The following is a 57,671-nucleotide window of genomic DNA, read 5'->3' on the forward strand; positions in this document are numbered from 1 at the left end:
TCGGGTAAGTTCCGACCTGCACGAATGGCGTAACGACTTCCCCACTGTCTCCAGGATATGCTCAGCGAAATTGAATTCTCCGTGAAGATGCGGAGTACCCGCGGTTAGACGGAAAGACCCCGTGCACCTTTACTGCAGCTTTAGAGTGGTATTAGGAAAGAACTGTGTAGAATAGGTGGGAGGCTTTGAAACTTGGGCGCCAGTCCAAGTGGAGCCAACCTGTGAAATACCACCCTGTTGTTTTCTGATATCTAACCTAGATCCGTTATCCGGATCAGGGACCCTCTATGGCGGGTAGTTTGACTGGGGCGGTCGCCTCCTAAAGAGTAACGGAGGCGCGCGATGGTATGCTCAGGACGGTTGGAAACCGTCTGCGAGAGTGCAATGGCATAAGCATGCCTGACTGCGAGACTGACGAGTCGAGCAGAGACGAAAGTCGGTCATAGTGATCCGGTGGTCCCTCGTGGAAGGGCCATCGCTCAACGGATAAAAGGTACGCCGGGGATAACAGGCTGATACTGCCCAAGAGCTCATATCGACGGCAGTGTTTGGCACCTCGATGTCGGCTCATCACATCCTGGGGCTGGAGCAGGTCCCAAGGGTTTGGCTGTTCGCCAATTAAAGTGGTACGTGAGCTGGGTTCAGAACGTCGCGAGACAGTTTGGTCCCTATCTGCCGTGGGCGTCGATACTTGAAAGGAGTTGCCCCTAGTACGAGAGGACCGGGGTGAACATACCTCTGGTGTACCAGTCATTCCGCCAGGAGTGCCGCTGGGTAGCTATGTATGGACGGGATAACCGCTGAAAGCATCTAAGCGGGAAGCCTCCCTTGAGATAAGGTATCTTCGAGTCGTAGTAGACCACTACGTTGATAGGCTGGGTGTGGAAGCGCGGTAACGCGTGTAGCTAACCAGTCCTAATAACTCTGATCATGCTTGATGAATCCCACCATCAACGACAGGCCTGAAAAGGAATGTTTGTTGGTGTCGGAAGACATCACAGCCAGATCATTGACGCCTAATATAAACGTATCGCATCGATTAACCCGCACACTCACTGGCTTTATTGCTTGGTGACCATAGCATTTGTGACCCACCCGATCCCATCTCGAACTCGGCCGTGAAACCAAATAGCGCCGATGGTACTAACGCTTAAGCGTTGGAAGAGTAGGTCGTTGCCAGGCATTATAGCTGGTGAGTATGCGCGGTAAAAAACCCATTCATTAGTCAAAGGGCTGACCCCACAAGGGCAGCCCTTTTGGCGTTTCTAACGCTATGAAACGGTGACGCGGGATGGAGCAGTCCGGTAGCTCGTCAGGCTCATAACCTGAAGGTCGTTGGTTCAAATCCAACTCCCGCAACCACCACCAAAACTCTGGCACTTATTAAAGACCCATATCGTTCAGCCTCACTGGTTCCAGGGGGGCTTTTGTTGTTTCTGGCGGCGGCGGGTTGAGCTCTGCAGGCGACGTCGTTTGGTGTCGAGCCGCGAGCCTCTTTGCGGCGATCAGTTTGTCTGCCAAAAGGTAGCGCTATGGCGTCACACACAACCTTTGCCGAAATTCCTCAACCGCCGACAAAGCCGCTTATTGGCAATGCGATGACCGTCGATGCAAAGCGCATGATCCAGTCATTGATGGAATTGGCCGAAGAACATGGCCCAATTTTCAAACTCGATATGATGGGCACGCCTTTGATTATGGTGTCGAGCGCGGAGCTGGTCGGCGAGGTATGCGACGAGAAGCGCTTCGACAAGACTGTGCGCGGGCCATTGAAGCGACTGCGTTTGATCGCTGGTGACGGGTTGTTTACTGGCGACACAGACAATCCCAATTGGGCGAAGGCACACAACATCCTGCTGCCATCTTTCAGCCAGAAGGCGATGGGTGGTTATCTGCCGATGATGACCGATATCGCCAATCAGTTGATGCTGAAGTGGGAGAGGGCAAATTCTGACGATGTGATCGATGTACCCAAGGACATGATCCGCCTGACTCTCGATACGATCGGCGTGTGCGGCTTCGGATATCGGTTCAATTCTTTCTACCGCGAAGATTTCCATCCCTTCATCGAGGGGCTCAATCGCACGCTAGGCACAACGCTGAACATGCGCGGTATCCCGGGTGAGAAGCTGTTCAAGGGCGACCAGATCAAGCAGCTTCACCGTGACGCGGCCTATATGAACAATCTGGTCGACGAGATTATTCGCGAGCGCCGCAGTCAGGGCGGCGATGGTCCGGAGGATCTGCTCGATTTTATGCTGAAGGGGCGTGACGCGGTCACCGGTGAACGGCTTTCGGATGAAAATATCCGCTATCAGATCAATACATTCCTGATTGCGGGGCATGAAACGACGTCTGGCCTGCTGTCCTTCACTATCTATTATCTGCTCAAGAACCGCGATGTCTTGAAGCGTGCCTATGCCGAGGTCGACGAAGTGCTGGGCCGTAATATCGACCGCGCACCCACATTGTCAGAGATTGGCAGACTACCCTATATTCGCGCCATTCTGTCCGAAGCGCTGCGGTTGTGGCCCACGGCGCCAGCGCTCGGGCTGGCTCCGTATGAAGACGAGGTTATCGGTGGGAAATACTCCATTCCCAAAGGTACATTTACGACTGTTCTGATCCCCTCACTCCACCGTGATACTGCGGTTTGGGGCGATAATCCGGAACAGTTTAACCCCGACCATTTTACACCCGAGGCAGAGGCAGCCCGCGATCCTGCGGCGTACAAGCCTTTCGGCAATGGCCAGCGTGCCTGTATCGGGCGGCAGTTTGCGATCCAGGAGTCTATTCTTGTTTTGGGTATGATCCTGCAGCGGTTCGATCTGTTTGATCACACTGATTATCAGCTCGACATCAAAGAAACGCTGTCCATCAAACCGGACGAATTCTTCATCAAGGCGCGGTTGCGCGAGGATGTCGAGCGGGGCGGTACCGCATCGGTCAAGGACACTGTCGCTGATTCCGGGACAGCGGCGCCGGTGCCTAGTCACGGTACGCCTCTGTTGGTGCTCTATGGATCGAACCTGGGATCGAGTGAGAGCTTTGCGCGCGAACTGGCGCAAAAGGCAGAATTTAGCGGCTTCGACGTTACGCTGGCGGAGCTGGACGATTTTGCAGGTAAGCTGCCAAGCCAAGGCGCTGTCGCCATAGCCTGCTCATCCTATAACGGGATGCCGCCGGACAATGCCGCTAAGTTCGTTGATTGGCTTGAGGAAACGACGCCAGAGCAAACTATGCTCGGTGGCGTGTCCTACCTGATGTTAGGATGTGGAAACAGCGATTGGGCCGCGACGTTCCAAGACGTGCCGCGCAAGATTGATGCGGCGCTGGAAGCGCTCGGCGCGGAACGGATTGTCGAGACGGAAGAACTCGATGCGCGCGGCGATGTCGATACACAGTTCCATGATTGGCTCGACGAACTGATGCCGCAACTGGGTGATGAATTCGGCCTTGATCTGCTCGGTGGTAGCGATGCGGCGGCAGAGCCGCTGTATTCTGTTGAAGTGACCGAAAGCATTACCGCCAACACTGTTGCCGGACGTTTGGGTGCGCGGGAGGTCGAGGTGCTCAGCAACACCGAGCTCAAAGATACCAGCCAAGGCGAGGGACGCTCCACACGGCATATCGAAGTCAAACTGCCAAAGGGGATGGCCTATCAACCCGGCGATCATCTCTGCGTAGTGCCGCTCAACGACGATGCAGTCGTCGAGCGGTTGTTGAAACGCTTCCGGCTTGATCGCGATACTTATGTGAGAATTGAGTCGCGCAGCGAAATGCGTGGGCCGTTCCCGAGCGGCAGCACTTTCTCGGTCTATAATCTGGCGCAAACTGCGGGTGAGCTACAGTCGGTTGCCACCCGCCGCGACATCGCGATGTTGGCGCGCTATTCCGAATGCCCGAATTCTCGCTCTGCGCTAGAGGCGTTGGCGCAACCAGCGGCAGACGATGGGACCGACGCCTACACCAGCGAAGTGCTCGAGAAGCGCAAATCCGTCCTCGACATTCTCGAAGATTATCCAGCCTGCGATTTACCGCTGGCGGTGTTCCTTGAGCTTATTCCGTTTTTGAGCCCGCGCTATTATTCGATCTCCTCCGCGCCGGCACATAAGCCCGGCACCTGTTCGATCACTGTTGGCGTTACCCGCGGACCGGCTTTGTCTGGCAAGGGCGAATTCAAGGGAACCTGCTCAACCTATCTTGCGGGCCTAGCACCGGGTGACCGTTTTCAAGCAGTTGTCAAAAAGCCGACATCGGATTTCCGCCTTCCCGATGATCCTTCCCAGCCCATTATTATGGTCGGCCCCGGCACCGGTATCGCGCCGTTTCGTGGCTTCTTGCAACAACGGGACCATCTGCAGAAAGAGGGCGCGAAACTGGGTGACGCGTTGCTATTCTTCGGCTGCCGGCATCCCGATTATGACTATCTCTATCGCGATGAGTTGGCGGATTTTGGAAAACGTAATGTGGCAGAAATTCACGCTGCGTTTTCACGCCATGATGGCTCGCGCAGCTATGTGCAGGATCTGATCAAGCGTGAAGCGGATCGTGTATGGGCGCTGATAAATGAGAGCGCGCGTATCTACATTTGTGGTGACGGTGCGCGAATGGAGCCCGATGTGCGCGATGCGTTGAAAGCGATCTATGCCGAAAAGGCCGGGGCATCGGAAGATGACGCGTCCCGTTGGATCGAGAGCATGATCGAGAAAGAGCGCTACGTGCTGGACGTGTGGGTGGGCTAGCTTGCCGCTTCCACTTTCTCACTGAGTTCCAGCCACTCGGCCTCTTTCTCTTCGATTTGCTTGCTTAGCAGCCCACGCCGGTGGGAGAGTTCGCTCATCGATAAATTGGCAACCGCTTCGCTGGCATCATCCGGTTCGAACATTGCTTGATCGATGATTTTGCATTGAGCTTCCAGCTTGGCGATGTCTTTCTCGCAAGCGGTGAGCTTGTTCTTCGCCTCGCGGGCCAGTGCGCGTTCTTTGGCGGCGGCTTTGCGGTCTTTCTTTGAGTCCTTGGACTTTCCAGAGCTTTTCGTTTCATCGCGCGGTTGATTTTTGCCGAGCACGAAGTCGATATAGTCCTCCATGCTGCCGTCATAATCGACTGCGCGGCCACCATCGACCAGCACAAGCCGATCAGCAGTCAGTTCGACCATATGGCGGTCATGACTGATCAGGATCACTGCGCCATCATAAGCATGCAGCGCCTGTACCAGCGCCTCACGCGCATCGACATCAAGGTGGTTGGTCGGCTCATCTAAAATCAGCAGATGCGGCGCATGCCGAGTGATGAGCGCCAGCGCCAGACGCGCGCGTTCGCCGCCAGACAGCTTGGTGACAAGCTGGGTCGCGCGATCACCGGAAAAGCCAAAACGCCCCAATTGCGCGCGGATTGCTCCGGGCTTTGCGTCTTTCATGACGCGGGTCATATGTTCCAGCGGGGTGGAATCGCTGGCCAGTTCCTCGACCTGATATTGGGTGAAGTACCCCACCTGCATTTTGCCCGAGACATTGATCTCGCCTTCCATCGGGGCGAGTTGCGCAGCCAGCAAACGTGCGAGCGTGGTTTTGCCGTTACCGTTGCGCCCGAGCAGAGCAATCCGTTCATCAGGATCAATCCGCAAGTTCAGGCGCTGGAGGATCGGCGTGTCCTCTTGATAACCGACCGCCGCCAGATCGAGAGTGATCAATGGCGGTTTGAGTTCATTTGGTTGCGGGAAATCAAAACTGAGCGACGGGTCTTCCATCAATGCGGCAATCGGCTGCATCTTCGCCAGCATCTTGGCGCGTGATTGTGCTTGCTTCGCCGTAGAGGCCCGAGCGCTGTTGCGGTTGACGTAGTCTTGCAAGCGCGCGCGCTGGGCATCTTGCGATGCCTTCGCCGCCTCTAGCTGTGCGGCACGTTCCGCGCGTTGGCGTTCAAAACTGTCATAGCCGCCGGGATACAGAGTTAGTTTACCGCCCTGCAGGTGGAGGATATTGTCGACCACATTGTTCAGAAGATCGCGTTCGTGACTGATCACCAGAACTGTCGCCGGATAGGCTTTGAGAAAGTTCTCCAGCCACAGCGTTGCTTCCAGATCAAGGTGGTTGGACGGCTCATCCAGCAGCAACACATCGGGCTGGGTGAATAGCAATGCGGCCAGCGCCACACGCATTTTCCACCCGCCGGAAAAGCTATCAATGTTCTGCGCTTGCATCGCTTCGTCAAAACCGAGGCCGATCAGGATGCGCGCGGCCCGCGATTCAGCGGTGTAGGCATCAATCGCCAGCAGCCGCTCATGCACATCGCCAAGCCTGTCCGGATCCTCGCATGTTTCGGATTCTGCGAGCAACTCCATCCGCTCAGTATCGGCTGCAAGGACACTTTCCAGAGGCGTCGCATCACCGCTTGGTGCTTCCTGCGCGATGTATCCCAAGCGAGTCCGGCGCGGCATATCAATGCTGCCTTCGTCGGGGTCGATATCGCCGATGATGGCTTTCATCAGCGTTGATTTGCCCGCACCATTACGGCCGATCAGACCCACCCGTCCGCCAGGCGGGATCGCCGCAGTCGCGCGGTCAATAATGGTCCGGCCACCAAGCCGCACAGTGATTCCGTTGATCCCGAGCATGGCGCGCCGCCTAACAGCCTCGCGCGCAAATCCCAACCGATGAGTTGAACGCATTTGCGAATTGCTGACACCGCCCTAAAAGGTGCGGCACATGGGTAACGGACGGGGCGGGGCGTAGGTGCGTTTCACGATCACATGACTGGACAGAGTTCCTTGCTTTTCACCTTGCTGACTTGTGTTGCAGTGATGGCGCTGGTCGCTTGGATCAGCTGGCTAAAAACGCGCGGCACAACCGAGACCAAAGATGGCTATTTCCTTGCGGGACGCGGGCTGGGTGCAGCGTTTATCGCTGGCTCGCTGTTGCTCACGAACCTGTCGGCCGAACAGCTAATTGGCCTGAATGGTTCGGCCTATGGACACAATCTGTCGAGCATGGCGTGGGAAGTGACAGCCGCGGTGGCGACCATCGCGATGGCGTTCCTGTTCCTGCCGCGATACCTTGCGGGCGCGTTCACCACATTGCCCGAGTTTCTCAACGACCGCTTCGATCCGGTGGTGCGCCGGATGTCGGTGGTGCTGTTTATGCTCGGTTACGGGCTGATTACCATTCCGTCGGTTCTCTATTCTGGTTCAATAGCGGTGATGGCGTTCTTCAACGTGCCTGATTTGACGGGGTTGGAGTACTTTCCGTCGCTAGCGCTGACGGTGGTCACAATTGGACTGATCGGCGCTGCTTATGCGGTTCTGGGCGGGCTGAAAGCCGTTGCCGTGTCTGACACTCTGAACGGAATTGGCCTGTTGTTTGTAGGCTTTCTCGTGCCGATCCTCGGCGTGATGATGCTTGGAAGCGGAGATTTCGCCGACGGTTTCAACCGTCTTGTGTCGGATCATCCAGAGAAACTGAACGCCATAGGTAGCGCGGACGACCCAACGCCTTTCGGAACGATCTTCACGGGCATGATCTTCGCCAATCTGTTTTACTGGTGCACCAACCAATATGTGATCCAGCGGACGCTGGGTGCGCGTTCGTTGGCGGAAGGGCAGAAGGGCGTTCTTGCATCGGGCTTCTTCAAGATCCTCGTGCCTTTCATGATGATGATTCCCGGCGTGATCGCGTTTCATCTGTATGGGCCGGGGCTGGGAACAATTGACGAGGCCTATCCGCGGCTGATCAATGATGTGCTGCCCGCCTATTTGACCGGCTTCTTCCTCGCGGTGTTGCTTGGCGCGGTATTCAGTTCCTTCAACTCGCTGCTTAACAGTGCTGCAACACTATTTACGCTCGATATTTACGCGCCAGCGCGCGGCGGCTCGATTTCAGATGGCCAATTGGTCAAGGTCGCCAAAATCACCAGCGTCATCATCGCGATCTTCTCCTTCGGCGTCGCGCCGATGCTGTATTTTGCAGAGGAGGGCTTGTGGCAAGTCGTCCGAGTGTTCACTGGCTTCTATAACATCCCGACCGTGGTCATCGTGATCATCGGCCTGTTCACAAGGCGGGTACCGGCGCTCGGCGCGAAGATCGTGATTGTGTTTCACGTCACAGCCTATGCGCTGTATCGTTTTGTGTTCAGCGAAGAGATCACGCTCCACTTCATCCATGTCTATGCGGTGCTATTTGTGATCGAGATCGGCATTATGCTGGTGACCGGCTATCTCAAGCCGCGCGAGCAAGCCTATGTCCCGCCAGTCCAGCAGAAGGTCGATATGGCACCGTGGCGCTTTGCCCGACCGATGGCGTTCACGCTGTTTTCCTGCGTCGTCGGATTGTATCTTCTGTTTTCGCCGCTTGGCCTTGCCAGCGGAACCGGTGCGAGTGCCATCCTCCCGGTTCTGTTTGGCTTGTTAGCGCTTGTAAATGTCGTGGCGTGGGTAGTGTCGGCGCGGGAAACGCGCGCTACTGGATAAGCCCCGCTATTGGATCAGTGACGCGAGGACTTTGCGCTTGCCTTCAAATGGCTTGCGGCCATGCATGACAGTGAAATTGTCAACCAGCACCACATCGCCGGCCTGCCATTGATGGTCATAGCTGAGCGCGTCGGACAGTTCGATTGCCGTGTCCATATCTATACCAGTGATCGGCGTACCATCACCGAAAGTCACAGATTTGGACGGATCGTTGCGACTGTCCGACCACCCGCGAAACGCCGCAATCAGCTGGTTGAAAAACGACTTCCGCCCGCCGCCCAGCGTGCGCACTGCGGGAAGCACAGGCGTAGTCGCGCGTAAGCTGTCATCCGCATCCCACGTCCAGCTATAGCCGAGTGCGCGCAGGCGTTCTTCCGCCAATGAGCGTTCCTCTACACCCAGCGTGCTGCGCCAACTGCGGCCCTGACCCGACCCAGCATCATCTGCACCCGGCATAACGTTGGTATATTTTACACCAAGCATCTCGAACGCGTTGACTAGACCGGGTTCGGCTTTGGCCAGCTCGGTCAGCAATATGTCAGACCGGCACAGGGGTGTTGCCCCGCCGGCATCAGGTGCAATCTCGCAATAAAAGAACAGCTTGCTCGGATAGATCGGCGTTTGTGCCATCTCGTGATGCAAGTGGATGCTTGTGGTCGGTGGTGCCTCGTTGGCGGTAAAGACCCGCTCTGTCAGATTGACGCGAACTGCGTTGGACAGCGACTCCTTGTACGGAAAATTCGGCTCGTCATAGGCCTCAATTGCAGCATCAAACTCGCTGACCGTCGGCACGTCGAACCCGCGAAAGAGAACCGCGCCGCTTGCCGCCAATTGCGTTTCCACGACCGGCTTGTGCGAAGCAAGATAGGCCGCAAGATCGCCATCACCTGCGACGATGTAGGGGAATCCATCCACCGGACTATCAGCCATTTCCGACTCCACCACTTTTGAAATCGAGCTGTACCGGCAGCCCGGTTGCTATCGATTGCTGGGCCGCTGCGCCCATCTGGACCGCGCGTAGGCCATCGATGGCGCTAACTTTGGGCTGAGTTTCGCCCGCTAACGCCGCATGAAAATCGCGCAATTGAAAATAGGTCGCGCCATGGTGATCGCCCGCAGCCAAAGCATCTGAAGGGGTCGCAACATCTTCGGTCACCACGCCGCTTTTGTCGCGGGGTGACCAAGTCACTGTTGCGGCAGGTATCGCGACATCCAGCCGGCCAATTGGGCCTAGCGCGTAAATCTCTTCCTGCTGCTCGGCACCTTCGGCAAACATACAAAGGTCTAGGACTGCGCGTGTGCCTTTGGCGAAATCAATCACGACATAGGCATTGTCGAGAATGTCGGGCACTTTGCCATCATAGCTTTCGTCCAGATGGTTCACATCCTGTCCGCCGCTGGCAAAAATACGTACGGGTTCATCCTGCAAAGTATGCCGCATCAGATCGAAGAAATGGCAGCATTTCTCCACCAAAGTTCCGCCGGTATTCCGATTAAAGCGGTTCCAGTCGCCGACCTTCGCCAGAAACGGAAAGCGGTGTTCGCGAATGTAAAGCATCTTTGCGGCCCCGGTTTCACCAGCCTGCACACGATCGATAAAGCGCGTGATCGGCGGCATATAGCGATATTCCATGCCGACCCAGAAGACATGCGGATAGTCGCCGGCCATCTGCTCCAGTTCCGCCGCGTCATCCGTGTCGGTGCAGAAGGGCTTTTCCAGCAGGATCGCGACATCATGCGCCATTGCGCGCCTTGCGACTTCGAAATGGGTGAAATTGGGTGAGGCAACGATAACCGCATCGGGCTTCATATCAGCAAACATCGCATCGGCGTTTTCAAACAGCTGGAATTCTTGCCCCAGCGTCTTGCCAAGTGCTTCCGCTTCTTCTCGCGAACCGAGATCAGGATCAACAATCGCAATCAGTTCAGCATCATCGACCAGCGCAATATTCTGCATATGCTCGCGGCCCATCATTCCGCAGCCGATGATCGCGTATGTTCGTTTTGTATCCACGCTGTCCCTATGTTGCTGGCAGGCCCCAAATACAAGCAGGGGATTACAAGGCCGGGTTTGGGCATGAGTGCTTGTCGCGTATCCGGCCATGCCTATAGTCGCGCGATGGACGAGGGACAGACATCAACTGCACCACCGGTTTCAGACGAGTGGCGCATCGCGATTGATCGCGGCGGCACCTTCACCGATGTCGTGGCCACTACACCTGATGGTCGGATCGTCACCGATAAACTGCTGTCTGAAAATCCCGAACACTATGACGACGCAGCAAGCGAGGCAGTCACCCGCCTGATGGCGCAGCATGGTGCGGGAGCCATTCGCGAAGTCCGCATCGGAACTACAGTCGCGACTAACGCTTTGCTTGAACGCAAAGGCGAACGCGTTGCACTGGCAATTACGGCAGGGTTCGGCGATGCCCTGAGGATAGGCACACAGGCGCGGCCGGAGATTTTCGCGCGGCATATCGTTCTGCCATCACAATTGGCGCTTGATGTTGTCGAGATCGACGAGCGCGTCGGCGTGGATGGTGAAGTGCTGACAGCTTTGGATGAAGATGCGGCTCGCACAGCGCTGGCCGATATCCGCGTGCAAGGCATCTCGGCATTGGCAATCGTGTTGATGCATGGCTGGAAATATCAGGCGCACGAAGCGCGGCTGGCGGAAATTGCGCGGAAATTGGGCTTCGCTCAGATTAGCGTCAGTCACGAGGTCTCCCCATTGATCAAGCTGGTTCCGCGCGGCGATACGACGGTGGTCGACGCGTATCTGTCGCCAGTTCTGGGGCGCTACGTCGACCAGGTGGCGGAACGGTTGCCCGGAACTAAGCAGCTGCGGTTTATGCAGTCCAATGGCGGTTTGGCTGAGGCGCGCGCGTTTCGTGGCAAGGATGCAATTCTGTCCGGACCTGCTGGCGGGGTTGTCGGCATGGTCGCGGCGTCGGAGCCGCTCGGTCACACTCGTTTGATTGGTTTCGATATGGGTGGCACCTCGACCGATGTCGCGCATTATGCGGGCGAGTATGAGTTGACGGGCGACAGCGTCGTGGCTGGTGTCCGCGTTGCTGCGCCGATGATGCAGATAAATACCGTCGCTGCAGGCGGCGGTTCAATTTGCCGCTTTGATGGCACGCGGTTCCGGGTTGGACCTGAGAGTGCCGGGGCCAACCCGGGACCAGCTTGCTACCGCAAAGGTGGCCCGTTGACGGTGACCGATTGCAATCTGTTCCTCGAGCGGATTGATCCGGCATTATTCCCGTCAGTCTTTGGGGCCAATGGCGACGAGCCGCTCGATCCGGCCGCGTCTTGCATGCGGTTGGAAGAAGTCGCCGAATCTTTGCCCCGATCTATGCCGCTGAAGGATATTGCTGAAGGCTTCCTAGCGATTGCGGTCGATAATATGGCCAATGCAATCCGCAAGATCAGCGTGGCGCGGGGCTATGATGTGACCCGCTATGCGCTGGCGTGTTTTGGAGGCGCAGGCGGGCAGCATGCCTGTAAAGTTGCTGACGAATTGGGCATTGAAACGGTGCTGGTGCACCCGCTGGCCGGAATGCTGTCTGCCTACGGGATTGGTCTCGCGCCGGTCAAAGCGATACGTGAGACGAGTATTGTCAGACCGCTGGGTGAAGCGATTGATGCGGAGTTGAGCCAGCTTGAAGGTGCAGTGCTTGATGTGATGCGGGCGCAAGGTTTGAGCAATGCTCAAGTTACGCTCACTCGCCGCGCAAAGCTTCGCTTCGCTGGCAGCGACAGCACGCTGACGCTCGATCTCGCCGATACTGAGGCAATGGCTACTGCCTTCCAAAGCGAACATCGCCGCCGTTTTGGATATTCCGAAGCCGAGGGACAGATCATAGTTGAGGGGTTGAGTGTCGAGGCCAGCGGAGCAGCGGGCGGATTGGCCGACGCTGCCTATCAGCCCGAAGCAGCGCATTTAGCATCTGAAGGCGCTTGGCCCGCGTCCGACCGTAACCAGTTGGTTCAGGGCGAACCCGTCCAAGGACCGGCATTGGTTATTGATCCTGGCTCAACCATTGTTGTCGAACCCGGCTGGCAGGCTTCACTCCAGAACGATTTCAGCCTCGTGCTGACGCGCCACACCGCGCTCGAACGCCAGCGCGCTGACGGGACCGATGTTGACCCTGTGCGACTGGAGATATTCAACAATCTGTTCATGGCGATTGCCGAGGAAATGGGCGTTGTCCTGCAATCCACCGCGACCTCGGTGAACATTAAGGAACGGCTCGATTTCTCTTGCGCATTGTTTGATGCGGAAGGATCGTTGATCGCCAACGCGCCGCATATTCCGGTACATTTGGGATCAATGGCCGACTCGATCCGGCGGATTTTGGAGGCGCGCGGAGCTGGCGTAGATGGAGCGCCACAGGATGGACGCGGTATTTTGCGTGGAGATGCGTACGTCCTCAACGATCCCTATCGCGGCGGCACACATCTGCCTGATGTGACGATAATCGTTCCGGTGTTCTATTCCGATGCTAGCACCGCACCCGATGCCTTCGTAGCGGCGCGCGGCCACCATTCGGACATTGGCGGGATCGCACCCGGCTCGATGCCGCCCGAGAGCAAGACTATCGGCGAAGAAGGCGTGCTGCTCGACAATTTGCTTTTGGTTGATGAGGGCAGGTTCTGCGAGGCGGAGATCCGCGCGGCACTGGCATCGGGCGATTGGCCTGCGCGTAATCCCGACCGCAACATTTCCGATCTACGCGCGCAGATCGCTGCCTGCACCCGCGGTGCAGAATTGCTTGCTGGCGCGGCAAAGGATCAAGGTGCGGATGTGCTTGCAGCCTATATGCGCCACGTTCTCGCCAATGCGGAAGAGTCCGTGCGACGCTTGCTCGACCGGCTGGAAAATGGTGCGTTCACCTATCCGATGGACAATGGAGCGCAGATACAGGTCGCGATCCGTATCAATCGTGAAGACCGATCCGCCGTTTTTGATTTCACCGGCACCAGCGCGCAGCAGGACAACAATTTCAACGCGCCGCGCTCGATCACGCGTGCTGCTGCGTTGTATGTGGTGCGCACGCTGATCGACGATGTTATCCCGATGAATGACGGGTGCCTGCGCCCGATTGAACTGGTGGTGCCAGAGGGATCGATGCTCAATCCGACCTTTCCGGCGGCGGTTGTCGCGGGGAATGTCGAGACGAGTCAAGTCGTCACCGATGCCCTGTTTGCGGCTACGGGTAAGCTCGCGCCGTCCCAAGGCACGATGAACAATTTCACATTCGGCAATGCACAGCACCAATATTACGAGACGATTGCAGGTGGGTCTGGCGCGGGACCGGACCATCACGGGACCAGCGCCGTGCAAACGCATATGACGAATAGCCGCCTGACCGATCCCGAAATACTGGAAACGCGATTGCCGGTGCGGCTGGACCGCTTTGCTATCCGTCAAGGATCGAGCGGGAAGGGCGCGCATCATGGCGGAGACGGCGTTGAGCGGCGTGTGACATTCCTTGAGCCGATGCGCGCCAATATGCTCGCCAATCGCCGCGAAATTGCGCCGCGGGGTATCATGGGCGGCAGTGATGCGCTTGCTGGCTTGAACTGGGTCGAGCGTGCAGACGGTTCACGCGAAGACCTGTCTGCGACCGCTTCGGTTGAAATGCAGCCTGGCGATGCATTTGTAATTCACACGCCCGGAGGGGGCGGTTTCGGAAACGAAAACGGGGAAATTGAATGACCAATTATTGGCCGCTGGCCGGCATATTGATCGTGGTGGTGGGGTTTGCGCTCCGCTTCAATCCACTGCTTGTGGTGGTAGTCGCCGCGATTGCGACAGGACTGCTTGGCGGACTGGATTTCGTTGCGGTGATTGAGTCGCTGGGCAAGGCGTTCAATGACAATCGCTATATTAGCGTCACGTGGATCATCCTGCCCGTGATCGGCTTGCTGGAGCGATACGGACTGCAACAACGCGCGCGCGGATTGATCGAGAGTATGCACGGTGCAACGATGGGCAAGCTGCTCGTCGTTTATCTCGGCTTCCGTCAGATCACCGCTGCTATCGGGATGAAAGATATTGGCGGGCATCCGCAGGCTGTTCGTCCGCTAGTTTCCCCCATGGCCGAGGCTGCTGCCGAGAAATCGCATGGCGACTTGCCCGATGAGGAACGCGAGAAAGTGAAAGCCATGTCGGCCGCGACCGACAATGTCGGGCTGTTCTTTGGCGAGGATATTTTCTTCGCAATCGCCTCCATCCTGCTGATTCAGGGCGTGTTTGAAAGTGCGGGATATCCGCTGACACCGTTGCAATTGTCGGTCTGGGCGATCCCGACAGCAATCTGCGCGTTCTTCATACATGGCGGCCGCATCCTCGCCTTTGACCGGAGGCTGGGGCAATTGTCCGCCGCCCCGAAAGAGGAGGCAGGCCAATGATTACGTACGAATGGCTCTATATCCTCGCTGGCCTATTCTTCCTTGCATGGTCGCTGCTGAGCGTCCTCGACACATCGAATTCAAAGCGTTGGGGCAATGCTGCATTCTGGGGGCTGCTGGCCGCAAGCTTCTTGTTTGGCAGCCACCTAAGCGACTTCGGCAATGGCGTGTTGGTCCTCGCCATGGTTGGAATTGCCGGAATAGGTGGGTTGGGGCGAAGCAACCCCGAAACGACATCGCTGGAAGAGCGCTTCAACTTCTCGCAATTGTTCGGCAACAAACTGTTTGTGCCCGCGCTGATCGTCCCGATTACGGCAGTCGCAGGAACGCTGCTGTATAATTACACACCGTTTGGTGAAACCGGCCTGTTCGAGGAACGGCGCGAGACGTTGATCCTGTTCGGCATCGGCGTGTTGTTTGCGCTTGTCGCGGCGATGATATGGCTCAAGCCACCCGCTCTCGCAGCGGCAGAGGAAGGCCGCAGGTTGCTCGACTCGATTGGTTGGGCGGCAATTTTGCCACAGATGCTTGCTGCACTTGGGGCGGTCTTTGCATTGGCTGGTGTCGGCGATATTATCGGCGGTATTGCGGGCTCGATTATCCCGGAAGGCAGCGTTCTGCTGACGGTCATCATCTTCGCGCTCGGTATGGCGCTGTTCACAATGATTATGGGCAACGCTTTTGCGGCGTTCCCGGTTATGGCAGCGGCAATCGGCATTCCGCTGCTGGTCGAGGATTATGGCGGCAATCCTGCAGTAATCGGTGCGGTCGGGATGCTTGCCGGTTTCTGCGGGACATTGATGACGCCGATGGCGGCGAACTTTAACATCGTGCCCGCTGCACTGCTTGAATTGAAAGACCAGAACGGCGTGATCCGCCAACAAATCGGAACGGCGATTCCACTATGGGTCTGCAACGTCGTGATCATCTATGTCGGGGCGTTTCTGCTATGGAACTGACGGAAGATATCGCGCGTAATTTCGCACGGATTGCACTGGGCCATGTGGCGCAGGAATACCCTCATAAGCTCGACCATGTAATGAGCGGTGATGAGGATGTGCTTCCTCCACGTGTCCTGCACCCGGCGTTCTTCGGCAGCTTTGATTGGCATAGCTGCGTGCATGGCTGGTGGACGTTGCTAACTCTGCGGAGGCTCTATCCCGATATGCCCGAAGCGGCACAGATTGCGGAGCTGGCCGAGGGCACGTTGAATGAAGAGAAGCTGGCCGCTGAACTTGCCTATCTGGACCGACCGGGTTCGGCTGGGTTCGAGCGTCCCTATGGCTGGGGGTGGCTGCTATACCTGCACTTGGAAGCGGTCCGACACGGCGATCAGCAATGGGGCGTACGGTTGGAACCACTGGCCCGCGCTTTTGCCGAGCGCTTCGAACGTTACCTCCGCATTTTGACGTATCCGATCCGCGTAGGGACCCATTTCAATTCATCCTTTGCGCTTACGCTCGCGGTCGAATGGGCGGACAAGTTTGATCCACCGCTGGCGAATACGATCCGTGAAACAGCGCAGCGTTGGTTTGCCGAAGATAGAGGCTGTCAGGCGTGGGAGCCGGGTGGGGATGAATTTCTGTCCTCGGCGTTGAGCGAGGCGCTGCTGATGAAGCGGTCGCTGGAACCTAACGCTTTCTCAACATGGTTCGCAAACTTTCTGCCGGAGATGTCAGACGGCCAGCCCGCAACCCTATTCACGCCAGCAACCGTCAGCGACCGCAGTGACGGCAAAGTCGCGCATCTTGATGGCCTCAACTTCAGTCGTGCATGGGCGTGGCGCGAAATCGGGCAGGCTGTGCCAAAACATCGCGACTTAACCGAACAAACCGCGCAGGCACATCTAAATGCCGCAATGGCGCATGTTAGCGGCGACTATATGGGCGAGCATTGGCTGGCGAGTTTTGCGCTATTGGCTCTGCTCGTCGCCAAGTGACGAGCTAACTCACTCCCACCAATACGGCAGGCGTTTTGAGTCGCCGGTCTCGACTTCGTTCATCGTTTTCGCGTCATAGAGCCTGCCGCCGAGCATCACTTGCTCGATATCGTCGCTGTTCTGGATATCGGCAGTTGGATCCGCGGACAGCACGATCAGATCGGCCAGCTTGCCTTCTTCGATGCTGCCAATGTCTTTCTCCATGCCGAGCGATTCTGCGGGGACGATAGTGCCAGCGCGCAAGGCCTCGGTCGGACTCATGCCGCCGCGGACAAAGCTCCACATTTCCCAATGTGCGGCGATACCGGCTTGTTGGCCGTGAGCACCGATAGAGACTTTCACGCCAGCATCGGCGAGCTTCTTCGCTTCGCGCGCATTGTCATCATCAACGAAAGCCCATTCAGGGGCCTTGGTGCGGCGCGCATTGTCGGCGAGCAAGCGCTTGGGCGGCGTGTGAACCAAAAGTGGATTCTTCCACACGTCTTGGGCCTGACGCCAATATGGATCGCCGCCCAAGCCGCCATAGGTAACGGTTATGGTTGGCGTGTAATTGGTCTGGCTCTGCCTAAAGAACTGCACAACATCATCGTAGAAGACATCAAGCGGAACGTTGTGCTCAAGCGTCGAGTTGCCATCCGCGATGAGGTTCATGTCCATACCGAATAGCGAACCGCCTTCAGCGACAACCAGCATATTCTCTGCCGCACCGGCCATTGCGACTTGCTGGCGTTGCTCGCGGCGGGGCTGGTTGTAATTCTTGACCGAGATACCGCCCTGCGCCTTGATCCGTCTGACGTGAGCCAGCGCATCGTCATAGTCGTTGATTTCCGCATACACGCTTGGTGCTTTTGCGCCGTAGATAATCTCTCCGGTCGAAAAGATTCGCGGAGCGAGCAAAGTGCCGGCCCGTTGCCGTTCAGCTGCGGCAAAAATCTGGCTGGCTGATGATGATGGATCGTGGATTGTCGTTGTGCCCATCGCCAGATTTTGAACCAGCGTCCAGTTCTGCTGTGGCACCAGATCGCCGGTGCCTTGCGCGCCGTGCGCGTGCGCATCAACCAGGCCGGGCATGATGATCTTGCCAGTCATGTCGATCTGTTTCGCGCCCGCAGGAATGGCAACATCGCCTGATGCACCAACCGAAGTTATCCGGTTGCCCTCGATTATGACGGTACCGTTTTCGATCCGGCCCGCGCCATCGCCGGTCATCGTCAACACGGTTGCGCCGGTCAGAACAACAGTCCCGTTCGGTTTTGCTGCGCGTTGCGTTGTCGCCAGCGACACGCCTTTGCTCGGAGGCGTGAATTTGTCATCGGCTGAGTTCGGGAACAGCTCGTTGATCGATGCGGAATAGAGCGTAGGTCCTATGCTCCAATTGAGCTGCGATCCGCCATTCGACCAACCTATATAGTCAGCACCACCCTTGCTGGCGCGCGTCACAGGAAGCGAATTCGCGCCCGAGCCGACCGAAACCATTTGTCCGCCGGGCATTAGCGGCATCGCGAAAGCTTCATAATTCTGGCGGAAGGCGAGGAATTTGCCATCGGGCGAAACGGTGAAGTCGTTGACCAACTGGCCCTTCGCATGAACGCGTTCGGATTCGCCGGAAAGGTCGGTCGAGACAAGCTGCAACCCGCCTCCTCCACCGCTCATCATAAATAGGCGATCAGGGGCTGCGCCGAATTGGGGAGCGCTCTTTCCGCGGGCGACCATCATTGGAGTTCCGCCGCCATTGGCCGCGATCCGGTAGACACCCGTATTTTCCGAATAATCGGGCGAAGTCAGATAGCCGCCGCCGCGTTTTTCATAGACCATAGTGCTGCCATCAGGTGAGAAGCGCGGATTGCCGTAGTGGCCGGGCTCGCTGGTGACAGCGGTCTCCGTGCCAGCGGCGGTGTCGATGCTGACAATTGCTCCAAGGCCTTGGTCGGTCCAACGGACGAATGCGACTTTGCTGCCATCGCGGGACCAGCTTGGGAATGCTTCGATAGCGCCGCTGCCATCGCCCGTCAGACGGCGAGGCGCGCCACCGCTAGTCGATTTGATATGCAGCTTGCCCAGCGTTTCAAACACAACCTGGCTGCCATCGGGCGAAACGCTTGCGAATTTGGGAATGCTGGTGGTGAATGTGTCGGGCGCAACCTCGATTTCCGGATGCGGCGCATCGGCGACACCGCGTGTGTCGGAAATAGTGAAGGGGATCACTGCCGCACCGGAACCGTCTGCATTAACCCGGCGAATTTTGCCGCCAGCCCAGAAAACAATGGACTGCGAGTCCGGCGTCCAATCGATATTCGGATAAACGCCAGTGACCGCCCAGGTTTCCTGCACGTCCTTATCCAGATCATTGTAGATCTTAGTTTCGACGCCTGAGGCAATGTCCTTTACGAACAACCGCGACTTGTCTTCCTCACGGCGAACGAAAGCAATCTTAGTACCATCTGGCGACGGGGCAGGGCGCACAGCGCCGCCATAGCCGTCAACCGCTGTGGTGATTTCACCGGTTTCAAGATCATATTTCTCGATCGCGAAGATGCCTGCGTTGGAATCCTGCGCGTAAATGAAAGTCCCGCCCGGTGTGGTGTTGCGTGTGTAATAGATCGATTTGCCATCGGGCGCGTAGGTCGGTTCGCCCAATTCCTTCTGGTGGCTTTCATTGGGGCGCTCGACCAGTTTGACGCCGCCGCCGCCCGTCACATGATATAGCCATACTTCACCGGTGCCGAGCGAACGGCCGGTTGTGAAGTGCTTCTTCCCCGCGATGAAACGCCCGTCAGGGCTCCATGTCGGCTGATGCATCAGGCGGAAGCTTTCTTTGGTGATCTGCCGCATGTTCTTACCATCTGCGTCCATCACCCAGATATTGTCGCCGCCGCCGCGATCCGATGTGAAGGCAATTTGTGACCCATCGGGGGACCAGCGAGGCTGCACTTCCCATGCAAGGCCTTCCGCGATGCGGGTTGGTTCGCCGCCGCTGATTGGCATGGTGTAAATATCGCCGAGCAAGGCAAAGGCGATGCGCTGACCATCAGGGCTGACATCGACATCGATCCAGCTGCCTTCATCGACATTGATATCGACTTGTTTGATCTTGGCGCCGGCAGGGGCGTTGACGTCCCACTTCTCGTCAGCGTCTTTGTCTTTCGCCTGGAGCGAGGTTGCGAAAAGCAAGCTGGCAAATACCGAGGTCAAGCCTGTGATGGATGCATGTTTCATGAATTCAGTCCCCTAAACTAATGTCGGGGTTCTAGGACGCAGGATGGGCGGCGTCCATGGCCCAGGCCTACGCCCGTCTGGTCTATTCAGCGGCTTGCAGATCATCCCAGCTAAGATCGAAGCGCATCAGATATTTGCGTAGCCGGTCGGCATCGTTGGAGCTCTTCTTCGTTACGCGCGATGCGGCAAAGAGCGTGCGGCCCGCTTCGGACAGGGAGCGGCTACGGTGGCAGACGCGGATGACCTCAGTCAGTTGCACACGATCAAAAGGGTCGAGCGTTGCTACAGCGTCTACGCCGAGAAACTGTTCGAGCGTATCTGTGCCATTATCTGCGCCGTTGCCTGACCACAGCATTTCCAGCCGTGCGATTTCTGACCGTACGTCGCCCGCATCGATCCGGCCCGCTATGCTGAGCGTCGCCATGCGTGTGATACTCGCGGCGAGATCGCGAAAGTTGCCTGACCAGCGAGCGGCAGGGCTGGTTGCGAAGGAGAGGTAGGTCTTGCGCGCCTCGGCGTTGAACGTCGCGCGTTGGCCCTCACGTTCGGCATAGCGTTCCAGTTCATATTCCAGATTGGGTGCGATATCTTCTTTGCGGTCTGCAAGTCCGGGCAGAGCGAACGTCCACAGGTTGAGCCGCGCGAACAAATCCTCGCGGAATGTCCCTTGCGCGACCGCGTCCATCAAAATGCGGTTCGTCCCCGCCATCAATTGGAAGTCGCTCTGCACTTCCTTGTCCGACCCGACAGGGAAGAACTTGCCGTCTTCGATAGCGCGCAGGATCATCGCCTGCTCGTCGAGTCCCAGCTCGCCAATCTCATCGAGAAACAGCACGCCTTTGTCCGCGCTACGGAGCAATCCGGCCCGATCCTGCACCGCGCCGGTAAATGCTCCCTTCTTATGACCGAACAGCGCGGACATTGCGCCGTCGCCTTTGAGTGTGGCGCAGTTGACCGCAACATAGTCACCCTCGACCTGATGACGCATCTTTTTCAGTTCAAAGATACGCCGTGCCAGTTGGCTTTTGCCCGCACCTGTTGGGCCCATCAGCAGCAAAGGAGCGCGGCTTCGAACTGCGACGCGCTCTATCTCGTCTATCATTGTGTTGAAGGCGGCGTTGCGCGTCTCGATCCCGCTTTTGAGGAACGATGTGCTTTCCTGCGTATCAGCAGCGAAGCGCGTCGCGATGCTGTCATAGCGAGACAAATCCAGATCAATCGCGGCCCATGTGCCAATCGGTTGCGGCTGCCCTCGCTGCGGCTGGGTTTGCAGCAGCTTGCCCGGCAGGTAGCGCGCTTCGGTCAGCAGGAAGAGGCAAATCTGGGCGACGTGGGTGCCCGTTGTGATATGGATTAGGTAATCTTCTTGGCCCGGTTCAAACTCGAAATCGCGCGAGAAGTCGAGCAGCTTTCCGTAAACCTCCTCAAAATCCCAAGCGTCGTCAAAGTTCAGTACATGCTGGATCACTTCGGTCTCCGGCGAAACATCAGCGATATCCTTCGCGACAAAGTCCGCAAGCCGCTGGTGATAGGTGCCGTGCAGCATGATGAAGCGGTCGACCTTGAGATCGTCTTGCATGCAAATGCTGACCGAGGGACGCCACTTGTTCCAGCGCGATGGTCCGAATTTTGCGGCGTCTAGCGTGGAGCCGAGAAAGCTAATTACCGTCGTCATATGTATCCCATAGTATAAAATAGGATACCAAGCGATATATAAATTTCACACGGTGAGATTGGCGATTTTCGGGCGTTAACAAAAATAACACCTAGAAACAGTAAGTTAGAAGATTTTTGCACCTTGATCGGAAAATTGGCACGCCCTCTGCATTACCTGTCCTGTCAGATTGTCGAACATCTGACATCAGCGCGGACCGGGGTGGCTAGAATGGGCTAGCCACCCCAAAGGAACTCCAAGATGGAGGCGCGCATAGAGAGATTATTACGATGGAACAGACTTACGAATTTGAACAGCATGAAGGCGGTTCGCCGATCAAGATGTGGACGCGCGGCGTTCCTGTCGATGACGGTGCAAAGCGTCAGCTCGCAAAGGCGGCCCAGATGCCGTTTATCTTCAAGCATGTTGCGGCCATGCCCGATGTCCATGTCGGTATCGGCGCGACCGTTGGTTCGGTAATCCCGACCAAAGGCGCGGTGATTCCGGCGGCTGTGGGTGTCGATATTGGTTGCGGCATGATGGCCGCGCGGACCTCTTTGATGGCGAGCGATCTGCCAGACAATCTTGAGGGTATTCGTTCCGCCATCGAAGCGGCTGTTCCGCATGGCCGGTCTGCAGGCCGAGGTCGGCGTGACAAAGGTAGCTGGGGTAACCCGCCGCCTGCAACAGTCGATGCCTGGGCAACGCTTGCCCAGCGGTTCGGCTATATCTTGGCAAAATATCCAAAGCTGAAGAACGCCAATACGGTGGTCCATCTCGGTACGCTGGGGACGGGTAACCACTTTATAGAGCTGTGCCTCGATACCGAACAACGCGTCTGGGTGATGCTTCACTCCGGCTCGCGCGGTATCGGGAACGCAATCGGGCGGTTCTTTATCGAGCTGGCGAAGGAAGATATGCGTAAATGGCATATCAACCTGCCTGACAAAGACCTTGCCTATTTCCCGGAAGGGACCGACCATTTTGACGAATATGTCGAGGCGGTCGAATGGGCGCAGGATTTTGCCAAGCTCAACCGGCAGACGATGATGACTAACGTCATCGCCGCGCTGCGGGCGGAGATTGCCAAGCCTTTCGATGCTGAATGTGAAGCGGTAAACTGCCATCACAATTATGTGACGCGGGAAAACCACTTTGGTGAAAACGTGCTGGTGACCCGCAAGGGCGCAGTGCGGGCAGCGAAGGGCACCCTCGGCATTATCCCCGGCTCGATGGGCGCCAAAAGCTTCATCGTGCGCGGCCTTGGTAACGCCGAGAGTTTCGATAGCTGTAGCCACGGTGCGGGACGCGTTATGTCGCGGACCGAGGCGAAGAAGCAGGTCTCGCTCGAAGAACATGTGGCTGACACTGCTGGTGTTGAATGCCGCAAGGATATCGGTGTGATCGATGAAACGCCTAAGGCCTACAAGCCAATCGAAAAGGTGATGGCCGCACAGAGCGATCTGGTGGAAATCGTCCACACGCTCAAACAGGTGGTGTGCGTGAAGGGGTAACCCTTCACGCCGCTATCTTCTAGGAAGATAGAATGATCACTATCGATGGCTCAGAAGGCGAAGGCGGCGGGCAGGTTCTGCGGAACTCTTGCGCGCTTTCGCTGATTACCGGTGAGGCTTTCACTATCGACAACATTCGCGGCAAGCGGGCGAAGCCGGGTTTGATGCGCCAGCATCTTACCTCGATCCAGGCTGCATGCCAGATCAGCACGTCAGACTGCGATGGGCTGGAAATGAGATCATCCAAGATCACTTTTCGGCCGGGTAAAGTCGTGCCAGGCGAGTATAGTTTCGCGGTTGGTACTGCAGGATCGACCGGTCTCGTTTTACAGACGATTCTGATGCCTTTGATCTATGCAGATGGTCCCTCACGCGTAACGATTGAGGGCGGAACGCATGCCGCGATGGCACCTCCGTTTGATTTCCTTGAGAAATGCTACCTGCCGATTATCGATCGGATGGGGCCAACCGTATCCGCCAAGATTGTGCGGCATGGCTTCTACCCGCGCGGTGGTGGCAAGATCGTGATCGACATCGATCCCGCTCCATTACGCGCGATTGATTGTATGGATCGCGGCGAGCTGATCAGCCGGTCAGGCATGATGAAATTTGCCGGTATTCCCTTCGATATCGCTGAGCGGATGATCAAAGCATCACGCAAAACCCTCACCGATTGGCGTGAAGGCGCTTTCATCTACCGCGACCTACCGGACTCGGAAGGGCCGGGCATGGCTATCCTGTTTGAAGCGGAATATGAGAATGTGACCGAAGTGGTTGCAGGTTTCGGCAAGATCGGCGTGAAGGCTGAACGGATTGGTAAGAGCACAGCTGCGCGGATTGCCGGCTATATCGGCTCGACAGCGTTTGCCGGGCCGTATCTACAGGACCAGCTGCTGTTGCCGTTCGCGATTGCGGGCGGCGGGAAGTTTACGTCTGTGAAGATCAGCCAGCACACGCTGACCGCTGCCGATATTATCGAGCGCTTTACCGGCCGAGCAACGCGGTTTTCAAAGCTTGATGACGGAACGCATCTGGTCGAGGTTGGGGGCTAAGTCGGGCCCTGACCTCTCGATCAACCGTTACGAACTTTCTGCAGGAAATCGCCCACTTGGTTACGCAGCGATGCCGCTTGATCTTCTAATTCGGTTGCCGAATTGAGGACCTGCGATGCCGCCGCACCCGTGGCGAGCGAGGTTTCACGTACGCCGACAATGCTGGATGACACTTCGTCGCTGCTACGGGCTGCGAGATCGATGCTGCGTGCCAGATCCTGACCTGCAACGGACTGCTGATCGACAGCCGACGCAATCGAGATTGCGGTCGATTCAAGCTGTTCGATCTGGCTACCAATTGTCCGCAGCGCGGATACGCTATTGGTGGTCGAGCTTTGCATTGCGCGGATCTGATCGGCGACGTCTTCAGTTGCGCGGCTGGTCTGTGCTGCAAGCTCCTTCACTTCCGATGCAACGACCGCAAATCCGCGACCGGCTTCGCCGCCGCGTGCAGCTTCGATGGAAGCGTTGAGGGCGAGCAGATTGGTCCGCTTGGCAATGGAATGGATCAGTTCCACAACGTTGCTCACTTGCTCAGCCGAGTCGGACAGAGCGGAAATCGTTGTATCGGCTTGTTCGGCAGACTCAGATGCCTTGCGAGCGAGCTCCGCGGAGGATGCAGCCTGACGGCTGATTTCGCCAATCGACATTGCAAATTCGTCGCTCGCTGCTGCGGCTGCGGTCACGCCGGACGAGGCTTCGCCCATTGAGGTCACAACCAGATTGGTTTGGTTGGACGACTGTTCTGCTGCTGCAGCCATGGAGCCTGCGGTCGATTTAAGCTGCGAGGAGGCAGATGCCACACCGCCGACAATGTCGCCGACGGTCCGCTCAAATCGATCAGCCATGCTGCGGACCAGCTTTTGCTGCTGTTCGCGCCGCTCTTCTTTCTCACGCTCGCGCTCGGCGAGTAGATCCTGCTCGGCTTTGACGCGCTCTTCGCGCTCCTTCGCATCGCGGATCAAGCGGCCATTGGCACGTTTGAAGACTTCCAATGCGCGGATCATATCACCGATTTCATCCTTGCGTTCGGCGCCTTCGATCTCGAATTCGGCGCGACCGGCGGCAAGCTCGTTCATTCCGCCGACGATTTCCGAACCTTTGCGGATCAGATCGCGCGCCAGAAAACGCATGCCGAAGAACAGGATCGCAACCGACATGCCCGCCAGAACCAATACGACACTCACCAGATCAAAAAAGTAATCCAATCCGGTGGTTTGCATTACATCAATTTCGTTCGCCAGCGTGGCTTCGAGGGCGTCGGACTGGGTGTAAAAAGTATCGCCTGCGGCGGCTAGCTCGTAGGCAAGACGGGTGGTCTCTTCGCTCGCGCCGGATTGGGTTCGGCTGGTTTTGACGCGTTCGAACGCTGCGCCATAACCATCCAATTGATCTTCCAAAGCGCCCACATTCGGTGTGAACTGCGGCGCATTATCGGCAATCACTGCCGCAATACCGCCAAGGCCTGATTGCGCGGAGCTCAGCGCTTCAGACATCCGTTCGCTTTCTGCGGTCTCTCCTGAAAGCGTATAACGCATCGCGTGATACCGCATTTCGCCAACCACACTGCGCAAATCAGCGGCCTCAATTGTAGCATCGGACAATGCGGCACGTGTCATCGTGCGATCATATAGCTGGACCATGCCGAACACGACGACACCTGCGGTAACAGTCAGCAGTACAAGAAATGCCCCGAACACCGCCTTCAGTTTCCGCGGAATGGGCTGATTCTTGAACCAAGCACGCAAGCGTGCAATCGCATTACTATGCTCTACAGGTGGGCTGTCCTGAGTTTCGGCGATCTCGTCTTCGATCTCGGTCACGATTTTGTCCATCGCGCTCATGACGCTTTCCTTTGTTGGGGGCTTTGTTCGCCGGCAATCTGGTTGGTTGTTTCGCTTGGGAGGAGAGCGCTCAGGTGCTGGGCAATATCCTCTGGCGGCATGGCTTTGAAATAGAGCCAGCCCTGAATTTGATCGCAGCCGGCGGAACGGACCAGATCGGCCTGGGCCTCGGTCTCGACGCCTTCGGCGGTGACATCCATTTTTAGCGCTTGCGCCATCGAGATACTCGACAGCATCATCGCGCGCAGGCTCTCATCATCGGCGGAATCAACAACCAGCGAACGATCAAGCTTGAGTTTCTCGAAACGGAATTGGCGTAGAAAGCCGATCGAGGCGTATCCGGTGCCGAAATCATCAAGCACCACATTGACGCCAAAGCCACGGATCAAATCGAGGCTGCGTTCAGCGACCACTGGGTCAAGCACGAGGCAGGTTTCGGTAATCTCTAGCTCGAGCCGCTCGGCTTCAAAGCCGGTTTCTTCCAGAATTTGACCCAGTTGGATCGGGAATTCCGGGTTGCGTAGCTGTGCCGCGGAGATGTTGACTGATAATTTTATACCGTTCCAGTCAATCGCGTCTTTGCAGGACTGCCGCAGAACAAACAGGCCGATTGAATTGATCAGGCCCGATTCCTCGGCAATCGGAATGAACACGTTGGGGCCGACTTTTTTGCCGTCCGGACGTTCCCACCGGATGAGCGATTCCACTGCGACAACTTCGCGCGTTTTCGCATCGACCAGTGGCTGATAATTGACCCGGAACTCATTGTTGAGCAGCGCGGCGCGTAATTCCTCATCCATGTCGCGGATGGCTTCTAGATTGCGGTCAAAGTCACCTTTGAACCAAGTGCAGCGCATTTTGCCGCCGCGCTTGGATACATACATCGCGACATCGGCGCGCCGCAGCAATTCTGAAGAATCCAGTCCGTCGCTGCCGGTCGTATGCGATAATCCGACGCTGGCGCCGATGGCTATCCGGCGTTCTTCAATCGGGATCGACTGACCTAGACGTTCGAGCAAGCCACGGCACATGCCCTCGAGAATGGTGTTCGATAGCGGGCCTGACATATATATGGCGAATTCATCGCCGCCGAGACGGAAGCACTTCGCATCTTCGCCACAAACTTCGCGCAGTATCACCGCGCATCTCTTGATCAGCTCGTCCCCGACGGCGTGGCCGTAGAGGTCATTGACCATCTTGAAACCATCGAGATCGATTAGCGCAACGGCGAGCTCCTCGTCCTTCGCGATCTTGCCGCGAATTTCGCCATGTAGAGATCGGCGATTGGGTAGTGAGCTGAGGCTATCGGTCAGACCAAGATTTTGCAGCTTGGCGACGTTTTTCAGTCCGACGACACATAGGGTCGCGACAGCGATGAAATAAGTGCCGAGGCCGCCCACGATCAGGAAAGGGGATAGTACAATCCGGTCGCTGGCCAGAACCAAAGCTGCAACGCTCGCAAAAATACCCGTGAGCACCACCAACGGTGCGATCACCAGCATTTTTGGCGCTGTGCCCAGTTCTCGCCAAGATATTTGCATTCAGACCCCCATACGGTCGGTTCTCCGACAGTCGATGTCGGGCTAGGGATTTGACCCTAAGGATTGGTTAATTTCTGGTTTACCCAGCGCTTTTTCTCCGCACAGGATACGCTTTGGTTTCACTGGTGTTCTGCATCAGGCTCGAGGGTGCGCGTTGGTAAAGACCCTGATGCCCTTCGACCGATTGGAACAGCTCGGTCCGGCCGACGGCAGTTTCCCCGGCGCCAATCATTAGCCAGCCATCGTCGCGCATCGCTTCGGCTATGCGATTGAATGCCTGTGATCTTCGCGCAGTGTCGAAATAGAGCAGGACATTGCGGCACAGCACCAAATCGAAGCGTTGAATATTGCCTGCGTGCTCTAGGATATTGCGCTGTTTGAACCGGACCATCTTGCGCAGATCAGCGGAGGGTTCCCAGCCGCGCTTTGTCTCGTTGAAATGGGTGAGCATTTGCGTCACGCCAAGGCCGCGCTGAATCTCGAATTGGGTGTAGCAACCGCGCTGTGCGGCTTTGATTGCTTTCTGCGAAATATCGGTGCCTACAATGTCGATCGTCCAACCTTTCCAAAGGCTGGGGTTGTCGGCGAACAGCATTGCGAGAGTCAGAGCTTCTTGGCCGGTAGAGCAGCCTGCCGACCATATTGAGAGGCGCTTCGTTTCCGCGCGCTTTGCTGCCAGATCGGGCAGGACCCGCTGCGACAGCAGTTCGAACATGATCCGGTCGCGGTAGAAATAGGTTTCGTTGTTGAGCAGTGCCTCGACGACATCTTGCGCAAGCGAGCCATTGCTGTGATCGGCCAGCAGGCAGACCAATTGATCGATATTGGTGATGCCGCGCTCGCGGAAAATGCCCGACAACGCGGTGCCGATACGCCAGCGGCGACCCTCGGTCAGGTGCTGACCAGTCCGCGCTTCAAGAAGATCAGCAATGATCCGGTAGGAAACTTCGGTCACTTCCATGCCGCCGCTCCCAATGTTGCCATGATTTTCGTGGCCAGTTCGGGTGGTGGCAGAATGACGGATGCAAGTCCGCGCTCGGCGACTGCGCGCGGCATGCCCCATACCGCGGAACTGTCTTGGTCCTGCGCGAAGATCGTTCCGCCCTGATCGATGAGATCAGCAGCGCCGGTCGCACCGTCTTTGCCCATGCCCGACAGGACTATGCCAATGGCATGGCCTTCGGTCGCCTTACCCAGCGTTTCAAACATAGGATCAACCGACGGCATACAGCCACTCGGCATGGTTTGTTGGGTGATCTTGCAGGCTAGGCCGTTTGAGCGGCGCACGACATTTAGATGGCCAGTGCCCGGCGCGACATAGATTTGACCTGGCTTGATTGCCATCCCGTCTTCGGCAACCCAAGCCTTGCGGACCGCTGCGAGTTCCAACTGGCGGGCGAATACGGGCATGAAAGAATCGGGCAGATGCTGAGTAACCAGAATGGGCAGATTAAACTCGCGCGGCAGGTTCTCGAGCAATGTGCAAAGCGAATGGATGCCGCCAGTGGACGCACCAATGGCCAGCACTTCCGGTGCTTTTCGCGGTATTCTGCGAAGTGTGGGTGCAGTGACCTTCGCTGCATTCGAAAGAGGCGTGCGGTTACCTTGTCCCAGAGCACGAATCTTGCTGAGAAGTGCTTCGCAATAGGCAGGTCCGAACCCTCCCGAGCGTGGTTTGGGCATAGTGTCGGCGGCACCCATTGAGAGTGCAGTAAGCGTGGCCTCTGCGCCTTCTTCGGCTAATGTAGAAACCACCAGAATTTGAATGCCAGTGTGGGATTCGAGAATCTTCGGGAGAGCGTGCAAGCCGCCCATGCCGGGCATTTCGAGATCGAGCAGCACCACATCGGCGGGTGTCTTACGCAGTTCCTGCAACGCCAGTTCGGCGCTACTGGTCTTACAAACGACCTCTAGATCGGGCTCAGCCGCTATCGTCCGCGCGAGCGCGGTACGCACGGTCAGGCTATCATCGACAACCATCACGCGCGTCGGCACCGACGAAGTGGCGCGACGTTTCGTCCCCGATGTCAGTATGGTGGTTTCACTGCCCATGGCCGCAGCCTCAGGCCATACCTACCAGTTGAAGTTTGATCTGGAGCGTTTCGTGATCGAATGGCTTCATCACATATTCGTCTGCACCGGCGCTGATAGCTTCGCGGATGTGCGCGATGTCATTTTCCGTGGTGCAGAAGACGACTTTTGGCTTGTCGCCACCCGGCTGCTGGCGCAGCTGTGTAATGAATTCGATGCCGGTCATTACTGGCATGTTCCAGTCGAGCAGGATCACGTCGGGCATTGTTCCCTGACAATGCACCAGGCCTTCCTGGCCATTCTCAGCCTCATCGACCGTGAAGTCGAGAGATTCGAGTATATGACGGGAGACTTTGCGGATTACCCGCGAGTCATCGACGATGAGACAGCTTTTCATTCCGGGCGATCCTTATAGTTCAGTGTGCGGGTAGCGGATTAAGGTAACCAAGTGCTTAAGCCGCGATTGCGGTCCGGCCGCCGATGAGTTTATGAATGTCGATCAGCAATGTCGGGCCGCGATCGGTTTCGACCATGCCCTGAGCGACGTGTTCCCATTCCTTGCCGAAGCCACCGGCTACGGGGGTGATGTCGGACTGGGTTTCAACGACATCATCGACGCCGTCGACCAGCAGCGCGTAGAGATGGCCATCCACTTCGATCACAGGCGAACGTTCGCCACGCTCGGTCGTGCCGTCTTGACCCAGCGCCTTGCGGCAATCGATCACGGTTAGCGATTGACTACGCATTGCGGTCAGACCTGCTACGTAGCCGGGCGCGCGCGGGACCGGATAAATATCATCCAACTCAATCACCGATTGGACTTCGACCGCCGGGATCGCGACGCGGCGTCCGGCGATATCGAGAATGACGATTAGTTCTCTCATGATCGGTCTCCTATGCGGGCTTTCCGCAGAGCGTTTTCCAGAGCCGCACGGTCATAGCGATAGACGCTGTCATCGTTTGCAGCCGCGGCATCGGGATCACTATGGATTTTGATGACGTGGCTGGCATCGGATGCTTCAATTGTTTCAGCTTTGTCGGCGAGGGCGATGGTAACATCGGCCGTCTCATCTGCATCGCTTGCAACACGGTAACCAGCGGCAGCAACGAGTGGTTGCAGCATCCGGTCAACCCAATCGTCACCTTCTGGCAAGCGGCACACCAGTTTCTCAACCGGAGTGGCCGCGCCGCCATGTTTGGCAAACAAGCGATATCCATCAACGACTGGTACGGGCTTACCCTCGATCAATGCGACGCCTTCGAGATTTTTATCGCTTTCGGGTGATGCAAGGTCTTCCGTGATGACGACGGATTCGCCCAACTCGGCGACGGCATAGGCTAACTCGCGTTCACTATCCGACAGGCGCAGCAGCTTAACATTGCCCGTTGGAATCTCCGCGTTTGCGGCTTTGTTTCCGACGCCGACCAGCGTCATGATGTTGCCGTCGACAACAACTTGCGAGCGGTCATCATCCACTGCAAATGCTTCATCTGGCACTTGATCGATTCGTGCGACTAATTCCATGCCGATAGCGCGGCGTTTGCCGTCCAGACCGACAAAGGTCATCAATGTCCGTCCACGCTCTTCAACTGCAGTCTTCTCGGTAATATTTGCTTGTGCTGGGCGGGCGCGAACATCGCTAACCAAACCGTTTTCGCTAGCAATAGTCGGGATGTCGAGCATCAGCACAGGACTGCCATCGTCGAGAAGCGTAGTGCCCGCATAAGTCCCGGTCTGCATGACCGCAGGGGCTAATGGTTTAATTACCAGATCTTCCTGATCGTGAATTTTGTCGACTGCGAGAGCAAACAGGTCGCCGCTACCGAGGCGCAGCAGTACGAGGCGCTGGTCCCAACCGGCAGCACGCGGTTTTACACCGAGCACATTGTTGAGGGTCAAGCAGGGCAGGCGGCGGTCGCGGAAAGTCACTAGATCGGTTTCGCCAACCCGTGAAAACTCGACCGATGCTGACGCTCCGTGCGCGATTTCCTCGACATAGGATTGCGGGATTGCGAAGCGCTGACCATCGACGCTGACGGTCAAAGCCGAGATGATGCTGAGCGTGAGCGGTATTTGCAGGAAGAACATCGTGCCTTCGCCCGGATTGGACGAGACAGTGATGGTGCCGCCGATTTTCTCGATATTCGCACGGACCACGTCCATGCCCACACCGCGGCCCGATACTGCGCTCACTTCATCTGCGGTCGATAGACCGGCTTCAAAGATCAGGTCAGTGACGCTTTCGGGCGGCATCGCGTCCAATTCTTTCTGGCTGACCAGACCCGATGCGACCGCTTTCTTGCCGATCTTATCTGCGTTCAGACCAGCACCGTCGTCAGAAATAACGATTGTGATCCGGTTGCCCGATTGGCGCGCAGCGATGGCGAGCATGCCGATCTCGCGCTTGCCGGATTTGAGGCGCTCGGACGGTTTCTCGATCCCGTGATCAATTGCATTGCGGATCAAGTGTGTGACCGGATCGCGGATCATTTCGATCATTTCCCGGTCCAGCTCGACATCACCGCCTTCGAAATCGACCATGACCTGCTTATCAAGTTCGGTCGAAAGGTCACGTACAAGGCGCGGGATAGCATTATAGAGATGTTCGATGCGCTGCATCCGCATCTTGGTGATAGCCTCGCGAACGTCCGACAGAATGCCGGAAAGACGTTCAAACGGGCCGTCCAACGTTGGTTCATTGCCCGCATCGCGCAGGCGGCGGGCAAGATCGTTGCGCGCCAGAACCATGTCGGACACGCCGCTCATTACCCGGTCGAGGAGTTCGACCGGCAAACGAATCGAGCGCGGTGCTTGCGGGCCTGTGTCGGTTGTTTTGGTTTCCGCTTCTTCTTGCGCGGAATGCATCGCGACTGTCTCTCCGACGTCGCTGGCATCGCCTTCAAGGGCGGCAATCAGAAATTCGTCGCTGCCTTCGGGCAGTTCTTCACCGGCTTCGATAGCGGTGGTCATCTGGGTGATGCGGTCAATAATTGCGAGGACTGCGGAGACCAAGCGGCTATCCGCATGGCGGCGGCCCGCACGCACTTCAGCGAGTACGCCTTCTGCGGCATGGCTCAATTTTTCCAGGCGCGGGAAGTCGAAGAAACCGCAATTGCCCTTAACTGTGTGAACAAAGCGGAAGATGTTGTCGAGCCGCGCACGGTCGGATGGTTCCGCTTCCCACGCAACCAGTTCACCTTCGATAGCCTCAAGCATCTCGCGCGTTTCCGCCACGAATTCTGCAAGTAGGTCGTCCATTACAAAACCCCCGGAATAGTCGGGAACTCTATGGGCGATGATGGTTAACGAAGTGTAAGCGCCGCTAGGCGTTACGCCTCACGCGATGATTGCTTTTGGCCAAGGATGCGCAGCACCAGAACCAATGCAATTGTGCCACCGATGACATTTGCAGCCAATTCAGCGGTATAAATGGCATCCGATCCCCATGCGGGGCGGAGCAGCCAAGCAATCGGCATCATCACCAGAAATACACGGAAGCAGCTTTGCGCGAGCGCCCAGCCAGCTTTGCCGACTGAATTGAGCGCGCCATTGCTGACGATCAGCAGGCCGAACCCGGCATAGCCCCATGCCGCGATGGCGAGATATCTGGAGAATTCTTCAATCACGGCGGGGTTGTCGCTGAATATCTGCGCAAACCATCCGCTCGCGGCGACCAGTACAACTGCTACAACCATTCCGTAAACTATTGAAAAGCCGGCGGCCCAGCGCATGGCTTGCTGTGCACGGTCGAATTGGCTCGCGCCCCAATTTTGACCGACAATTGATCCGATCGCGCCCGACAATGCGAGAAGGGGCACGATTGCGAAAGACTGGATGCGTCCCGCAGCACCAAAGCCAGCGACCGCGTCCTGCCCCTGCGTCGCCACCAATGCGGTCAGGACCGACAGGCCAATCGGGTTGATCGCATTGGAAAATCCGGCTGGGCCAGCAACCGAAGACAAGGCCTTGATCGCGGGGGCGATCTGATCTTTCTTGATGGCTGCAGGGTTGAACGGCAGCGCGGTGCCTTTGAGCAGAAATAGCGCCAGAATGATGGCAATCGCCCAGCCTGTATTGGTGGCATAGGCCGCGCCTGCAATCCCGAACCCCTCAAAGCCGAATGCACCGGTGATCAGGATCGGGTCGAGTATCCAGTTCGCGGCGGCGTAGCAGATTGAAACATAAGACGCTCTGCGTGCCTCTCCCTGACCGCGCATAACGCCATTGATGCCCATCATCACCATGATCAGCGGGAAGCCCATCGCGTATGGGATCATGTATGTGCGGATGATCGACATCAGCTCATCATCCGCCTGCATGAGCGTGAACAGCGGATCGAGCAGCGCTACTAGGATTGCTGCCATAACGATACCTACGATCAAGGCAAAGGCGATGCCGATATTCCCTCGGCTCGCAGCATTCTCGATATCACCAGCGCCCAGCGAGCGCGATACGACCGAATTGATTCCAACCATCACCCCGATACCGAGACTGCTGAGCGCAATGCTGATCGGGAAGATAAGCGCAATGGCCGCCAGTTCTGCACTGCCCAATTGGCCAATAAAGTACGCGTCGATCAAGCCGACTGACATCATTGCGGCGACGCCAATGATCATGGGAGTGGTTTGAGTGACAAGATGTCCGCGAATGTCGCCGCGTGTCAGTTTTGCTCCATCACTCATCGCACAGGCCCCTAGCGCGGCGAAATGGGGCGGGGAAGCGGTTTTCTGAGTGCGCGACCAAGATCACAGCAAGATCGCGACTTGTGCGGTGCGGCATCATCGTGCGATAAGTGGCCAAACGCAATGTAAAGAAAAGCCTAGGAGAGCGACGTGGCGACACAGTTGAAACCGAATTTGGAATGTAGCGAAGCCGAATGGCAGGCACGGTTGGATCTGGCCGCATGCTACCGGATTTTCGATCACCTCGGCTGGGGCGAGTCGATTTACAACCATATCTCAATCGCGGTTCCCGGCGAAGATGATACATTCCTGATCAATCCGTTCGGGCTGCTTTACGACGAAGTGACCGCATCGAATTTGGTCAAGATTGACGTCGAAGGCAACAATGTCGGCCAGTCGCAATATATGGTCAACAAGGCTGGCTTCACCCAGCATGCCTATTTCCACAAAACTCTCGGTGAGCGGGCGCAGGCAATCTGCCATGTCCACACGACCGAAACGATGGCGGTTTGCAGCCACAAAGACGGTTTGATGCCGACCAATTTCTACGCCTGTAATTTCCAGAACCAGATTGGCTATCACGACTTCGAAGGCGTGACCGTTCGTGAGGAAGAGGGCGTTCGCTTGGTAGAAAACCTTGGCGATCACAGCATTTTGATGCTGCGCAACCATGGTCCGGTTGTGATGGACAAGACCATTCAAGGGATGTTCTTGAAGATGTGGGCGCTGCAGCGCGCGTGCGAAATTCAGGTGGCTACGGTGAGCATGGGGAACCCGCGTATTGTGCCGCAAGAAGTGGTCGATGTGCACCAGCGCGATCTGTTCGTGATGCAGGAGCAAGGCGGTGCGGGCGTATTCGATTTTGAAGCGTGGAAGCGCAAGATCGACCGCATCGACACCAGCTGGCGCGACTGATCCACTAGGCCCAAACTAGCGGGAGCTTCCGCCCATGCCGCGGATGACGGTCAACGACCAACCGGTCGAATTTGATATGGATGCGGAGACCCCGTTATTGTGGGCTTTGCGCGATGCCGCGAATCTCACTGGCACCAAATATGGCTGCGGTGTGGGCGACTGCGGCGCGTGTATGGTGATTGTCGATGGCGAGGCTTTGCGGAGCTGCCTGATAACTATCGCCGAGGCAGAGGGTCGCTTCATTACCACTATCGAGGGCCTGTCGCGTGACCGGTCGCATCCGGTGCAGCAAGCGATGGTGGCCGAACAAGCAATCCAATGTGGTTTCTGCACGCCCGGTATCGTGATGGCGGGGGCGGCTCTAATCGCCAAGAATGCCGATCCCAGCAAGCAGGATGTTGAGGAAGCTATTCCCAATCTGTGCCGCTGCGGCGTCTATCCGCGGCTGGTCAATGCGATCCAGCGGGCAGGGCGTGTCACGCGGCGTCAGGAGACGATCAGTGCTGCTCCTGCTCCAGGTATCAGCTCCGAAGATGCGGCGGCAGAAGTTCCGGCCATTGTCGCACCTTCGGAGCGGGAAGAATAACTCGCCTTAGAACCGGCCGCTGATCGCGAAGCGCGCATTGAGGGGTGGGCCAACGGTGACTTGGTGCGTCGAGTGCGAGTTCGGAAAGTACAGCTCATCAGTCACATTCTCGACATTCACCTGTAGGCGGATATTGTCGGAGATATCGTAATACGCAGCTGCATCGATACGGATGTAGTCAGGCAGAGTGGCGCTATTGCCATTGTTGACGAAGCTTTCCGATTGATAGGTGAAGCCGGCACCCAGACCGAAGCGATCGGTGATCTGGAAATTGTTCCAAACCGATAGAGTGCTGTCGGGCAATTCGCGCGGGCGCAAACCAGTCGGACCGTTCTGGTTAACTTGCTCGCCATCGAGATAGCTATAGCCGGCCGATACCGTCCAGAAGTCAGACAGGCTGCCTTGCAATTGCAATTCAAAACCCTGGATTTTGGAATCGACGATCACCAGTTGCGACGCGTCATTGTCGTCAACTTGAGGAGAGCTTTGCTCAATCTCAAACACGGCACCAGTGAAACTCAGGCCGGGCCGAATATCCCATTTGATACCCGCTTCCAGATTGGTGAATGTGTTGGGATCAAGCGCGTTATTGCTGCCATTGATATTGGCAAATTGCTCGCCGCTGCGGGGAAGGAAGCTCTCCGAATAGCTGGTGTAAATCGAGATATTCTCTTGCGGCTTGATGATCAGTCCGAGACGCGGAGAGATTTGTTCGTCCTTGCGCGTCCGTACCTCACCCGCAACCACATTGTTCACTTCGATATCGAAGCTGTCGAACCGCGCGCCGAGAACGACATTGAGCCAATCGGTCAATTCAATCTCGTCTTGGATGTACGCCGAGAACACGTCGATGTTCACGCGCGTGTCGTCATTGATATCTACAGTGAAATCGTTGGTCGTCGCCTGGCCTGCAGCGTTGATACCCACGCCGTTGCTCAAGGTGAGCGGACGCGCGACGCTGAAGATTTCATTGTCATCCATGGTGGTCGACCAGAATGAATTGAAGCGATCTTGATCGGAAGACGTGTTGATATACTCGCCGCCGATAATCAGCGTGTGGTCGACGCTGCCTGTCGCGAAATCGGTGATGAAGTTACCGGCGAGTGTCAGGTTCTGCCGCTGCGTTGTGTCAACATAACCGTCGAGCGTGACTTGGCCGGGGGTGTTCGCCTGATCATAGCCCGAAGCGTAGAAATTCTGGTACAGCTTGTCGTAATCGCCATAGGCGGCAGTCACATTGATCTTCGCGTGTTCGGAAAAATCGTGCTGCAGATTGGCGCGTAGCAAGTGCGCTTCGAGTTCGGTGGTGTTGAGTTCAGGATCGCCAAAAACGATGTCCGCAAATGCCTCAACCGGTCGGCCGTCTGATCCTGTCGGGATACCGCGATCAATGAAACGCTGGTGATCGAGATATTCGTAGGACAGATTGATCGTGGTGTCGGGGCTCACCATAAACCGCGCAGTTGGATTGATGCCGATCCGCTCTCCATCATAGAAGTCGCGGTGGTTGTTCAGGCTCTCATACATCGCGTTCACGCGGAAGGCCGCCGTATCGCTGCTCGATAGGTTGAGATCAACTTGGCCAGCAAAGGCTCCAAATGTATCGACGCTTGCCTGATAACCGGTGAAGTTCTCGCCCAAGACGCCTTTCTTGGTTACGCGATTCAATACACCGCCGGTTCCGCCACGCCCGAACAAAAGGGCGTTGGGGCCGCGCAGGATTTCGACCTGCTCCAGATTGTAGAGCGGGCGATAATATTGAACATCGTCGCGCACGCCATCGATGAAAAAGTCAGCAGTTGAGCGGACGCCACGGAACACGACCGAGTCGCGATGGCCTTCGCCCTGCGATGTATTCACGCCCGGCGTGTAGTCGATGATCTGACCGATACTGTCGAAGCCGCGCTCACGAATCTCTTCGCTCGTGGTGATCGATAGACTCTGCGGGACGTCGATGATCGGGGTGGGGGTTTTCACCGCGTTGACTTGGTTGGTGTAGAGCACTTTGCCGGTGACGATGATGTCCTCATCGCCTGCTTCCTCGCCTTGACCTGTTGTTCGTGAATCCTGCGCCATTGCCGGATTTACAGTGAATGCGACTGTCAGAGCGGTGGCGCTGAGCAGGCGAGCGGTAAGTGTTTTCATGTGATTCGATCATCCCGTCCAAAAGTGATGAGCGACTCGCTATTGCAACTCACTCGCAATTGCAATTTATAATCGAAGCTTGGCGAAGAAAGTCTGATTTTGTAGGAGATTGGCAACAGTTTTATGGAGATTCACCATGCCGACGACTATGAAAGCGACTATCTGGCACAACCCCAAATGCGGCACATCCCGCAAGACTTTGGCGATTCTGGAGAACCTGTCGAAAGTCGATGTGACCGTGGTCGAATATCTGAAAGAACCACCGAGCGCGGAGAAACTGCTGCAACTCTATAAGGATGCGGGTATTTCGCCGGCCAAAGCACTGCGTCTTCGTGGTACCGATGCGGAAGAGCGCGGTCTGCCTGATGCCGATGATGCGACGGTAGTGGCAGCGATGGCCGCCGATCCAATTCTGATGGAGCGTCCGGTGGTTGAAACCGAAAAAGGTGTGCGCGTCTGCCGCCCGCAAGACACGGTTCTTGAAATACTTTGATTGGGCCTGGGGTGTTTGGGTTTAGGCTGGACGATCCTTGGTGGTGACTTCATCAGCTGACAGGGATTGCCAGCCAATCACAAATACTGCGAAGCAGAGTGCCACGACCGTCGCAAAGCTGACCCATTCGGACCAATTGTAGAGCAACACGCCCAGAGCTGGTGCGAACACAAAGGCTGCGCCTGTGGCGGAGGCTACGACACCCGACGCCTCACCTTGTTCAGCGCGCGTCACGGCCAGTGATGCGCCGGCGTTAAAGCCGGGGCGGAATAGACCAAACCCCAGCGATGCAATCGAGTAACCCAGCGCAATTCCGTGCAGATTCTGTGCGACGCCGAGCAAGACGACGCCCAGCGCCGCGAGCGCTACACCCCATAAGATCGCGGCGCGCGGACCGAGGTTCATGCGCGGAATCACGCCCCATTGGGCTAGCAGCGTTGCGACTGCACCGCACATTAGCACGACGCCAACCGGTCCAGCGCCTTCGAGCGGGGTGTCGCGCAGGCCCAAACGGTCGAGGACCAAGAAGCCCGAAATACCCAAAATCATTGCATGCGCGTGCCCGCCGAGCAGTCCAGCGATGACCCAAGGCCGCACGCGGGATTCGAACCATCCGATACGTTTCGGCTCGGGTGCCTGAACGGGCGCCTCATGTTCCTTGTCATCGTCGTCTGAAGAGCTGTCCGTTGAACTCGCGCCATAGGGCGCACCGAAAGCTGAACCGCGCGCGGCGAATTGTGGCTCGTCATTGGGCAGCAATATGCGCAGCGCGACCAATGTCACGATTCCAATGATTGTAAATGCCGCGAAAGGGCCAGTGAGGCCAAGCCCGGGAAAGACCAACAGAGGTGCCAGGGCCGGGCCGATGACTGTCCCGAGACCGAAGCTGGAGGCAATCAAGGACAGCGCCTGAGTTCGCTCTGACCGCGCGGTACGCGCGGCGACATAGGCCTGTACCGCAGGCGGGGCTGCCGAACCGAAGCCGCCATAAAGACTGCGCGCAGCCGCGAAGAACATGAGTGTCCAGAATGCCGAGAGAGCGCCGATCAGGCCGAACCACAAGACAATGCCGCACAGCCCCATCGAGGTTATGAATCCGACCATGCCGAGCGCCATCATCGACTTGCGCCCGCGCTTGTCGGACCGCCGCGCCCAGATCGGTGCGCAGATCACCCACAACAGTGCTGACCACGTGTACGCTAAGCTGATCCATACGTCATTGACGCCCAGTTCGGTCCCGATTGAAGGCATCACCGATTGCATGGCGGTGTTGCCCGCTGCGGTGGTCAGCATCACTGCAAACAGCAGCGCCATTCGCTCGCGCGAGATTGGTTTGCGGGGCGCTTCGGTAGCTGGAGATAATTCGCTCTTTAACATTGCCTTAGCCGCTACGCGCGGATAGCAGCGCTTGCAATGCGCAGGTGATTTTGGCAGGCGCGTTCACTTGCCACCTTCCCTTACGGAAGGGTCCAGCAATCCAGACTGCAACATAGGGCGCAATTTTGACAGATTCACAACAGGTTACTCCGGCAAAGCGCGCGGGGACAGGCGCGCGTTTGAGCAAATTGCTTGGCCAATGGGGTGTGTTTTTTCGCGGCTTTCTTGAGCATCCGAAGATGGTCGGATCGATCATCCCCTCATCGCGCTTCACGATCCGCAAAATGCTAGGCCCTGTGAAATGGGATGAGTGCAAACTGTTCGTCGAGTACGGCCCGGGCGTCGGCACTTTTTGCGAGCCGGTACTGGAGAAATTGCGTGCTGATGGTGCGATGATCGTGATCGACACTAACCCGCTATTTATCGACTATCTCAATCGCACGATCACAGACAGCCGTTTCACAGCCGTGCATGGCTCTGCTGCCGATGTTGAGAAAATCGTCCGCGATAACGGACATGAGCATGCCGACTATGTTCTGTCGGGCCTGCCATTCTCGACGCTGCCCGATGGCGTTGGCCCAGCGATTGCTGCCGCGACGCACCGGATTATCCGGCCCGGCGGCGCGTTTCTGGTCTATCAGTTTAGCGCCAAGGCGCGCGACTTCATGGCGAAGCATTTCACCCGGATCGATAGCGGGTTCGAATTTTGGAATATCCTGCCGTGTCAGCTATTTTGGGGCTGGAAAGAGTAAGCGCTCGAAAGTCGCTATTTCCTAATCAAACGTATCGCTGAGCGTTTCGGTTGGCTGTCCTGCCAATTGCCTGTGGATCGCGGTGTAGATCGCCAGCAATAGGGTCGATATCAGCGCGCCGAGTATGCCGGAGAGAATACCTTCCAACCACAAAGCGATCTGACCACTACCGATCAATGCGCTGAATAATGCAATGATTTGAGAAGACACCAGCCCGACTACAAAGACCGCTATAAACACCAGCACCATAAAGATCAGAACTTTGCGCGTATGTCCGCCGATCAGTTTCCATGATCGGACCATGGCCGAAATCGGGTTGTAGTTTTGCTCAATCGCGATCACTGGCCCCGCCAGTAACAGCCGCGTACCGACATAGAATATGCAAGTGAATGCGGCGACAGACATGATCAAGTTGATGATCGCCAACCCGGCTACGCCGGCGACAACCCCGAAGATCACCGCGATAATCATGGCTATGACAACAAACAGTACCAGCGAAACTGCATAAGGCAGGCAGCCAATGACGCCGATCTTCAATGCCTCGCCCACCGTCGGGCGATGGCCCTTACCTAGCAGGGCAAAGAGGGCAAGCGATCCGATGATTGCCAGCACCACATAGATCGCGATTACTGGCCAATGCTCACTCAAGAGAGCGAGCATAGCTGCGTTGAGTCGGTCGGGATCGTCGCTCAAAGCCTGCAAATGATCGACCGGGATCAGCAGTGTCGTTGCAAGCGACGGTAGGAAGAAGAACATCCCCGCCACCACGCTCAGCACATCGAGATTGGATCTCAGCATGGTCACTGCTTCATTCCACGCTTTGTCGAGATCAAATTTCATATACCAAACCCTGTTTCTGCAAATATCCCCCTTGATAACCGCTCCAGTGCACGCCACGCAATGACCATGTCTGGAAAACTCGCATCGGATATCGCGGTCAGGCGCGCTGTGGAGCAAGTGCCCTACCGTGCGGCGCTTGATGAAATGGATGTACGCAACCGTGCAATTGCAGCGGGTGATGCGCGCGAATTGCTGTGGCTGCTCGAACATCCACCGGTCTACACCGCTGGAACCAGCGCTGATAAGAACGAGATGCTTGATCCGCGTTTTGAGGTTGTCGAGGCCGGGCGGGGCGGCCGCTACACCTATCACGGGCCCGGCCAACGCATCGGTTATGTGCTGCTCGATCTAACCAACCGCGGGCGTGATGTCCGCCGCTTTGTGCACAGTTTAGAGGGTTGGGTGATCGATACGCTTGGCGATATCGGGGTCGAGGCTTGGCGTGCAGAGGGCCGGATCGGCATCTGGACCCGCGATATCGACGGCAGTGAAGCCAAGATCGGCGCAATTGGTGTCCGCGTGCGACGTTGGGTCACGATGCATGGATTCTCGGTCAATCTGGCGCCGGACCTGTCGCATTTCGCGGGCATTGTGCCCTGCGGCATTGCGGAGTTCGGAGTGACCAGTTTGGAGCGATTGGGCATCGCAATCACACCAGAGCAATGGGATGACGCGCTGCTTGCGCGCGGCGATGCATTCCTCGATATGCTGTCCGAAAATTCAGGAGCCAGACTATGATCCGCTATGCCATTTGCTTACTTGTTGTGCCGCTCTTGTCGGCATGCGGAGATGATCCGGCGCCAGTCACGACAGACGACGATGCGCGAAGCGCGGAGGGCGATGTGCTGGAGGGTTCGATCAGCGACGCGATGATCCCGCTCGATGAATTGCAATCAACTTCACCTGCGGCCCGCGAAACAAGCACACCCAGTGGATCAAGTGCTGCAGCTCCGGCGGTACCTGCGGCGGAAGAGGAGGCTGAGCCGGAACCAGTACCAGCCGAGCCAGCCGTAGAACCTGCGTCGGAGCCGGCACCGGAGGCAGAAGCCGAGTAAGCCTCGAACGATCGGTTTGTTAAACCAGCTCTAGAAGCTGTTCGGCTTGTTCCAAGCCGGTTCGATCAACCATAGTACCTTTGTGATTGACCATCGCCACGGAAGGCGTGCTGGCGAATAGGTCGACGATTGCCTGCGCCTCGGCGCGCTCATTGGCGGTTGGTTTGAAGGCATCGTTGATCAGTGCAACCTGACGGGGATGATTGGCCGCCATGCCGGTAAAGCCATCTTGCCGCGCTCTTCGTGCAGCCAATGCGCCCGTCTGGAGGTCTTTTGGATCGCGTACCGATGTCTCAATCGCGAGCAGCCCTAGCGTTTTCGCGAGCAGGATCGTAGTCCCGCGCACCAAGCGCATTGTATCGCACCATCGGCCGTCGTCGGTGCGCGTGCGTTGTGCGCCAATTTCCCGCGCTAGGCCCTCGGCATTCCAAGCGAATCCAGCAAGGCGCGGGTGCGGATCATCGGTGTAATCGCGCAGCGTTAAGGCCGAGCCGGGCGTCTCGCCAATCTGCGGAATGATCTTCGTGGCATTGTGACCCACACCGTGTCGCTGTTCGATCTCGTAGAGTTCCGAAGCAAGCATGCGGACTTGCTCCGGCCCCGTGCATTTGGGCACGATCAGCCCGTCGGGAGCGCCCGCCATTATGACCGATAGATCATCGATCCAATGCGTCCCGTCGAGCGGTTTGATCCGAAGCCAGCGCTTGAAGCTCTTCGGTGTCGACAATTGCTCCCGGAATGAACTGAACCATTCCGCGACATCTGCGCGTACTTGCGCAGCGTTCTCGTCATCGGGAACGAGGCTCATATCCACGACAAGCGTATCGGCGCCAATCACGGGCGCTTTGGCCAGCTGAGCGGCGCTGTTGCCTTTGATGGTCAGCCATGATCGCATGGTTAGCGACCATAGACCGTAATCCTTAAGGAGTTTTTGCGCCGGTCAGGCGGGTTGTTCCTCGGCGAGCGTTGGATAGTCGATATAGCCTGCGGGACCGGGCAGATACCAACTTTTCGGCACATCCACATTGGGAGCGAGATCGGCACCCGTCTTTATCCGCTCGGGCAGATCGGGATTGGAGATAAAGGGCCGACCATAGCTAACCGCATCGCAGCGTCCCGAAGCAACATCTGCGGCACCTGCTTCACCGGTATAGTCACTGTTGAGCACGAGCGGGCCAGTATAGATTTTACGGATCATGGCATCCTGCTGCGGCACATCGGTGCGGCCAAACGTACCCTCAGGTCCGGGTTGACGCAGTTCAAGGAAGCCAAGACCAAGCTCTTCAACCACCTTGGCTGCTTCACCGAAGATTGCTTCAGGGTTGCTGTCGTCCGCGCCTTGCGTGTCGCCATTGGGCGAGAGACGGATGCTGACGCGATCCGCGCCCCAAACGTCGATCAACGCTTCCAGTACTTCGCGCATGAAGCGAACGCGGTTTTCTGGCGGGCCGCCATATTCGTCAGTCCGAAGATTGGTGGTCTCGCGCAGGAATTGATCGATCAAATAGCCATTCGCGCCATGCAGTTGAACACCGTCAAAGCCGGCCTTTTTCGCGTTCTCCGCAGCGTGGCGATAGTCGCCCACGACGCGCGGGATTTCGCTCAATTCTAGCGCGCGCGCTTCCTGATGGGGTTGGCGGCCAGTCGGTGTGTGCGCGTGATCGGGGGCAGTCGTGGCCGAAGCAGAAACGCCTTTCTCACCGTCCAAGAAGTCAGGGTGCACAATCCGGCCCATATGCCACAATTGCAGTACGATCTTGCCGCCTTCGGCATGGACCGCATCAGTAACAAGCTTCCAGCCTTCGACTTGCTCATCGCTCCAGATGCCGGGAGCAGCAGGCCAACCGAGACCCTCTACGCTGATACCGGTCGCTTCGCTGATGATCAGTCCAGCGCTGGCGCGTTGGCGGTAATAGGTCGCCATCATCTCATTCGGCACAAATCCGGGAGGGGTCGCACGGCCGCGTGTCAGCGGCGCCATCAAAATGCGGTTCTTTGCCTCAATCGCGCCGAGTGTGATCGGCTGGAAAAGTGCGTCGGTCATAAAGGATGGCTCCCGTTATAAAGTATCTATTTGCAATCTACCGAGTCAGCTAAGGGGGCATGGTGAGCAATGCAACCGCAACAAAGCCGACTAGGACGGATAGCAATACTTGGCCGCGCTGGGTGCTGCTGGTCGCGCTGCTGGTAGGCAATGTCGCGCTGGCACTCGGGCCGTGGTTTGTCCGGCTGGCTGACACCGGCCCGGTTTCGGCTGCATTCTGGCGATTGTTCCTTGCTCTGCCGTTCCTGATCCTTCTCGCGAGAGGAACAGGGCAGGCGCTGACCGGTATCCCGCGCAAGACGTTGATCTTGGTTGCTCTCGGATCGATTGCCTTCGCACTCGATTTGTCGAGCTGGCATATCGGGATTGAGAAAACCCGGCTCGGCAATGCGACGTTGTTTGGGAATGCGGGCAGCATTGTGCTGCTTTTCTGGACCTTCATCATCACTCGCACCCTCCCGCGCGGGATGGAGTGGTTGGCGATTGTCTTCGCGCTTGGCGGGGCGAGCATATTGATGGGGCGGAGCTTGGAAATCAGCACCGCAACGCTGATCGGCGATTTGTTCTGCTTGGCAGCGGGTTTGTTCTACGCAGTCTATCTGTTGACCCTGCAAGACGCGCGAAAAGGCATTGGCGCATGGAGCCTGCTTGTGTGGGTGAGCGTCTTCGCTTGCCCGGTGATCCTGACGCTTGCGCTGATCAATGGCGAACCTGTCTGGCCAACCGACTGGACGCCGATTGTGATCCTGTTCGTTACCAGCCAGCTGATCGGGCAGGGACTGCTAGTGTTCAGCCTGCGCCACTTCCCGCCGTTGATTATCGGGTTGGCATTGCTAACCCAGCCTGCGGTTGCGGCGGTGATTGGGTACAGCGTGTTTGGAGAGGTTCTATTGCCGCTGGATATGTTTGGGATGGTGTTGTTGGGTGGTGCGCTGCTGGTGGCTAAAGGCAGTCAATCGCAGCAATCTAAGCTACCGAAAGGGGTGAATGGTTAGCTTCTCAAGGGACAATTTGGAGTGCTTTCCAAGTTCTTCATGATCAGATCGCTCCGGCGCTCCGAAGAGTAGAGGCTATGCATTCCGACCGTTGCAAAGAACCCACGTATCTGATGCCCTCGCGGCCAGTGGCCCTCCCGTGCATGATATTGTTGGATCGCGCGGACGAATGCCCGATCCGTTAGTACCTCCAAGCGTCCTTGATGCGGCGGATCAATGCAGCCGTACGCCTGCTTGGCTAGAGCGCCATCGCTAATCGCACTGCGTACAAAGAGCGCGGAGTAAGTTGTGACGAAAAATGCGAGCAGTACAAAGCTCATCGCAAGCCAGCCCAAAATCCGTCTCATCGCTGCCTACTTAGGCTTATCGACAATATGCGCAGTCATCCAGAATTCGCCCACTAGCAGATAGCCCACTGTGGGCTGCTCCAATGATGAAACATCGTCAAAAACGACATTGATGGTGGCGCCGGACAATGTCTCGACCAACGTCCACCAATATTTCGCGCCGTCGGCACCGATCCGAAGTTCGGCTTCGCGGATTGTGCCAGCAAATATTGAATGTGCGGTCGGTTCCTCGCTAAACAATCCAGAGGGAATAAAATGGTTTGACGCATAGACGGCTTCGGACCCGTCCGCCGTCTGCGCAGCAACATAGGCTGCATCGTCTTTGTAGATCTCTGGGTTGTAGGTAAAGGCTGTGACATCAAGTGTGACGGCCTCATCCTCGGTCAGCTTGCTACGCTCTCGTGGGTCGGCGAGTTCTATTAGAACTGGAATTTCATGTTCGCTGAACGTGGCCGAAATTTTGTATTCGAACGGTTCCCATTGCGGATCGGAAACGAGCCCGTTGAACGTCACGGTCATCTCGCCTTTGCCGCGAAATGCAGGATTGATCGTGTGCAGGCCGAGCTGACCGCTTTCGGTCTTGGAAAAGCCGATCCACAGTTCGCCGCCGGTCTCTTCGTCGATCAGGCACAGTTCGTAGGCCGCATCGGCTTGAACGATCTCACATTGATCCACAATCTCCGAAATTGACTGCGCAAATGCAGCCTCGTTGGCGACATCGAGGTCGTATCCGACCATTGAAAAGTGGGAGACATCGTCCGCCATTACGCCGGACCCAAATCACCCTTACCCACGGTGCCGCTGGCCATGTCTAGCATCTTGTCCAGGCTCTTCTTGGCTTCCAGGCGGAGGTCTTCGTCGATCTCGATGCGTGGTTCCAGATCGCGCAGGCAGGTGTAGAGCTTCTCCATCGTGTTGAGCGCCATGTAGGGGCAGATATTGCAATTGCAGTTTCCGTCCGCGCCGGGTGCGCCGATGAAGTTTTTTCCCGGCAGCGCCTTCTCCATCTGGTGGATAATATGCGGTTCGGTCGCGACGATCAGCGTGTCGCCGTCGAAATCCTGCGCGAATTTCAGAATGCCGCTGGTCGATCCGACATAATCGGCATGATCGACGATGGTTGGCGGGCATTCGGGGTGCGCCGCAATAGGCGCGCCGGGATGTTGTTCTTTCAGCTTGAGCAGCTCGGTCTCGCTGAACGCTTCGTGGACGATGCATACGCCGGGCCACAGTAGCATTTCGCGGTCAAACTTGCGGCTGAGATAGCCTCCCAAATGCCGGTCAGGGCCGAAGATGATCTTCTGGTCCTTCGGGATTTGCTGAAGGATCGTTTCTGCGCTGGAACTGGTCACAATCACATCGGACAGAGCTTTCACTTCGGTCGAGCAATTGATGTAAGTCAGCGCGATATGGTCGGGATGCGCCTCTCGGAAGGCTTTGAACTTGTCTGGCGGACAGCTGTCTTCCAGCGAGCAACCGGCATCCATATCGGGCAGTACCACGATCTTCTCCGGCGAGAGGATTTTCGCGGTATCGGCCATGAATTTCACACCGCAAAACGCGATGACGTCTGCGTCTGTTTCTGCCGCCTTCTGACTCAGCTGTAGCGAGTCACCGACATAATCGGCAAGGTCCTGAATTTCCGGCTTCTGGTAATAATGCGCGAGGATAATCGCGTTCTTTTCCTTCCGCAGCCGATCAATTTCGGCCAGCAGATCATCACCGGTAGGAAGTTTGGATTCTACACTCATTCTGAAACCTTCTCTCCGTCGAAACGGACATTGACTGTGATATCGTCATAGCCTGCGACCTGCAGCGGGATCGTCAGGTTTTGTGTGATCGCATCCTTAGCGGCCTGCCGCGCCAATGCCAAAACTTCAGGGTTCTTCGCGAAAGCAGCAGCTTTCTGTTCGGCCTGCAGCGAGTTCTCGCGGCTAAGATTTTCCGATGCGCCCCGACTTACCCATACGCCTTCGGTGTAAACCTTCTTACGCGCCTCATCGAGGTTCGGCTTGGAGATTTTAAGGACAGGCAGAGTGATATCCATCGTCTCTGTATCGGCGTCCCATGCAATCCGGTCACGCCCGACCGAGGCCAGATTGACGCGGTAGTCGATAGTCGCAGGAATAATCGCCGCTTGGCGCGATTCCGCCAGATCAATCGGGCCGAGCGATGTTGTGTTGGTGCTCTCCGCAGTGACTTCGAAGCGAGAGCTGAACACGGTAAGTGAGTTCTGCTTCTCAAATGCGAGCATCGCGCTGCCAACCGGATCGCCTTCTTCTTGAAAAATAAACGCACGCCAGAACAACCATACTGTCGCAGCGATCAGCAAGATGACAATCAGCCACGGCACCGCTTGAACGCGGGCCAGTGATTTCTGTTTTCCGGGTTTGGGTGCGGTGACCTCCGTCTCTGCGGTGTCGGTCGCGGTTTCTACGCTGTCTGCCATATGTCTTCTAAATGCCCCTTTTCCTCTAAACGGCTGACAATGCCTCTGCGTTCCAAATCAATCAGATGCGCTTTGACAGACATTCCCGCCGCACCGGTCAAGCGTGGGTCGAGGTTCTTATACATCAGCGGCACCAGCTTCTCGATGTTGGTGGCTTCCTCACCGAGCAGCCGCAGGATCTGGTTCTCACGTTGACGGCGGTGGCCAATCATCCCGCGTACCAATTGGCGGGGTTTTGTGATCGGCGCGCCATGGGCGGCGTAATATACGCTATCTTCGCGGGTGTAGAGCTTGTCGAGGCTCTTCATATAATCGCCCATATCGCCATCTGGCGGGATAACGACGCTGGTTGACCAACCCATCACATGATCGCCAGTGAACAGTGCGCCGCTTTCTTCCAGCGCAAAGCAAAGATGGTTCGATGTGTGGCCGGGTGTGTGGACGGCGGTGAGGGTCCAGCCGGGGCCTGTCATTTGTTCGCCATCTTCGAGCACCCGGTCAGGTTCATACGTGGTGTCAAATGCCTCATCAGAGCGGGGGCCGTCGACTTCGAGCACCAATGGGGCGCAGCCAACAACCGGCGCGCCCTTCCGCTTGGCCAGTGGCTTGGCTGCAGGTGAGTGATCGCGGTGTGTATGCGTGCACATGATCGCGGTGACTTTAGCATCGCCGAGAGCCGCGATTATTGCATCGAGATGATCGTCCTCGGCTGGACCGGGGTCGATCACCGCAACTTCGTGCTCTGCGCCGACAATATAGGTTTGCGTGCCTGTGTAAGTGTAGGGCGAGGGGTTTGGCGCGAGTACACGGCGAACCAGCGGCTCGGGCTGCTCGACCAGTCCGGTCGGCCAGGGTTTTGGTGGCATTGCCATGCCGCACCTATTGCCGTTCGCCTCGAGCGAAGTCGAGAGGTCTGTCGCAATAAAGTGTCTCGACTTCGCGTGAGCCGAACGGCATCTAGCGTTGCATGACCAAGAAAATTCTCGTTCTCGATGAAGGCACGACCTCCACTCGTGCAATGCTGTTTGCGCCTGACGGCAAGTCGCTGGGCAGCGCGCAGCAAGAGCTCACGCAGCATTATCCTGAGCCGGGCCGCGTAGAGCATGACCCGACTGAAATCTGGCATCGCACACTCGCCTGCGCGCGCGAAATGGTCGAAAAAGCGGGTGGTGCAGAGCAGATCGCCTGCATCGGCATCACTAACCAGCGCGAGACGGTAGTTGCATGGGATAAGAACAGCGGCGAACCGCTGGCGAAAGCGCTCGTATGGCAAGATCGCCGCACCGCCGATTTCTGTGAAGAGCTCAAGGATGCTGGCCATGAGGCTGAGGTGCAGAAGCAAACCGGTTTGCTGCTCGATCCCTATTTCTCTGGCACAAAGATGCGCTGGTTGGTTCAGAACGAACCAGCGGTGGCGGCAGCGGCTATGGCAGGTACGCTCGCGCTCGGCACTATCGAAAGCTGGTTGGTCTATAAGCTGACCGGCGGCTCGCATATCAGCGACGCCAGCAATGCGAGCCGGACTTTGCTGTTGCCTCTCGGCGGCGCGCAGTTTGATGACGGCCTGTGCGAATTGTTTGAAGTCCCCAAAGCGGCGCTGGGCGAAGTGACCGATAATGCGGGCGATTTTGGATCGACATTGTCTGAATTGTTCGGCGCGCCGATCCCGATCACCGGATTGGTTGGCGATCAACAATCGGCAACGATCGGGCAGGGCTGTCTCTCTCCGGGTGAGACAAAGGCGACCTATGGAACTGGCGCTTTCATCCTCGCTAATAAGGGGCATGACATCCCGACATCGGACAACCGATTGCTGGGTACCGTGCTCTATCAGGAGAATGGAAAACGGACATATGCGCTGGAGGGTTCGGTATTTGTCGCTGGTAGTTTGGTTCAGTGGCTTAGGGATTCGCTCGGCTTGCTCGGAACGGCTGCGGAAACCGAAACGCTGGCACGGTCGATTGATAATAGCGGTGGTGTTGTGATTATTCCCGCCATGTCGGGCCTTGGCGCGCCGTATTGGCAGCCCGAAGCGCGCGGCGTGATTGCGGGCCTTAGCTTCGCGACCGGACGGGCACAGATTGCGCGCGCGGCTTTAGAAGCCATGGCGCATCAGACCTACGATCTGGCCAAAGCGTTTGCCGCCGATGGCGCGCAATGGACCTCGCTCAAAATTGATGGCGGAATGAGTGCGAATGACTGGATGGCGCAGGATATTGCCAACTTGCTCGATTTGCCGGTCGAGCGACCGGATTTTGTCGAAACGACAGCGCTTGGCGCAGCAATGTTGGCGGCTAAAGGTGCAGGACTAGTCGGATCATTGGACGAGGCGAGCAGCACGATGCGGGGAGCTATTGGCCATTTCAAACCGTCTATGGATGGTGATATTAGGGAAGCGAGAATTGCGGCTTGGCAGAAAGCTTTGGCCGCCGCTTAAATCCGCAAATTACGCGCGGTGGACAGCGTGGCCTAAGCGTTCCTGCAAGCGCAAAATAGCGGCAGGGCGCATTTCGAACCGGTCACGCCATGCGCCATCGAGGCGCGTGATCCGTGCGTGCAAATTTTCGCTTTCAAGGATCAATTCGCGCGTGCCATATTCCAGCAACGCAAGGTTTTCACGCTCTGCCGGGCGATCCGGCGGAAGCTTTGAATGGCGGCGCAGTTGGAACTCGGTCAGCTCGCCTGAGAAGTAGGCGCGATGGTTCAATAGCCACGCCAACACATGCATCACGCGGGTTGTCGTGCGAAGCCCCTCGACTGATAAAGCCAGCCGCAAATCGTCTGCATCTTGCCCCGTCTCGCGGACCGGATGGAGGTCAAAGACCTGACGCACTTCATCGGCGAGAAGCAAAGCCTCGCTATACAGAGCCTCTACAATAGGCTGATTGATATCCGTCGGTTTCCCCATCCTGCGATTTTGCTAGAACGGGATTCCAAGAGAAACCAGTTTAGAAACCAAGATATCCCGAACCAATTCGGGACTGTGTCAAAACGATACGTTTTGAGCGCTTGTTTGGCCTCAAGCGCCGGCGCTCACATCCGTTCGCTTAGGCTACCGCGCTAACCGCGCGTCGGGCAGTCGCCCTCTGGCTACCGCAACCAAGAATTGGCGCGATACTGATGGCTTGGAATGGATCGGACCTGTTAGGGTCCGCAAGGCCGACTGGCCGCCCGAGCTTATGCGAGGCAGCCAAGGAATGCGGATGCATTCCGCCCGGCGACTGAGGGGCTAAATAGAAAATCTCATGCAATAATATCGGGTAGCAGCGCGTCTTCGATCATCGCGATCTGGTCTTTCAATCCAAGTTTGCGCTTCTTCAGCCGGGCGATCTGGAGTTGATCGGTCGAGCCAGTCTGGCGCAGCGCGTCGATCGCGGCGTCCAAATCGCGGTGGTCGGTTTTGAGCACAGCTAAACGCTTGCGCATTTCCTGTTCTGTCATGGACATACCACTCTCCGGATAGGCGATCGCGCGTTCACGGTTCGTCGTGAACAAGGTCTTGTTTACCGCTTAGGGGTTACTGAGGACTTCGCAAGAGGCACATTTTGTGTTTCTATGCTCATCAGCGGTTCGTCCGCAGAGACGAGTCGCCCCCTTCATTTCCGAGGGGCTGTCGTAACTGTAAGGAGAGACCAATGGAATCGTCCCACGTTAGCGCGCTGCAAACGAAACACGCCGGAATCGACGCACAAATTCGCGAAGAAGAAAGCCGACCAGCTCCTGACACTGCGACGATCCAAGCTCTCAAAAAGAAGAAATTGCGATTAAAAGAGGAAATGACCGCCGGTTAGCGGCATTTTCGGCTCTGATCAGAGCCTCCGCCCATTAACAAGTAACCCGCATTGGTGTAGCTTCGCCGCATGAAAGCTGCTGCCTCTGCTCGCCAAATTTTGACGCAACTACACGAGATTATGGCCTCGCGCACGCATGCGCAGGGCAAGCTCGACCGTGTGGTCAATATTATCGCGGAAAGCCTCGATAGCGAGGTCTGCTCGATTTATTTGCTCCGTGAGCAGATGCTCGAATTGTTTGCCACGCACGGCCTCAACAAGTCTGCAGTGCACGTTACCAGGCTGGCGATGGGCGAGGGCCTGACGGGTACGATTGCCGACAATGTAGAGACACTGAATCTTGCCGAGGCAAAGGCGCATCCTGACTTCCAATACAAGCCGGAAACGGGTGAGGAAAAATTCCACTCCTTCGCGGGCGTGCCAATTGTCTACCGCGAGCGCGCGGTAGGTGTGCTGTGTGTTCAGCATGTCGAGCCTCGCCGCTATGAAGAGGTCGAAATCGAGGCGTTGCAGACCACAGCGATGGTGCTGTCCGAGCTGATCTCAAACAATGATCTGGTCGACGAAGAGGAAGCTCTCGGGCTTGCTCCGGAGCAAACCGGGCCTGCGACTATCGCCGGCCTGCCCTTGGTCAAAGGACTTGGCAGCGGCGTTGCCGTGTATCACCAACCACGCGTAACCATCGATCAGGTGATGGCCGAGGATATCGAGGTCGAACGCCAGCGAGTCTATCGTGCATTCCACAAGATGCGCGAGCAGATTGACAGCATGACGAACAATGCCGAATTCGGCGCAGGCGGAGAGCATGAGGAAGTGCTCAAGACCTACAAGATGTTCGCTTATGACGAGGGCTGGGGGCGGCGGATCAATGAAGCGATTGATTCCGGGCTGACCGCCGAAGCGGCGATTGAGCGCGTGCAGCAACACACACGAATGCGGATGCGCGAGATTGATGATCCGCTGTTGGCTGACCGGATGCACGATCTTGAGGATCTGGCGAACCGCCTGTTACGGATTGTCTCCGGTCAATTGGGAACGGCTGCGACGCAAGGTCTTCGCAAAGATACGATCCTGATCGCCAAGAATCTCGGTCCCGCAGAACTGCTCGAATATGACCGGCGACGCTTGAAGGGCGTTGTGCTGGAAGAGGGTTCGCTCACCGCACATGTTGTTATTGTGGCGCGCGCAATGGGCGTGCCAGTGTTGGGGCGAGCGAGCGGCATACGCGGAATTGTTCGCGAGGATGACGAGGTTCTGCTCGATGCCGATAGCGGCAATGCGACCATTCGTCCGTCTCAATCGGTGGCAGAGGCATTCGATACACGCTTCGCCAAGACCAAAGAACGCCAGGCTGCCTATGCCGAACTGCGCGAGGTAGAGCCTTTTACGCGCTGCGGCACGCGCATTCAGGTGATGATGAATGCGGGGCTGCGCGAGGATATTTCCAACCTCAATCTGGTCGGCGCAGACGGGATTGGTCTGTTCCGGACCGAGTTCCAGTTTCTTGTCTCGGCAACGCTGCCACAGCGAGAGAAACAGCTGCGCCTTTATCGCGATGTGATGGATGCGGCTGGTGACCGGCCGGTGATTTTCCGCACGGTCGATATCGGCGGTGACAAGGCGGTGCCCTATTTGAACGCCGGTGATGCCGAGAATGAGGAGAACCCGGCGCTTGGTTGGCGCGCCTTAAGGTTGGCTCTGGAACGCGGCGGTTTGCTCAAAGCGCAGGCCCGCGCTTTGCTCGAAGCGGCATCGGGCCGGACGCTCTATGTGATGTTCCCGATGATTTCCGAGCCGTGGGAATTCGATGCGGCGAAGAAGGTGTTTGAAGAACAACTCGCTTATCTGAAGAAACAGCGCAAAACGCTGCCCGAGGCGATCCATTACGGCGCGATGCTGGAAGTCCCCGCGCTTGCTGAAGTGCTCGATCTTCTGATTCCGAAATTGTCCTTCCTTTCGGTCGGTACGAATGACCTCACGCAGTTTCTATTCGCGGCTGACCGTGCGAACCCCAAACTGGCAGAGCGTTACGACTGGCTTTCACCCGCGATCCTTCGATTTATGCGGCGCATCGCGCAGGCCACCGTCGGCCAACAAGTCGAACTGGGTGTCTGCGGAGAAATGGGTGGGCGGCAATTGGAAGCGCTCGCGCTGATGGGGCTTGGCTTCCGCCGTCTTTCGATCACGCCGGTATCGGTCGGTCCGATCAAAGAACTGGTACGCCAAGTCGATCTTGCGGAGATTACCGATGCGATGAATGGTTGGCTCACCAATCCGCCGGAGAATATGCGCGATACTTTGCAGAAATGGGCGGCGGATCACGGTATCAATATCGATTGACTTCACCGCGTAATGCGACCGGTTCATCGGAACCGAAAGTGTTGTCTCACGTTCAACGCTTGACAGCATAAGAATAGACTACTCTTTTAGGCCAAAATATAAAATCGGGCGCAAGGGATTCTCTATGAGTGAAGAGGGCGATCAGCTGGAAGGTGAACTTCCGCTAGAGGGCGCTGGGCAGCGTCTGGCGCGTGCACGCGCTGACGCCGATAAAACTGTCGAGCAAATTGCCGCCGAAACCCGCATTCCGACCCGTCATCTTGAAACCTTGGAAAGCGGCGATTTCGCTGCTCTGCCGGCCAAGACCTATGCGATAGGCTTCGCACGTACCTATGCTCGTGCAGTCGGGCTGGATGAGCAAGAAATTGCCCAACAAGTGCGCGACGAATTGGACAATGGCGACGGCGGCGAAGCGCATCGCGGTGCGACATTTGAGCCAGGCGATCCAGCGCGACTTCCTTCGCGAGGTCTGGCCTGGTTTAGCGTCTTTGCTGTAGTCATTTTACTCGTTGGTTCATTCGCTTATTTCCGCGACTATTTCATGCCCGGTTCTGGTCCTGGTCCGATTACTTCGGAAGAGGCGGCCGTCGCAGCAGAAGCGAGCGCGGACGGCTCCGCAAACGGTGATACGACACTAAATGCAGAAGTCGCACCAACCGGCGCAGTCGTATTCACCTCTCTGGAAAATGATGTTTGGGTGCGTTTCTACGACAGTTCCGGAGAGCGGTTGATGGAAAAGATAATGACCCAAGGCGAAAGCTACACGGTACCCGCGGATGCCAATGGCCCGCAAATCCGTACTGGCCGTCCGGAGGCGCTGGTAATTCGTATTGGTGGCAAATCAATTGGCACTCTGTCCAATCGGAGCGAAACTGTGGGCGATTTACCCGTAACGGCCGACGCTTTGGTGGCCCGCATCGCCGATCTGGAAGCGCAGCCGGCAGCAAGCTCGGGCGACGAACAAACAACGGGTTAGTCATCGCATTGCGCCAGCCTTTGGCTGTCGCACCATTATCTCCACCGATTTGACCGGAATGCCTCTCGACAAGGAGTCGGCGGTTCGGCAAGATTCTTCGCGGGTGTTCAGCTTGGGTTTGGCACTGTCTTGCCATACCCGATTTTGAAATTGGACAGGAGCGTTGAGGAACATGTTTAGTCGAACGAGCCGCGTAATCGTCGCTGGTCTTGCATTGGTCGCGGTAAGCGGAACCTCCCTGCCGGCACTGGCGCAAAGCGGTGAGGAAGCGCGTATTCGCAAGCTGGAATCGGAAGTCCGCGCACTTCAACGCAAAGTGTTCCCGGGCGGCGATGGTCGCTATTTCGAGCCGGAGATTACAGGCACTCCCAGCGGCAATACGATCAGCACGCCTTCGACAACTGCCGTTACCGATATTCTGATCCGTCTGGACGCTTTGGAAGCCCAGATCGCGTCGCTGACTTCGCAGACCGAAGAGAACACCAACGCGATTATGCAATTGACCAATCGCATTGTCGCTATCGAAACGTCGCCTGTAAGCACGAGACCTGCCGAGATTGCCGGTCCAGTATCTGTACTGCCAGAACCCGCCGGGGCTGCGCCGACGCCTACACCGACTCCAGCAGCCAGCGGTCCAACCGATGAGCGTCTGGCCGCTGTCCAGCAGATCGCTAAGCCGCAGACTGACGACGCTGCCGATGATGAATATTCCTATGGCTATCGCCTATGGAATGCTGGTTTCTATCCGGAAGCGCAGCAGCAGCTAACGATGTTCGTCGAAGAATATCCGAGCCACTGGCGGACCACCTATGGCCGCAACCTGCTCGGCCGCGCCTATCTGGATGACGGCAAGCCGAACGATGCGGCTCCGTGGTTCCTCAAGAACTATCAAGCGGGCAAAACCGACGCCCGCGCGCCGGATAGCCTGCTGTTTCTCGCTGAAACGATGGTAGCGATGAATGACAGCAATCGCGCATGCATCGCGCTGGCAGAGTTTGGCGACAATTACCCTGCACTCGCGTCGGGCCGTCTGAGCGACCAGTATCAGCGCAATTTGGGCAAGGTTGAGTGCAATTGATATCCCTGACGAAATTGGTGCGGTTGATCCGGAATTAGTTGAACGGTTTCGGAGTGATTTCTCGGCTCTTTGCCGCTGGCCGGGTAAGATCGGTGTTGCGGTATCGGGCGGACCTGACAGTCTGGCCTTATTGCTGCTGACGGTTGGAGCATTTCCCAATGTTGAAGCGGTTACTGTTGATCATTCGCTGCGGTCGGAGAGCGCAGACGAAGCCGCTTTTGTAGAACGTATCTGCGCACAGCTAGGCGTCAGACATTCGTCGTTGCCGGTTACCGTGGCCGACGGCAATGTGCAGCAGAATGCGCGCGATGCCCGGTATCGCGCGCTAACCGATTGGGCGGAAAAACGCTCGATTGATACATTGTTGACTGGTCATCACGCCGATGATCAGGCCGAAACGATTATGATGCGGTTCAATCGCGCAAGTGGACTGGCCGGATTGTGCGGTATTAGGGCCAGCTCTGGCTTGTCTAACAAAGATACCGTCCTGGCGCGTCCGCTGCTGACCTGGCGTCGAACTGAGCTGAGCACTGTGGTGGAGTCTGCGGGGATCAAACCCGTCGATGATCCTAGCAATTACTCGAATGATTATGACAGGGTCAAGATGCGTAAAAACCTGTCCGGCGCTGACTGGCTGGATGTGAACGCTGTTGCCAAGAGCGCGCAGCATCTTGCGGAGGCAGAGCAGGCGATCCAGTCCATGGTGTCGTATGAATGGAGAGAGCGGGTCCAGAACGACCGGGACGCAATCGTCTATTCACCCGAAGGTCCGCCACTTATTGTCAAACGTGTTGTCGAGAAGGCGGTTGCTTGGTTCACCGGTGACGCTGTGCGTCGAAGCCAGATCGCCGATCTGGTTGAAAAGCTGGAAAACCGTGAAGGCGGAAATGTGGCTGGCGTGTTGGCGACAGCGAAAGATCGGGTTTGGACCTTCCGCCCCGAACCGCCCCGCAAAACGGGCTAGGTACTCACGTCAAATAATTGAGTCGCCCATGCCGATACGCTTGCCGTCGGTGATGATCACTTTGTCGCCCTTCTTGGCGATGGCGAAAATCTTTGCGGCGAAATCATCGGGCATGCCGACGCAGCCATGGCTGGCAAAGCCGTTCTCGACTTCGCTACCGTGC

Annotated in this window: 46 protein-coding genes, 1 tRNA gene and 2 rRNA genes (2 of these 49 cut by a window edge); 24 read left to right on the forward strand and 25 right to left on the reverse strand. The window is 57.0% G+C overall.

What is annotated here, in order from left to right; all coding sequences use genetic code 11:
• From J9777_RS00455 to J9777_RS00470, 4 genes are all read left to right on the forward strand, one after another.
• A 23S ribosomal RNA gene (locus tag J9777_RS00455) occupies positions 1-939 on the forward strand (it extends 1,852 nt beyond the left edge of the window).
• A gap of 128 nt (positions 940-1,067) precedes the next feature.
• Positions 1,068-1,182 (forward strand): 5S ribosomal RNA (gene rrf / locus J9777_RS00460).
• 103 nt (positions 1,183-1,285) lie between these two features.
• Positions 1,286-1,362: transfer RNA gene (locus J9777_RS00465), tRNA-Met, on the forward strand.
• 170 nt (positions 1,363-1,532) lie between these two features.
• The gene (locus J9777_RS00470; protein ID WP_209346852.1) at positions 1,533-4,745 is read left to right on the forward strand and encodes a cytochrome P450; all 3,213 of its coding nucleotides are present in this window, start codon (positions 1,533-1,535) and stop codon (positions 4,743-4,745) included.
• Here J9777_RS00470 and J9777_RS00475 read toward each other — a convergent pair.
• Positions 4,742-6,619 (reverse strand): ABC-F family ATP-binding cassette domain-containing protein, encoded by a 1,878-nt coding sequence (locus J9777_RS00475; protein ID WP_209346853.1) that lies wholly within the window; start codon positions 6,617-6,619, stop codon positions 4,742-4,744. The genes J9777_RS00470 and J9777_RS00475 overlap by 4 nt on opposite strands.
• Positions 6,620-6,754: 135 nt before the next feature.
• Here J9777_RS00475 and J9777_RS00480 point away from each other — a divergent pair, with 135 nt between their 5' ends.
• Positions 6,755-8,467: a solute:sodium symporter family transporter gene (locus tag J9777_RS00480; RefSeq protein WP_209346854.1), complete on the forward strand. Its 1,713-nt coding sequence runs from the start codon at positions 6,755-6,757 to the stop codon at positions 8,465-8,467.
• Positions 8,468-8,473: 6 nt separating this feature from the next.
• On the opposite strand, the gene J9777_RS00485 is transcribed toward J9777_RS00480, so the two are convergent.
• Together J9777_RS00485 and J9777_RS00490 are read right to left on the reverse strand one after the other, a co-directional pair.
• Positions 8,474-9,397, reverse strand: coding sequence for a TauD/TfdA family dioxygenase (locus J9777_RS00485; protein ID WP_209346855.1), 924 nt, complete (start codon positions 9,395-9,397; stop codon positions 8,474-8,476).
• Positions 9,390-10,481, reverse strand: coding sequence for a Gfo/Idh/MocA family oxidoreductase (locus J9777_RS00490; RefSeq protein WP_348631897.1), 1,092 nt, complete (start codon positions 10,479-10,481; stop codon positions 9,390-9,392). The genes J9777_RS00485 and J9777_RS00490 overlap by 8 nt, the downstream gene beginning before the upstream one ends.
• A 105-nt stretch (positions 10,482-10,586) precedes the next feature.
• Between J9777_RS00490 and J9777_RS00495 the strand changes: the two genes are divergently transcribed.
• From J9777_RS00495 to J9777_RS00510, 4 genes are read left to right on the forward strand one after another with little or no spacing between them, the layout of a single operon-like run.
• Positions 10,587-14,192: a hydantoinase B/oxoprolinase family protein gene (locus J9777_RS00495; protein ID WP_209348535.1), complete on the forward strand. Its 3,606-nt coding sequence runs from the start codon at positions 10,587-10,589 to the stop codon at positions 14,190-14,192.
• Complete coding sequence (locus J9777_RS00500; RefSeq protein ID WP_209346857.1) at positions 14,189-14,887, forward strand: DUF969 domain-containing protein; 699 nt, start codon at positions 14,189-14,191, stop codon at positions 14,885-14,887. The genes J9777_RS00495 and J9777_RS00500 overlap by 4 nt, the downstream gene beginning before the upstream one ends.
• Positions 14,884-15,846 carry a DUF979 domain-containing protein gene (locus J9777_RS00505; protein WP_209346858.1) on the forward strand — a complete coding sequence of 321 codons (963 nt, stop codon included), beginning with the start codon at positions 14,884-14,886 and terminating at the stop codon, positions 15,844-15,846. The genes J9777_RS00500 and J9777_RS00505 overlap by 4 nt, the downstream gene beginning before the upstream one ends.
• Entirely contained in the window at positions 15,837-16,826 is a 990-nt protein-coding gene (locus J9777_RS00510) for a DUF2891 domain-containing protein (RefSeq protein WP_209346859.1), read from the forward strand. The genes J9777_RS00505 and J9777_RS00510 overlap by 10 nt, the downstream gene beginning before the upstream one ends.
• Before the next feature lie 9 nt (positions 16,827-16,835).
• Here the strand turns inward: J9777_RS00510 and J9777_RS00515 are convergent, their stop codons facing one another.
• Positions 16,836-20,042: an amidohydrolase family protein gene (locus J9777_RS00515; RefSeq protein ID WP_209346860.1), complete on the reverse strand. Its 3,207-nt coding sequence runs from the start codon at positions 20,040-20,042 to the stop codon at positions 16,836-16,838.
• A gap of 82 nt (positions 20,043-20,124) precedes the next feature.
• Entirely contained in the window at positions 20,125-21,717 is a 1,593-nt protein-coding gene (rtcR, locus tag J9777_RS00520) for an RNA repair transcriptional activator RtcR (protein WP_209346861.1), read from the reverse strand.
• A 269-nt stretch (positions 21,718-21,986) separates the two neighbouring features.
• Between rtcR and J9777_RS00525 the strand changes: the two genes are divergently transcribed.
• Together J9777_RS00525 and rtcA are read left to right on the forward strand one after the other, a co-directional pair.
• The gene (locus tag J9777_RS00525; protein WP_209346862.1) at positions 21,987-23,210 is read left to right on the forward strand and encodes an RtcB family protein; all 1,224 of its coding nucleotides are present in this window, start codon (positions 21,987-21,989) and stop codon (positions 23,208-23,210) included.
• Positions 23,211-23,242: 32 nt separating this feature from the next.
• Positions 23,243-24,262, forward strand: a complete 1,020-nt coding sequence (gene rtcA / locus J9777_RS00530; RefSeq protein ID WP_209346863.1) for an RNA 3'-terminal phosphate cyclase — start codon at positions 23,243-23,245, stop codon at positions 24,260-24,262.
• Positions 24,263-24,282: 20 nt separating this feature from the next.
• Here the strand turns inward: rtcA and J9777_RS00535 are convergent, their stop codons facing one another.
• The 8 genes from J9777_RS00535 to J9777_RS00570 all read right to left on the reverse strand — a co-directional run bounded on the left by J9777_RS00535 (position 24,283) and on the right by J9777_RS00570 (position 34,361).
• Complete coding sequence (locus J9777_RS00535; protein ID WP_245228456.1) at positions 24,283-26,106, reverse strand: methyl-accepting chemotaxis protein; 1,824 nt, start codon at positions 26,104-26,106, stop codon at positions 24,283-24,285.
• A complete protein-coding gene (locus tag J9777_RS00540) occupies positions 26,103-27,647 on the reverse strand; it encodes an EAL domain-containing protein (RefSeq protein ID WP_245228457.1) in 1,545 nt (514 codons plus the stop codon). Before J9777_RS00540 ends, J9777_RS00535 begins: the two co-directional genes overlap by 4 nt.
• A gap of 79 nt (positions 27,648-27,726) precedes the next feature.
• A complete protein-coding gene (locus tag J9777_RS00545; RefSeq protein WP_209346864.1) occupies positions 27,727-28,608 on the reverse strand; it encodes a CheR family methyltransferase in 882 nt (293 codons plus the stop codon).
• Positions 28,599-29,699, reverse strand: coding sequence for a chemotaxis-specific protein-glutamate methyltransferase CheB (cheB, locus tag J9777_RS00550; protein WP_245228458.1), 1,101 nt, complete (start codon positions 29,697-29,699; stop codon positions 28,599-28,601). The genes J9777_RS00545 and cheB overlap by 10 nt, the downstream gene beginning before the upstream one ends.
• A 10-nt stretch (positions 29,700-29,709) precedes the next feature.
• Entirely contained in the window at positions 29,710-30,075 is a 366-nt protein-coding gene (locus J9777_RS00555) for a response regulator (RefSeq protein WP_209346865.1), read from the reverse strand.
• A gap of 55 nt (positions 30,076-30,130) precedes the next feature.
• Positions 30,131-30,562 (reverse strand): chemotaxis protein CheW, encoded by a 432-nt coding sequence (locus tag J9777_RS00560; protein ID WP_209346866.1) that lies wholly within the window; start codon positions 30,560-30,562, stop codon positions 30,131-30,133.
• Positions 30,559-32,937, reverse strand: coding sequence for a chemotaxis protein CheA (locus tag J9777_RS00565; protein ID WP_209346867.1), 2,379 nt, complete (start codon positions 32,935-32,937; stop codon positions 30,559-30,561). The genes J9777_RS00560 and J9777_RS00565 overlap by 4 nt, the downstream gene beginning before the upstream one ends.
• Positions 32,938-33,008: 71 nt before the next feature.
• The gene (locus J9777_RS00570; protein ID WP_209346868.1) at positions 33,009-34,361 is read right to left on the reverse strand and encodes an MATE family efflux transporter; all 1,353 of its coding nucleotides are present in this window, start codon (positions 34,359-34,361) and stop codon (positions 33,009-33,011) included.
• Positions 34,362-34,511: 150 nt separating this feature from the next.
• On the opposite strand from J9777_RS00570, the gene J9777_RS00575 reads away from it, so the two are divergent.
• Entirely contained in the window at positions 34,512-35,276 is a 765-nt protein-coding gene (locus tag J9777_RS00575; protein WP_209346869.1) for a class II aldolase/adducin family protein, read from the forward strand.
• Between the two features lie 34 nt (positions 35,277-35,310).
• On the forward strand, positions 35,311-35,862 hold the full coding sequence (locus J9777_RS00580) for a (2Fe-2S)-binding protein (protein ID WP_209346870.1): 552 nt from the start codon (positions 35,311-35,313) through the stop codon (positions 35,860-35,862).
• A gap of 6 nt (positions 35,863-35,868) precedes the next feature.
• Here the strand turns inward: J9777_RS00580 and J9777_RS00585 are convergent, their stop codons facing one another.
• Positions 35,869-38,007: a TonB-dependent siderophore receptor gene (locus tag J9777_RS00585; protein WP_209346871.1), complete on the reverse strand. Its 2,139-nt coding sequence runs from the start codon at positions 38,005-38,007 to the stop codon at positions 35,869-35,871.
• A 148-nt stretch (positions 38,008-38,155) separates the two neighbouring features.
• Between J9777_RS00585 and J9777_RS00590 the strand changes: the two genes are divergently transcribed.
• Positions 38,156-38,500 (forward strand): arsenate reductase family protein, encoded by a 345-nt coding sequence (locus J9777_RS00590; RefSeq protein ID WP_209348539.1) that lies wholly within the window; start codon positions 38,156-38,158, stop codon positions 38,498-38,500.
• A 21-nt stretch (positions 38,501-38,521) separates the two neighbouring features.
• Here J9777_RS00590 and J9777_RS00595 read toward each other — a convergent pair whose 3' ends face one another.
• Positions 38,522-39,814, reverse strand: a complete 1,293-nt coding sequence (locus tag J9777_RS00595) for an MFS transporter (RefSeq protein ID WP_209346872.1) — start codon at positions 39,812-39,814, stop codon at positions 38,522-38,524.
• 242 nt (positions 39,815-40,056) lie between these two features.
• On the opposite strand from J9777_RS00595, the gene J9777_RS00600 reads away from it, so the two are divergent.
• The gene (locus tag J9777_RS00600; RefSeq protein WP_245228573.1) at positions 40,057-40,629 is read left to right on the forward strand and encodes a methyltransferase domain-containing protein; all 573 of its coding nucleotides are present in this window, start codon (positions 40,057-40,059) and stop codon (positions 40,627-40,629) included.
• 21 nt (positions 40,630-40,650) lie between these two features.
• Here J9777_RS00600 and J9777_RS00605 read toward each other — a convergent pair whose 3' ends face one another.
• A complete protein-coding gene (locus tag J9777_RS00605) occupies positions 40,651-41,469 on the reverse strand; it encodes a glycerophosphoryl diester phosphodiesterase membrane domain-containing protein (RefSeq protein WP_209346874.1) in 819 nt (272 codons plus the stop codon).
• A 60-nt stretch (positions 41,470-41,529) separates the two neighbouring features.
• Between J9777_RS00605 and lipB the strand changes: the two genes are divergently transcribed.
• On the forward strand, positions 41,530-42,207 hold the full coding sequence (gene lipB / locus J9777_RS00610; protein WP_209346875.1) for a lipoyl(octanoyl) transferase LipB: 678 nt from the start codon (positions 41,530-41,532) through the stop codon (positions 42,205-42,207).
• Positions 42,204-42,524 carry a hypothetical protein gene (locus J9777_RS00615; RefSeq protein WP_209346876.1) on the forward strand — a complete coding sequence of 107 codons (321 nt, stop codon included), beginning with the start codon at positions 42,204-42,206 and terminating at the stop codon, positions 42,522-42,524. Before lipB ends, J9777_RS00615 begins: the two co-directional genes overlap by 4 nt.
• A 19-nt stretch (positions 42,525-42,543) precedes the next feature.
• Here J9777_RS00615 and J9777_RS00620 read toward each other — a convergent pair whose 3' ends face one another.
• Both J9777_RS00620 and J9777_RS00625 read right to left on the reverse strand, forming a co-directional pair.
• A complete protein-coding gene (locus tag J9777_RS00620; RefSeq protein WP_209346877.1) occupies positions 42,544-43,419 on the reverse strand; it encodes a CoA ester lyase in 876 nt (291 codons plus the stop codon).
• Positions 43,420-43,464: 45 nt separating this feature from the next.
• The gene (locus J9777_RS00625) at positions 43,465-44,568 is read right to left on the reverse strand and encodes an alkene reductase (protein WP_209346878.1); all 1,104 of its coding nucleotides are present in this window, start codon (positions 44,566-44,568) and stop codon (positions 43,465-43,467) included.
• 59 nt (positions 44,569-44,627) lie between these two features.
• On the opposite strand from J9777_RS00625, the gene J9777_RS00630 reads away from it, so the two are divergent.
• The gene (locus J9777_RS00630; protein WP_209346879.1) at positions 44,628-45,563 is read left to right on the forward strand and encodes a DMT family transporter; all 936 of its coding nucleotides are present in this window, start codon (positions 44,628-44,630) and stop codon (positions 45,561-45,563) included.
• 353 nt (positions 45,564-45,916) lie between these two features.
• Here the strand turns inward: J9777_RS00630 and J9777_RS00635 are convergent, their stop codons facing one another.
• Genes J9777_RS00635 through J9777_RS00650 form a run of 4 tightly spaced genes read right to left on the reverse strand, consistent with a single transcriptional unit; the run spans position 45,917 to position 49,231 of the window.
• Positions 45,917-46,675 (reverse strand): hypothetical protein, encoded by a 759-nt coding sequence (locus J9777_RS00635; RefSeq protein WP_209346880.1) that lies wholly within the window; start codon positions 46,673-46,675, stop codon positions 45,917-45,919.
• Positions 46,675-47,661 carry a quinolinate synthase NadA gene (nadA, locus tag J9777_RS00640; protein ID WP_209346881.1) on the reverse strand — a complete coding sequence of 329 codons (987 nt, stop codon included), beginning with the start codon at positions 47,659-47,661 and terminating at the stop codon, positions 46,675-46,677. Before nadA ends, J9777_RS00635 begins: the two co-directional genes overlap by 1 nt.
• Positions 47,658-48,359, reverse strand: a complete 702-nt coding sequence (locus tag J9777_RS00645; protein WP_209346882.1) for a DUF4230 domain-containing protein — start codon at positions 48,357-48,359, stop codon at positions 47,658-47,660. Before J9777_RS00645 ends, nadA begins: the two co-directional genes overlap by 4 nt.
• A complete protein-coding gene (locus J9777_RS00650) occupies positions 48,344-49,231 on the reverse strand; it encodes an MBL fold metallo-hydrolase (protein ID WP_209346883.1) in 888 nt (295 codons plus the stop codon). The genes J9777_RS00645 and J9777_RS00650 overlap by 16 nt, the downstream gene beginning before the upstream one ends.
• 95 nt (positions 49,232-49,326) lie before the next feature.
• Between J9777_RS00650 and glpK the strand changes: the two genes are divergently transcribed.
• Positions 49,327-50,796, forward strand: a complete 1,470-nt coding sequence (glpK, locus tag J9777_RS00655; RefSeq protein WP_209346884.1) for a glycerol kinase GlpK — start codon at positions 49,327-49,329, stop codon at positions 50,794-50,796.
• Positions 50,797-50,805: 9 nt separating this feature from the next.
• Here the strand turns inward: glpK and J9777_RS00660 are convergent, their stop codons facing one another.
• Together J9777_RS00660 and J9777_RS00665 are read right to left on the reverse strand one after the other, a co-directional pair.
• A complete protein-coding gene (locus J9777_RS00660) occupies positions 50,806-51,267 on the reverse strand; it encodes a DUF1465 family protein (protein WP_209346885.1) in 462 nt (153 codons plus the stop codon).
• 335 nt (positions 51,268-51,602) lie between these two features.
• The gene (locus J9777_RS00665; protein ID WP_209348540.1) at positions 51,603-51,800 is read right to left on the reverse strand and encodes a DUF465 domain-containing protein; all 198 of its coding nucleotides are present in this window, start codon (positions 51,798-51,800) and stop codon (positions 51,603-51,605) included.
• A 194-nt stretch (positions 51,801-51,994) separates the two neighbouring features.
• Between J9777_RS00665 and J9777_RS00670 the strand changes: the two genes are divergently transcribed.
• The 5 genes from J9777_RS00670 to tilS all read left to right on the forward strand — a co-directional run bounded on the left by J9777_RS00670 (position 51,995) and on the right by tilS (position 57,508).
• A complete protein-coding gene (locus J9777_RS00670) occupies positions 51,995-52,150 on the forward strand; it encodes a DUF465 domain-containing protein (RefSeq protein ID WP_209346886.1) in 156 nt (51 codons plus the stop codon).
• A 69-nt stretch (positions 52,151-52,219) separates the two neighbouring features.
• On the forward strand, positions 52,220-54,490 hold the full coding sequence (gene ptsP / locus J9777_RS00675) for a phosphoenolpyruvate--protein phosphotransferase (RefSeq protein WP_209346887.1): 2,271 nt from the start codon (positions 52,220-52,222) through the stop codon (positions 54,488-54,490).
• Positions 54,491-54,614: 124 nt separating this feature from the next.
• Complete coding sequence (locus J9777_RS00680) at positions 54,615-55,466, forward strand: helix-turn-helix domain-containing protein (protein WP_209346888.1); 852 nt, start codon at positions 54,615-54,617, stop codon at positions 55,464-55,466.
• Between the two features lie 172 nt (positions 55,467-55,638).
• Positions 55,639-56,544, forward strand: a complete 906-nt coding sequence (locus J9777_RS00685; RefSeq protein ID WP_209346889.1) for a hypothetical protein — start codon at positions 55,639-55,641, stop codon at positions 56,542-56,544.
• A complete protein-coding gene (gene tilS, locus J9777_RS00690; RefSeq protein ID WP_209346890.1) occupies positions 56,531-57,508 on the forward strand; it encodes a tRNA lysidine(34) synthetase TilS in 978 nt (325 codons plus the stop codon). Before J9777_RS00685 ends, tilS begins: the two co-directional genes overlap by 14 nt.
• 9 nt (positions 57,509-57,517) lie before the next feature.
• Here tilS and J9777_RS00695 read toward each other — a convergent pair whose 3' ends face one another.
• Positions 57,518-57,671 carry the 3' end of a L,D-transpeptidase family protein gene (locus J9777_RS00695; RefSeq protein ID WP_209346891.1) on the reverse strand. Its footprint extends 584 nt past the window's final position, so only the last 154 of its 738 coding nucleotides appear in the window; its start codon lies off the right edge, out of view — the gene reads right to left on this strand; its stop codon occupies positions 57,518-57,520.

The organism is Pontixanthobacter sp. CEM42, assembly GCF_017812015.1.
Classification (GTDB): domain Bacteria; phylum Pseudomonadota; class Alphaproteobacteria; order Sphingomonadales; family Sphingomonadaceae; genus Pontixanthobacter.

Excerpts from the sequence above, each read along its gene's own strand:
- J9777_RS00590 (WP_209348539.1), top strand. The coding sequence starts at position 38,156 with ATGAAAGCGACTATCTGGCACAACCCCAAATGCGGCACATCCCGCAAG.
- rtcA (WP_209346863.1), top strand. The coding sequence starts at position 23,243 with ATGATCACTATCGATGGCTCAGAAGGCGAAGGCGGCGGGCAGGTTCTG.
- J9777_RS00525 (WP_209346862.1), top strand. The coding sequence starts at position 21,987 with ATGGAACAGACTTACGAATTTGAACAGCATGAAGGCGGTTCGCCGATC.
- J9777_RS00480 (WP_209346854.1), top strand. The coding sequence starts at position 6,755 with ATGACTGGACAGAGTTCCTTGCTTTTCACCTTGCTGACTTGTGTTGCA.
- J9777_RS00630 (WP_209346879.1), top strand. The coding sequence starts at position 44,628 with ATGGTGAGCAATGCAACCGCAACAAAGCCGACTAGGACGGATAGCAAT.
- J9777_RS00650 (WP_209346883.1), bottom strand. The coding sequence starts at position 49,231 with ATGGCAATGCCACCAAAACCCTGGCCGACCGGACTGGTCGAGCAGCCC.
- nadA (WP_209346881.1), bottom strand. The coding sequence starts at position 47,661 with ATGAGTGTAGAATCCAAACTTCCTACCGGTGATGATCTGCTGGCCGAA.
- J9777_RS00645 (WP_209346882.1), bottom strand. The coding sequence starts at position 48,359 with ATGGCAGACAGCGTAGAAACCGCGACCGACACCGCAGAGACGGAGGTC.
- J9777_RS00565 (WP_209346867.1), bottom strand. The coding sequence starts at position 32,937 with ATGGACGACCTACTTGCAGAATTCGTGGCGGAAACGCGCGAGATGCTT.
- J9777_RS00545 (WP_209346864.1), bottom strand. The coding sequence starts at position 28,608 with ATGGAAGTGACCGAAGTTTCCTACCGGATCATTGCTGATCTTCTTGAA.
- J9777_RS00665 (WP_209348540.1), bottom strand. The coding sequence starts at position 51,800 with ATGACAGAACAGGAAATGCGCAAGCGTTTAGCTGTGCTCAAAACCGAC.
- J9777_RS00670 (WP_209346886.1), top strand. The coding sequence starts at position 51,995 with ATGGAATCGTCCCACGTTAGCGCGCTGCAAACGAAACACGCCGGAATC.
- glpK (WP_209346884.1), top strand. The coding sequence starts at position 49,327 with ATGACCAAGAAAATTCTCGTTCTCGATGAAGGCACGACCTCCACTCGT.
- J9777_RS00515 (WP_209346860.1), bottom strand. The coding sequence starts at position 20,042 with ATGAAACATGCATCCATCACAGGCTTGACCTCGGTATTTGCCAGCTTG.
- J9777_RS00615 (WP_209346876.1), top strand. The coding sequence starts at position 42,204 with ATGATCCGCTATGCCATTTGCTTACTTGTTGTGCCGCTCTTGTCGGCA.
- J9777_RS00660 (WP_209346885.1), bottom strand. The coding sequence starts at position 51,267 with ATGGGGAAACCGACGGATATCAATCAGCCTATTGTAGAGGCTCTGTAT.
- rtcR (WP_209346861.1), bottom strand. The coding sequence starts at position 21,717 with ATGACGACGGTAATTAGCTTTCTCGGCTCCACGCTAGACGCCGCAAAA.
- J9777_RS00500 (WP_209346857.1), top strand. The coding sequence starts at position 14,189 with ATGACCAATTATTGGCCGCTGGCCGGCATATTGATCGTGGTGGTGGGG.
- J9777_RS00685 (WP_209346889.1), top strand. The coding sequence starts at position 55,639 with ATGTTTAGTCGAACGAGCCGCGTAATCGTCGCTGGTCTTGCATTGGTC.
- J9777_RS00635 (WP_209346880.1), bottom strand. The coding sequence starts at position 46,675 with ATGGCGGACGATGTCTCCCACTTTTCAATGGTCGGATACGACCTCGAT.
- J9777_RS00595 (WP_209346872.1), bottom strand. The coding sequence starts at position 39,814 with ATGGCGCTGCTGTTTGCAGTGATGCTGACCACCGCAGCGGGCAACACC.
- J9777_RS00560 (WP_209346866.1), bottom strand. The coding sequence starts at position 30,562 with ATGAGAGAACTAATCGTCATTCTCGATATCGCCGGACGCCGCGTCGCG.
- J9777_RS00555 (WP_209346865.1), bottom strand. The coding sequence starts at position 30,075 with ATGAAAAGCTGTCTCATCGTCGATGACTCGCGGGTAATCCGCAAAGTC.
- cheB (WP_245228458.1), bottom strand. The coding sequence starts at position 29,699 with ATGGGCAGTGAAACCACCATACTGACATCGGGGACGAAACGTCGCGCC.
- J9777_RS00625 (WP_209346878.1), bottom strand. The coding sequence starts at position 44,568 with ATGACCGACGCACTTTTCCAGCCGATCACACTCGGCGCGATTGAGGCA.
- J9777_RS00540 (WP_245228457.1), bottom strand. The coding sequence starts at position 27,647 with ATGCAAATATCTTGGCGAGAACTGGGCACAGCGCCAAAAATGCTGGTG.
- J9777_RS00605 (WP_209346874.1), bottom strand. The coding sequence starts at position 41,469 with ATGAAATTTGATCTCGACAAAGCGTGGAATGAAGCAGTGACCATGCTG.
- J9777_RS00620 (WP_209346877.1), bottom strand. The coding sequence starts at position 43,419 with ATGCGATCATGGCTGACCATCAAAGGCAACAGCGCCGCTCAGCTGGCC.
- lipB (WP_209346875.1), top strand. The coding sequence starts at position 41,530 with ATGACCATGTCTGGAAAACTCGCATCGGATATCGCGGTCAGGCGCGCT.
- ptsP (WP_209346887.1), top strand. The coding sequence starts at position 52,220 with ATGAAAGCTGCTGCCTCTGCTCGCCAAATTTTGACGCAACTACACGAG.
- J9777_RS00475 (WP_209346853.1), bottom strand. The coding sequence starts at position 6,619 with ATGCTCGGGATCAACGGAATCACTGTGCGGCTTGGTGGCCGGACCATT.
- J9777_RS00470 (WP_209346852.1), top strand. The coding sequence starts at position 1,533 with ATGGCGTCACACACAACCTTTGCCGAAATTCCTCAACCGCCGACAAAG.
- J9777_RS00485 (WP_209346855.1), bottom strand. The coding sequence starts at position 9,397 with ATGGCTGATAGTCCGGTGGATGGATTCCCCTACATCGTCGCAGGTGAT.
- J9777_RS00580 (WP_209346870.1), top strand. The coding sequence starts at position 35,311 with ATGCCGCGGATGACGGTCAACGACCAACCGGTCGAATTTGATATGGAT.
- J9777_RS00585 (WP_209346871.1), bottom strand. The coding sequence starts at position 38,007 with ATGAAAACACTTACCGCTCGCCTGCTCAGCGCCACCGCTCTGACAGTC.
- J9777_RS00570 (WP_209346868.1), bottom strand. The coding sequence starts at position 34,361 with ATGAGTGATGGAGCAAAACTGACACGCGGCGACATTCGCGGACATCTT.
- J9777_RS00535 (WP_245228456.1), bottom strand. The coding sequence starts at position 26,106 with ATGAGCGCGATGGACAAAATCGTGACCGAGATCGAAGACGAGATCGCC.
- J9777_RS00510 (WP_209346859.1), top strand. The coding sequence starts at position 15,837 with ATGGAACTGACGGAAGATATCGCGCGTAATTTCGCACGGATTGCACTG.
- J9777_RS00505 (WP_209346858.1), top strand. The coding sequence starts at position 14,884 with ATGATTACGTACGAATGGCTCTATATCCTCGCTGGCCTATTCTTCCTT.
- J9777_RS00680 (WP_209346888.1), top strand. The coding sequence starts at position 54,615 with ATGAGTGAAGAGGGCGATCAGCTGGAAGGTGAACTTCCGCTAGAGGGC.
- J9777_RS00495 (WP_209348535.1), top strand. The coding sequence starts at position 10,587 with ATGGACGAGGGACAGACATCAACTGCACCACCGGTTTCAGACGAGTGG.